The organism is Pirellulales bacterium (assembly GCA_033762255.1).
Lineage (GTDB): Bacteria > Planctomycetota > Planctomycetia > Pirellulales > JALHPA01 > JANRLT01.
Map to the genome: position 1 here is coordinate 1 of JANRLT010000059.1, position 49,206 is coordinate 49,206.

Sequence of the window (49,206 nt, forward strand, 5' to 3'; positions counted from 1 at the left end):
AATTGACGGGGGCTCACACAAGCGGTGGAGGATGTGGCTTAATTCGAGGCTACGCGAAGAACCTTATCCTAGTCTTGACATGCGGTGTTCAGGCGATGAAAGTCGCTGGCGTAGCAATACGCGAACCGCACAGGTGCTGCATGGCTGTCGTCAGCTCGTGTCGTGAGATGTCGCGTTAAGTCGCTTAACGAGCGAAACCCTTGTCCTTAGTTGCCAGCGAGTAAAGTCGGGGACTCTAAGGAGACTGCCGGTGTTAAACCGGAGGAAGGTGGGGATGACGTCAAGTCCTCATGGCCTTTATGGCTAGGGCTGCACACGTCCTACAATGGCATGTACAAAGGGACGCAAACTCGTGAGAGCAAGCAAAACCCAAAAAACATGCCCCAGTTCGGATTGAAGGCTGCAACCCGCCTTCATGAAGCCGGAATCGCTAGTAATCGCGGGTCAGCATACCGCGGTGAATGTGTTCCTGAGCCTTGTACACACCGCCCGTCAAGCCACGAAAGTGGGGGGCATCCGACAGCGCCGTCGCAACCGCAAGGAGCAAAGCGCCTAAGATGAACTCCGTGATTGGGACTAAGTCGTAACAAGGTAGCCGTAGGGGAACCTGCGGCTGGATCACCTCCTTTCTAAGGAAAATCTACCATTGGTCAATTCATGATCTCACGATCCTCTGAATCGACCTGGTACCAGCCTTGTTGGTTTTTTACCAACAAAGCATTATGGAGACAGTCCTGTCGGCAAAATAAGAGCAACGTACCGCATCCTCGGATGTGTTACATGTAACATCAACAACCAAATCCATTGATAAGCCCTTCCTCTTGCCAGAGAGGAAGGGTTTTTTTATTTGAATTTCCCCAAATTAAATTGCAAAATATTGTTCCTTGGCTACTGATGAGTTGAGACAACGTTTGATATTTCAGTCTTCAAAGAAAATTTCGCATTATGGGCACACGTGCAATACAAAGTCGAATAGTCTGCAATAAAGAAACACTAGAACATTTATGGCGAACTCATGCGGTGTTTCACGAACGCTTGCCCCTGGTAATTAAGTCGATTTTTAAGTTGCGTAAGGGCCAAATTGAGGACACGCCGGAGCGACAAATGCTTGCCCAAGTGTTCGCCCAAGGTTTGCTTATGCAAGATGCCAAGAATGCTTATGACCTCGTCTTAAAGGCCATGAATTCGAGCGCTAGGAATACAACGGCACGGAATGCGTTAAATTCATACTTGGAAAAGGATCCCCAGTTGGTGCAAGCCTACCAGTCGAGTTTTGATGAATTTGTCAAAGGCTGGAAACCATTGCAGAGGCTGCATGAACAACTTGCTGATCTCCCTAATTTTCTAATTTGTAAACTCATCACTGAGGCTGTGGCCATCATACGCGGACATTCTGAATTAGTGGCACTCTGGAAAGCGAATCACCAGGAATGGCTCAGCAGAAAGTCCGCTTGGGAAGCCGTGCCCGAACATCAGTTGTATTTGTCGCTACGCGAAAAATTCGATGCGTTTGAAAAATCAGTGGGTGGAAAAATCAGTAAACGTCGCGGTCGCTGGCATTTGTATCTGGAGTGGCTGAAAAATCATCCTGAATTAGCCGCATGGCGCGGTGGGAAACCAATAATAAGCGAGCTATCGACAGAGGCAGTTGAGAAAATCCGCCGGGCAAAGCCTTGGAAAACGCGTTCAGTTGAAGCAGCAGAGTTTTGGAAAGCCAATCCTGAACTTGCTGCACTTGACAGACTGCATGGCGAATACGAGCGTGAGTATGTGCGTCGCAGAAAAAGGAAACGCCATCCTGATGGTTTTGACCATCGTCCTACATTTACCCTGCCGCATGCCACAAAGCACCCACGTTGGCTGGTGTTTAGTGCACCACAGACCAAACCTGTTGGTTACAACAATCTGCAGTTGCCAAGCACAACCAATGACTGCGGTAGTTTAATGCTCCTATTGCTCACGGGTCCGGTTACCGCAGGTGAATATCCTGTTGAATTTTTGGAGTTGATATTCCGAGCCGATCCTAGATTATCGCGATTTAGGTCAGTTTTAGTAACAAAGACAATACGTCGTGGTAAACATAAGGGAGCTCTTCATGCCAAGCCAGGTTATGAATTTTACGACACCCATTTACGGCGTTGGCGACCAGCAGAAATTAGTGGCGTTAAACTCATCTTCAAAAATGTGAAACTGCATCCAAATGGGTCGCTAAAATCCGCCACGCCGTACCTTGTGTTTACTTGCAACATTTCAGATTTAGAGTTAACAGAGCGGGCGCGCAATATCACCTGGTCGGAAACTACTGATCTGACCAAATCAGGAAAAAAACGTAAAAAAACGAATTTACCGGATGGCTTGGTCGTTTGTTCCGTGGATATCGGCTTACGGCATGTCGGTTTTGCCACGATTTGCCGTTACGATCAGGGGCAGATCCAAGTGCTCAGATCGCGTAGTATTTGGCTGGACGACCAGCATGGTGGTCCCGTGTTGGATCATATTAGCCGTCACAAGAAAAAAATCCGCAAACTTCGACAACAACGCGGCAAGCCCATCAAGGGTGAGGAATCGCATCTTGAATTACAGTCACATATCACAAATATGGGTCAGGATCGCTTTAAGAAAGCTGCGCGTAGGATCATTAATTTTGCATGGAACACAGATAATCACAAAGATAAATCCGGAAATACATTGCCACGCGCGGACATTATCTTAATCGAGAAGCTGGAAGGACTTATACCCGATGCCGAGAAAGAAAGAGGTATTAATCGTGCCCTTGCCGCTTGGAATCGTGGGCAATTGATCAATCGCTTGCAAGAACTGGCAGATGATGCAGGTTATATAAGGACGACTTATTCCAATCCCCCCCATCGGCACATCGCAAGTCTGTTCGCGGTGTGGCGCATTGGGACGTCGGTATTCGGTAAGTCGAAATCCCGACACAAAACGCATCGAAATTAATTTTGGTAAGGTGGAAAAGCTATTTGCTTGTATGTGTGGCTATCAAGCCAATGCCGACCATAATGCGGCTCTCAACTTGCATCGGCGGTATCTCCATGAAGAAGCCGCAATCCAGTCTTTTCTGGACTGGAACAAGCTCACGCCACCATTGAAGCGGCAAGTGCTGGAATCATTGGAACGGGAACTTCTGAACCGCTTAATGAAAATTCATCGTTTTTCTCCGGTAGTTGATACTCCCTTCTAGTTGTGCTAAGTTTTTAGTTGGAGCAAGGGTGGGTTAGCGACCATCCCGCCAATTCACTATAGGTGAAATGATTGCCAATAGCCGTCATTTTTGAGTGTCAAGATTGACTGACTTCTACGGCGTTCGCGCCTAAGGAAGTTCTACCTGGGTTGGCTTGCCTTCCTAGGGCGGTCAGGACAATGACGGGGTCTATCACAAAAACGTCGAACGACGACATGCTGTTTGGCAATTGAATGTGCGAATTTGCGACGAGTTCGTGACGCATGATGCGTGCGAGCGACGAGGTGGAGCGAAAGAACACTTCACCGCTCGCAGTTCATAAACGCCCTGGTTTAACGTCTTGAGTAACTTAATCCGTTAATAAATAATTCGAGAATTGTTTATTTTTGGGGACCGCTCGCAAACTTGGTTGTAAGTCACTTGGCAATAAGGAGATGCAAAGACGCCGTTGGCGAATTCGCCGTTTGTGTGATCGACCGACACGGATCGTGGCATTTTCGGGACGTGGTATCACCATTTTCGTTGGCGAATTCGCCGTTTGTGTGATCGACCGACACGGGAGTGACGGCAACCCGATGGGGCTGGAGCATACCGGTTGGCGAATTCGCCGTTTGTGTGATCGACCGACACATCTCTTTTGTATTACGGGGTGTGCGATGGTTGTGCGTTGGCGAATTCGCCGTTTGTGTGATCGACCGACACTAGAGGACTACTGCTGTTCAGGTTGCTGCCGGTAAGGTTGGCGAATTCGCCGTTTGTGTGATCGACCGACACTAGAGAATTCTCGCGGCGGTTTGACGGCTGGTACCGAGTTGGCGAATTCGCCGTTTGTGTGATCGACCGACACCCCTCGATGAAAAGCGACTAAGATTCGGCTTGCTTGTTGGCGAATTCGCCGTTTGTGTGATCGACCGACACTACTCCCACAGCACCGTGCCGCCGCCGTGGGGAAATATGTTGGCGAATTCGCCGTTTGTGTGATCGACCGACACAACGACCCCGCTGGCACGGTGGCAAAATTCTGCTGCGTTGGCGAATTCGCCGTTTGTGTGATCGACCGACACAAGTTGGGATTTCCCCGCGTTTTACGTATCTTCCGAAGTCGACGAATTCGCCGTTTGTGTGTTCGGCCTACAGAGTTCAGGTCTTAATTCCCGCTTTTCAGTATACTGAATTTTCATACCCCTCCCATGCTCATTCACTCCACCATCCCGATCTTGCGGATTTTTGATGAGGCCCGCGCGCTCGCGTTTTATCGCGACTGGCTGGGGTTCACCGTCGATTGGGTGCATCGGTTTGAGCCGACGCTGCCAGCCTATATGCAGATATCCTGGGCCGGCTGCACGCTCCATTTGACTGAACATCATGGGGACTGCTGTCCCGGCTCGACAGTCTTTCTGCGCGTAAGCGGCCTGCGGGAATACCACGCGGAACTCCTGGCCAAAAACTATCCCCATTTACGTCCCGGCATTGAACAGACGTTTCACAACTCGCTCTGCATGGAGCTAATCGACCCCTTTGGCAACCGCCTGCGATTTGATGAAACGCTGGGCGAGACGTAATTGTAAATTAAAAATTAAGAATGGAATTTGTGTTATGGGGACGGTTGCTATAAAGATGACGCTCTTCCGGAACTGCATTCCGCCACCCAGTGGCGTCTTTGTACGCGTCGGTGCAAAGCAAAATTCCATCAACTAAAAACCAAATGCCACGAGGCCCCACGCTTTGCTGCGCGTCGTGGTTGCTTCTCTCAGAGGACTGAGAGGAGCACGTTAGGCTTTTTGTAATCGGCCGGTAAACCATAAATCCTCTCCCAGCACGCGCCATTGATGCTCGCTAAACGCCGTTTTTGCGGGAATTTGCTCGAGTCCATGCCCGGCAAAGGGGGTCGGGGCCAAAAAGCCCCCGACCAGCTTGGGCGCGATGAACGCCCAGACTTCGTCGATCCGTCCGGCGTCGTGCAATGATCCTAGTACGCGACTCCCCCCTTCTACCAGCAAATTCGTGACGTTGCGTCGACCCAATTCGGCCAAGATTTCCCCCCAATGCTCGGTGGGATTTCCCGCGGCGGTGGTAAAGATTTCGGCTCCGGCGGCCTGCAGTCGCCGCAATTCCCGCTCCTTGGCATCGGGGCCCACCACCACCAGCAGCGGCACCTCCCGCGCGGTTGTCAGCAGTTGACTTTCGCTGGCCAATTGGGCCTTTGAATCCAAAATTACCCGCAACGCCCGTCGCGGTCCTGGAGGCCGGGCGGTAAGTAGCGGATCATCCCGCCGGGCGGTGCCGCCACCGACCAAAATCGCGTCCATCCGACCCCGCAGGCGGTGCACGGCCTGGCGCGCAGGTTCACCGGTGATCCACTGGCTGTGGCCGGTGGAAGCAGCAATTTTGCCGTCAAGTGTCATCGCCCATTTGGCAATGACCCACGGGAGGCCGGTGGCTAAACGCTTGAAATACGGGGCATTCAACCGGTTGGCGTCCCGTTCCAGCAGACCCGCCTCTACGGCGATTCCCGCCGTTACTAGTGCCTGCCGCCCTCCCCCATTAACCGCTGGATGGGGATCCCCGCTGGCAAAGACGACGCGCGAGACACCCGCGGCAATGAGAGCCTCGGTGCAGGGGGGTGTTTTGCCGTAATGGCAACAAGGTTCTAGGGTTACGTAAACAGTGCTCCCCCGTGCTGATTCTCCCGCCAGGCGCAAAGCGTGAACTTCGGCATGAGGTCCACCGTACTGTTGATGCCAGCCCTCGGCCACTACTTGACCATTTTTGACAATCAAGCACCCAACCTGGGGGTTTGGCTCCACATAGCCTTCCCCACGAGCAGCCAATTCCACCGCCCGCGCCATCCACAAGGTGTCTTCTTCGGTAAAGTTCATAACTGGGAATGGGACCGGCTAAGGGGAAAAATTATTACACGGGCACATTGTCTAGGTTTTGTGAAGAGGAGCTATCCGAATTTTAGAGGTTCAACGATCACGCTGAAAGTGGCCGCAGTTGTTGGCACAAGCAACGCCATTGGATAGGGAATGATTTTTGTTCGTGACCCGGGTTGAACGGGGGTAGATTGTCGAGGGTAATTGAACGGATTTGAGAAATGTAACAATTATGCGGTTGATTCCACATTCCAACCCTGCGTCGCAAAAGGATTCCTGGGCCGGTCCGCGGGAAGGGTTGTTGGGAATCTAACAATTACAAGCATTTTCCTTGTGATTTTTGTATGTGATTTGCGTCAACTCCTCATCAGGAAACGATTTATACGTCTGCGACGCCTTTAGCTCGACTTGTTACGTGGTATACTAGAGGACTCTTCGCTGGGGGGCTGTCAGCCGCAAGGGTCAAGTCAGCAGATAGATACAAATGACAACCATTTCAATGAAATCTGCCGTTTTTAATTTGGCATTTCGCTGAAACAGGCTTGTGGGAGTCTGGCTTTGGGAGAGTGAGTTGTTTTTCCCTGCCTGGGAGCTGGCGGGTAAAGGCCACGGAGCGGCAAAAAAGAGCGGTGGCGTCTTCCCTTGTTTTGGCGATAGCTTTGTGAAGCAATTGGTGCAACATCTTCGTTCCGGTGTGTTGGAACTGCTGGAAATCCCCTGCCCCCAGGCCGGGGCGGGGCAGTTGCTAATCCAAACGCGCGCCAGTCTTATATCCGCGGGGACCGAGCGCTTTTTGGTCGAATTTGGCAAGGCTAGCCTTTGGCAAAAAGCCCGCCAAAACCCCGATCGCGTCCGCCAAGTCTGGAACAAGATCAAAACTGACGGCCTCTGGCCCACGCTGGAGGCGGTCTTTGCCAAATTGGACGAGCCGCTCCCCCTGGGTTATTGCAATGCGGGGGTCGTCCTGGAAGTAGGCGCGGGGGTCGCCAATTTTGCCGCGGGGGACCGGGTAGTCAGTAATGGCGGACACGCGCATGTGGTGGCCGTTCCCAAGAATCTCTGTGCCAAAATTCCAGATAACGTCAGCGACGAGGAAGCCAGCTACGCCGTCTTATCCGCGATTGGGTTGCAGGGGATCCGGTTATTGCAACCAGGCATCGGCGATAATGTGGCGGTTTTTGGCTTGGGTTTGATCGGGTTGGTGACGGTGCAAATGCTGGTCAACAGCGGCGTCCGGGTGCTGGGGATTGATGTGGATCCCCAGCGATTGGCCCTGGCCCAAAGCCTGGGGGCGGAAGTGGTCAACGTGGGAAGCGGTGGTGACCCGATCGCCGCGGGACTGGGATTTAGCCAGGGCGAAGGGGTCGATGGCGTGCTCATCACCGCGAGCGCCAAACAAGACCAAATTGTCCATCAAGCGGCGGAAATCAGCCGTAAACGGGGAAAAATTGTCCTGGTGGGCGTGGTCAATCTGAATCTCGACCGGGCCGATTTTTATAAGAAAGAACTGACATTTCAGGTCAGTTGCAGCTACGGCCCGGGGCGCTATGATCCGAATTATGAAGATCGGGGGCTGGATTATCCGTATCCCTACGTGCGCTGGACGGAACAGCGCAATATCGCGGCGGTGCTTGAGCAAATGTCCCGCGGCAAATTGAACGTCCGGTCGCTCATCAGCAGCCGCATTCCCTTTGACGATGCCGAGCAAGCCTATCAGTTGCTTTCCCAGGATCGCAATCAACTGGGGATCGTCCTGCATTATCCCGCGGAGCCGGTCGCCCGGCATTCGGTCGTGGCCACTCCCCGGACCGACGCTCGGGGACGCGCTAGCGCAACTTTACAATCGATTCCCCCAGTCGCGGGAACGCTTGCCGTTCCGCATCAGCCCCCATCCGCCGCTACCTCGCAGATAGATACCGTGATTTCCCTACCCGCCGCCGACCATCCCACACGGGGGGTCGGTTCGGTGCGACTAGGCATGATTGGGGCGGGGGGGTTTGCCACGCGGGTCTTATTGCCGGCGATCAAACCGACCGGCGTCCAACTGGCGGGGATAGCCAGCGCCCGCGGTCTGAGCGCCGCGCATGCGGCCCGCAAGTTTGGCTTTGCAACTAGCACCAGCGATTATCACACCATCCTGGCGGACCCCTCGGTCAATGCGGTCTGCATCATGACGCGGCATCAGCAGCACGCGGGGATGGTGGTTGAGGCATTGCAAGCGGGCAAGCACGTCTTTGTGGAAAAACCGCTGGCGATCGACCAGGCGGGACTAGCCGCTGTCGCGGCGGCACATGCGGCGCACCCCGACCAGCAACTATTGGTGGGATTTAACCGGCGTTTTTCCCCCCATGCGGTGACCATCCAAAAATTGCTAGCCACACGCAGCGAGCCGGCAACAGTGCACATGTTGATCAACGCGGGCGCGCTGCCGGGAGACCACTGGACCGTTGATAAATCCAGCGGCGGCGGGCGCATCATTGGCGAAGGGTGTCACTGGTTTGATCTGCTTAGCTTTTTACTAGGTCAGCCGATCACCGCGGTCCAGGCCAACGCCAAAGGGTCCGCCGACACCGCGGCCGATCATCAGTCCCTCACGCTGAGTCTGGCGGATGGGTCGGTCGGCGTGTTGCAGTATCTGGTTAATGGACACAAAAGTTTTGCCAAGGAGCGCATCACGATTTTTTGCCAAGGCCAAGTGTTGGAACTGGACAATTTTCGCAGCTTGACCGGTTACGGTTGGCCTAAATTTAGCAAACAAAACTTATGGGCCCAAGACAAGGGGCATCACGCTGAAATGGCCCAGTTCTTGGCGCGTGTGGCTAGCGGCGGTCCACAATTGATCCCGTTTGCCAGTTTATGGAATACCACCCAGGCCACTTTTGCGGCGGTGACTAGCGCACCCACGGGGGACTGGACCGCGGTCGCACCCCTTCCCGTCCAGGTGACCTCCCCTTCCACGACAAATCCTGAACGTGTGGGGCAGAGCAATGGCCACTTGGTCGAAGGGAAGCACGCTTCTAGCGGAAAGGGAGAGCCGCTGCCGCGCTCAGCCAGTCCCTTCGCACAAAGCGGTGCCACCGTGAGTGACTTTGGCGGTAAACCAGACTAAGTAAAGCCGCCGCGACGCCACTCGTGTGCGGCGTTGGCGATACAAGTTGGCAATGACAAGTTCATACATTTTAAGCAGTTATGGTTGTCCGGTGACACCCACGGGAACGGAGTGCGCGCCGAGCCTGTCGGGATCAAACACATAACAAATGGTTGGTTGCACGTTCCTACCGTAAATTAACTTTGTCCGACACCATTCAAATCGCCGCACTGACCGTGGGCGCGGGACATCCCTGCCTGATCATCGCCGAAGTCGCGCAAGCGCATGATGGCAGTTTGGGGACTGCGCATGCCTATATTGACGCGGCGGCGGCATGCGGGGCGGACGCGGTTAAGTTTCAAACACATATCGCCGCCGCGGAATCCACCCCGTCAGAGCCGTTTCGCGTCAAGTTTTCCCGCCAAGACGCCAACCGTTATGATTATTGGCGGCGGATGGAATTCACCCCCGAACAATGGGCCGGTCTGCGGCAACACGCGCTGGACCGGGGGCTGATTTTCTTATCATCGGCTTTTTCGGCGGCGGCCGTGGAATTGCTGGAAAAACTAGAGATGCCCGCCTGGAAAGTCGGTTCCGGAGAAATTGGCACGCTGCCGCTGCTGAGCCAAATGGCCGCGACCGGCAAACCGGTGCTGCTCTCCACCGGCTTGGCGGATTGGTCAACCCTGGACCAGGCTGTGGCCACGGTGTGGGGGGCCAATCCCCGGGGACCCGACGGCGCACTGGCGGTTTTTCAGTGCACGACCGCCTATCCCTGTCCGCCCGAGCGCGTCGGCCTGAATGTGCTGCCACAGTTGCAAGCCCGATATCGCTGTCCCGTGGGCCTGAGCGATCATTCCGGGACTATTTATGCTGGATTGGGAGGGGTCTGCTTTGGAGCTAATTTACTTGAAGCGCACATTGTCTTTAGCCGCGAGTGTTTTGGCCCGGACGTTCCCGCCTCGTTGACTACCGCCGAATTTTCCCAACTTGTCGCAGGGGTTCGTTTTTTAGAAGCCGCCACCAGCAGCGCAGTAGATAAGGACGCGGGAGCGGTGGAGCTAGCTGGTTTGCGTCAAGTCTTTGGCAAGAGTGTGGTTGCCGCGGCGGATTTGCCCGCCGGACATCGTCTGTCGCTGGCGGATTTGGCACTAAAAAAGCCAGGTTCGGGCATTCCCGCGGCTCAATTAGGATCGGTGGCGGGTCGGGTGCTGGCACATGCGGTCGTGCGGGACACGTTGCTCTCAGAGGGGGATTTTTTACCCTTTGACCAATAATCCATCGCGGCGACGCTGGTCTGATTTACAGTTTTTTAGGAATACAATTCATCGCCTATGAGTTCCGTGACTTCGCCCTTGCGTAAGGTGTGTGTTGTCCTGGTGGATCGCGCCAATTATGGCCGGTTAAAGCCTGTGATGCACGCTTTGCAAGATCATGCCGCGTTGCAGTTGCAGGTGATCGCCGCGGGAACGATGGTGCTCGAGCGGTTTCAACAACCGGTCAATATTGTCCGGGGGGATGGCTTTCCCATTGACGGCGAAGTTTATATGGAACTGGAAGGATCCGTCCCCGCCACGATGGCCAAAAGCGTGGGCTTTGGGATTGTGGAATTTACCAACGAATTTCAGCGCCTTAAACCCGATGTGGTGTTGATCATTGGTGACCGGTACGAAGCGTTAGCCGCGGCTATCGCCGCCGCCTACATGAACCTGACGATCGTCCATATCCAGGGAGGGGAGGTCACCGGTTCGATTGACGAATCCGCCCGTCACGCCATCAGCAAATTTGCCCATTTTCATTTTCCCAGCACCAAAAGAAGCAGCGAATATCTGCTGCGGATGGGAGAACGTCCCGATTCGATCCTGGGGGTGGGTTGTCCCTCTAGCGATATCGCACGTGTGTTTGACCGCTCCCTTGCGCCGGAAATTATCAATGCACGGGGGGCCGGCTCGCAAATTGACGTCACGCAACCGTTCTTGCTGGTGTTATTTCACCCCACGACGACGGAATTTGGCGGCGAGCGGGCTCAAATGGAAGCGCTCCTGGATGCGATCTTTGCCATTCGCAGGCCCACGGTTTTGCTTTGGCCAAATATCGACGCCGGTTCGGACCATATTGGCAAGGCGATCCGGGTCTATCGCGACCAGCGCAGGCCCGACTGGCTGCGGACCATGACCAACCTCTCGCCGGAAAATTATTTAAAGGTGTTGGCCAACACCGCCTGCGCGATTGGCAACTCCAGCAGCTTTGTGCGGGACGCGGGGTACTTTGGCACGCCGGTCGTTCTCGTGGGCAATCGCCAAGAAGGGCGCGAACATGACCAGCATGTCATTCCGGTCAGGCCCATCGCCACCGAAATCGAGGCCACGATTCGCCGCCAATTGGAGCACGGACGTTATCCCCCCAGCACGCTCTATGGCGACGGCCACGTGGCCGAGCGCATCGCCGCTGGGATCGCCACGTTAACGCCCTATATCCAAAAGCGCCTGCATTATGTAAACGAGGGGTAACTGGTATTTGGTTACTGGTGAAAACCTGAATATCGCAACTTCCTTCCTCCACTCCTCCAAACTCCACTACTCCCTTTCTCCCCTCCATGCGTATCCTTGGCATTGTTACCGCCCGCGGCGGATCCAAAGGGATCCCTCGCAAAAACCTAGCCCCCCTGCTGGGCCAGCCGCTCTTGGCCTATACGGCCCAGGCGGCCCTGGCTAGCCAGTTGACGCGAGTGGTGCTATCGACCGATTGCCCGGAAATTGCCGCCGTGGGGGAAAAGCTGGGCCTGGAAGTGCCATTTTTACGCCCGGCTGAATTGGCCGCCGATGACACGCCCACGTTGCCGGTATTGCAAGATGTGGTGCGTCGACTAGCCGACCAGGGAGATGAATACGATGGTGTGTTTATTTTGCAGCCAACCAATCCGTTGCGGTTAGTCAGCGATATTGACGGAGCGATCGAATTATTAATCACCAGCGGGGCGGATTCGGTGATTAGTTTTGTCCCCGTGGGGGAGCGCCATCCCGCCCGGATGAAACAACTCGATCCGCAGCGGCGCGTGGTCAATCCCCCGTTTGCCGAGCAGTTTGAAGGCCAGCGCCGCCAAGATCTGCCCCCTTATTACCTGCGTGATGGGTCGGTCTATGTCACCCGGATGACCATCCTGATGGAGCAAAACTCTATTCAGGGGACGGACTGCCGGGCGTGGCTGATGCCGGTCGAGCGGGCTTGGAACGTGGATGAACCGTTTGATTTGTTTATGGTCGAGCAATTGTTGCGGTACCAGCAGGTGAGTGGGGAGTGAGTGGATAGTGGATGGTGAGTAGTGAGTCTTAGCAAATACCAAATACCAGCAACCAAATACCAAAAACCAGTTACCAGCAGCGTGTCCCTCCAACTCCTCATCGCCGAGTCCGACCGCTTTAGCCCCCGCGCCCTAGCGACGTTGCAACGTCATTTCACCGTGACCTGTGCCGACTTGGACCGCGCCGCGTTATTATCGTCCATCGCCCCTTATGATGCTTTGTGGGTGCGTTTGCGCAACCAGATTGACCAAGCCGTCTTTCGCGCCGCCCCCCGGTTGCGGTGGGTCATGACCAACACCACGGGACTGAATCATATCGACCTGGCCGCGGCCGCCAACGCCGGTGTGCGGGTCGTCTCGCTACGGGGGGAAGTTGACTTTTTACGCCAAATTCGCGCAACCGCCGAACTCACCCTGGGGCTTATCCTGGCCCTGGTGCGGCATCTGCCGAGGGCTGTGGCACACCCACTGGCTGGCGGCTGGAATCGCGATTTATTTGAAGGGCGCGAGCTAGCCGGTCTGACGGCGGGAATTGTCGGTTATGGCCGGTTGGGAAGCCAGGTGGCCAAATACTTGCACGCGATGGACTTGCGCGTGTTGACCTGCGGGCCATCGTTGCGGCAGGCGGATGTGGCTCCGGAAATTTCAGTCGTAAGCGAGCGGGAATTACTGGCCCAGGCGGAGATTGTGAGTCTGCACGCCGACTACACCTCGGAAAATGACGGTTTTTTTGGTGCGCGGCACTTTGCGGCGATGCGCCCCGGGGCCTATTTTATAAATACAGCCCGCGGAGAGCTGATCGATGAAGCGGCGTTGCTGGATTCCCTGCAAACGGGTCATCTGGCGGGCGCGGCGGTCGATGTCCTGCGGGACGAACGCTCCACGGGCATGGCCGCCCACCCGCTGATTCAATACGCCCAAACGCATGATAATTTATTGATTACGCCACACATCGGGGGGAATACCCGGGAATCACTCCACAAGACCGAGGATTTTTTGGCGGAAAAATTGTGCCACATGCTCCTTGCCGAAGCTTCGCCCCCCAGCGGCGAACCAGCCCAATTTTTAGCCCCTGCATCAGCCCCTAGCGCCATTTAACTCGTACCAATCATCCCGCCAAGCGGATTATCGCCTATCTTTTCAACCGGAGTCTTCCCATGGCCAACCCCCTGACCTCTTTCGCCCGCATGTTTAGCGGGGACAAAACCGTTCCTAGTCCGTTGCTCAATCGGATGGGTATCCAGGTGATGCGCACCATGATCGCGCGGGGAATGTACAAATTTCGCTCGCTACCGGTGGACAGCGATCTGCAATCCGCCGCGCGCGAGTTGCTATCCGATGGCCTGGTGGTATTACCCGAATTTTTGCCGGATGCGGAGTTTGCCGCCGTCCAGTCCGAGTCCCGGCAACTATCCGCCGATGCCGAACTAAAGCACAAGACCCTGCACCACGGCCCCAATCAATTAGAATTGACGACCTTTGACACTAGCCGGGATTTTGCCAAGTATCCGGCGATTGGCCGGTTTTATCAGGATCGGCGGTTGGTCCAACTCATGCAGTGCGCGGAAAAACGCAAACTGGACTACACCATAGGCAATCACGCCTACGAACATCTGGTGCAGGGTCCCCTGGGCGAGGAAAAAGACCCTGAAACCGACATGCATAGCGATATTTTTTTTCACACCCATAAAGCTTGGTTGTATCTCGAGGACGTCGCCGAAGAACACGGCCCGCTGGTCGCGGTCAAGCGGTCGCATTTGCTCACGCCCAAGTCGCTGGCTTATCTGTACCAAGAAAGCACTAGCAATAACAAAGGCTCGCGGCGGATCACACCGGAAGAGTTGACCGCATTGGGGTTGACCGAGACCGTCCTGACCGTGCCAAAAAACACGCTGGTTATCGCCAACGTGCATGGCTATCATTGCCGCCGCCGGGGCCAGCCTGGCAAGGAACGATTTGCCCTGCACTGGAGCCTGCGGGCCAATCCGTTCCGGCTAACGAGTAGGTAGTGGGGGATGGATAGTGGGTAGTGGTTGGATAGGGGATAGTGTCGGTAAAGATTTTCGCACAGGTTTCACAGAGGCAGTTCCATTAGCACCGGTTTGACAAGTTCCCTGAGATCCATCCCGGGCGTGATTCCGCTGTGGCGCATGGTCAAGAAATTGCCCGGCGTCCAGCGTCTGGCCGATGACACGCTGTTATGGCGACTGTACGGCCGCTGGCGGCCCGATTGTGTTACTCTCCCCGGTACAGAGCGGCAAATCTTTGTCGATCCCCTGGAAAACCGCGGGCTAGCGCTCTTAAAAAACAGAGCAGCCGGCCAGCCATTTTTAAAACGCTTTTGGAAGTCCGCCTGCGCCGAACTGCGTCCCACCGCCGTTCTGGATATTGGCCTCAATTACGGCGAGATCGTCCTGGCGGAGACGTATCCCCCCGCGACCAAAATCCTGGGCATCGAGGCAAATCCCGCCCTTACCCGCTGGCTTGAACGCTCGCGTCAGATTCACCCCAATGCCACGCAGTTGCAATTTGTGTACGCACTTGCCGGGGAGCAAGCCGCCGGAGAAGAGAACTTTTATATCAACGAAAAATGGTCCGGCAGTTCCTCGGCCATTTTGGATCCCAGTCGTCCCGGTGTGACCTCCCGCACCGTTCCCTGCGTCAGCGTGGACGGCCTCTGGGCGGGACAGCTTACCCCGGCAGACCGTTTGCTGTTTAAGATCGATGTCGAAGGGTACGAGCCCCCCGTCTTGCGCGGAATGCGGCAAACACTGGCCACCTGTGGCCAATGGCTGGGAATCATCGAATTCAACGAAGAGTTTTTTCCCCGTCTGGGGATCGACGCGGGGGAATTTGTGGCGGAACTAGCCGCCCAGGCCAGCCTGATAGCCCTTTGCCATAACGGTCAATTGCGTCCCTTGCCCACCGCTAATTTAGACGATTGGCACATGATTCTGGGGGAGGGGCCAATTTGCGTGGATTTGATTTTGGTATCGCGTGGTTGGGAGTGTGATTTTTTAAGCAACTGGCTGGCGGAAAGCGCACATCACTCCTCCGACAGTCACTCCGCAGATAACCATCCTGCCGCATGAGTGCCCCGACTCAACCCACGCCCGCAGCGCCCGTCAGCGCCGCCCGCAATTCGCTGCTGACCTTGGTCACGCGGTTAATTAGCCTCCCGCTGGGATTGGTCTCTAGCCTGGTGCTGGCCCGGACCCTGGGGGATGAGTCGCTGGGGGGGTACCGGTATTTGCTATTGTTTAATGGATTATGGCTGCCGATTGCCACGCTCGGCCTGGGGGGAGCGACAATTTATTTGCTTAGCTCACGGCGTTATACCGCGGCGCAAATTTGGCCGACGGTGCTGGGGTTTGGCGCGCTGCAGGGGTTGATGGTGTTGGCCCTGGCGGCAATTTTATATCCGCTCAATTTGCTCGGGGGAATTGCCGAGGAATTGCCCAGCGCGTTTATTGCCGCGACCCTGCTCATCCTTCCCCTGCAGGGAATGTACCTGATGGGAACGCGGGTCTTGGTGGGTGATTCCCGTTTTGGAGCCAGCAACCTGCAGCATTTAGTCTCCATCTGCGCTCCCTTTGCCCTACAAGTACTCTTATTGGTGGTTTGGCCCTGGGCCGCGCACCGGGCATTCCTGGACCCTCAAGCGTGGTTCATCCATCCGCTATGGGGGGCGCTTTTGGCTTATATCCTGGCAACGCTTTTTCAGACTGTCATCCTTATCTGGCAACTGTGGAGTAACTACACCCCGGAACGTTGGTGGAACCAGGCATTTACCAGCGATAGCCTCACGTATGGCTGGAAGGTCTGGTGGGGGGATATTACCACACGGTTGAATTTGCGTGGCGATCAATGGATTCTGAGTTATTTCGTCTCCAAGGCCGATCTGGGCCAGTACGGCCTGGCGGTGACACTGAGCGAAATCCTATGGAATATCCCCGATTCGCTCAACTATGTGCTCTTTAACAAACTTTCGGCGGAACGCCAGGACACCGTGCGCGTGCAATTAACCGAACGCGTGCATCGGGTCCTCTTTTGGGTTATGTTGGCGCTCATTGGCGGGGCGGCCGCGGCATCTCCCTGGCTTATCCCGCTATTGTACGGTCCAAAATTTCAACCCGCCGTGCAGCCGTTACTCTGGCTTTTGCCGGGCACCTTGTTTCTGACCACGACCAAGGTCATCACCAAATACTTTGGGGCGGTGGGCCGTCCCGGCCTTTCCAGCGTGACCACCGTCGCCGGTACGATCATCGGCCTGGGGACCTGCTGGGCCATGCTCTGGTTTATGCCACATTGGGGGATCACTGGTGCGGCGCTGGCGTCCTCCCTGGGGTATTTTTGCAGTGCGCTATTGGCACTGGGTCTATACAAATGGCTCACCCGTCCGCACAAGACCCACTTTTTTCGGATGCGGCTGCCGGATTGGCTATGGTTTCGCGAGCAATTTCGCCGGGTGGTTTAAGTTTTTTAGCGGAATTGGGCTATTTTGGCATCTTTTTTGGTACGACTTTTATTTACCCAAATTAACTGTAAAAATTGCCGTGTAGAGTGCCTTATTTTGTCGATTTTGGGAACTTTCCCGCGCGTTTGTTGAAACTTTTCCGTCAATCTGCAATTCTAATAGAAGTTAATCGGCGGTGGGGGATTAACCGGTCGGGCCAAAAAAATGAATAAAACCTTTGATCCTTATGTGGAATGGCTGGGTATTCGCGATCCCGAGCGACCGGTCAATCATTACCGTTTGCTGGGGCTGGAACTCTTTGAACCCGACGCCAACGTTATTTCCCTGGCCGCGGATCGGCAAATGGCCCATCTACGCAACTTTCAGGCGGGAGAACAGGCGGATGCCGCCCGCAAGTTGCTGAATGAACTTTCCAGCGCGCGGCTCTGCCTGTTAAAGCCCGAACGCAAAGCGGAGTACGATACTCGCTTACAACAAAAGATGTCCAGCAACGGGGCAAATCGGCAATCCACCGCCGTTTCCCCCGGTCTAGCCGCGGGGAATGGCCAACATTCGGTCACAACCAATCCAAATGCCGCTGGCACCCCATCCAAGAACGCTCCAAGCGGCGTCAACGGTGGCACCGCGTCGCCCCGGGAAAATCCTTATTCCTCGCCGCGATCATCGGTATTGATTGACACGGGCCAAACGACCAATTTGGGGGCCAATCGCAAGGCTCCGGCATTTAATATCGCGTGGGTGGTTTTGGCGGTCTTGACGATCTTTTGCGGCGGTTTGATGTATTACATCATCAAAAGCAGTACGGGACCCGCAACCCCACCCACGGTGGCCAAAGCTAAACCCAAAAAAGCTGTCCCCTCCCCTTCCAATACTTCCACGGATTCCGCGGATACGACGCCCGTTTCCCAAAATCCGGCAACGCCACTCCCTGACAACCCCGGTGATGCTAAGAATATTCCCCAACCGGAGGTAACTGAACCATCAACGGATCAGCCACAAAAGAATCTTCCGCCAAAGACGGTGATCCCGGTTGTTCCCCCGGCTGATCAACCCTCTGGAAATGCCCCCCCCGAGTTAAAGGGAGTTGACCTCGCGCCGGGCACCACCACCAATTTGCCGACATCCCCCACGCCGCCAGAGAATCCATTGCCCCCGGAGAACTCCGCGACATCAACTCCACCCGCGGTGACGCCCCCCGTCTCCCCGGTCCAGGCCCAGCGTCTGCCGGTCCCCACAAAAGAACAAATTGCCCCCAAGATGCGGGAAATCCGCGAGCTATTTAAGGAAGAATACAAGCAAGATAAGGATCCGGATAAATTGGCGTTGGCTAAAAAGCTCTTTGCTAGCACCTCCAACACCAAGACCGACCCCGTCACGGAGTACGTCCTATTGATGGAAACGCGGGATTTGGCGGTCCAAGGAGGGGATGTGCAGCTCGCGCTGCGGGCCAATGACCTGATCATCAAAAAATATGAAGTGGATGGCGACGAAGAGCGGGCGGACCTCTTTGCCAAGCTGGCCAGTCAAACGAACAAGCCAAAGGAGTATTACCTGGCGCTGTCGGACCAGATGAAACAAACCGTCGAAGCCAGCCAACTTAATGATGAATACGATCTGGCGATACGCGTCACCACGATCGCGCAGGGATTGGCCCGCAAGTTAAATGTGGTGGCGACGGTGTCTTATCTATCAAATAAGCTCAAGGAACTAAATCTCCACCGTTCCCACTATAACAAGGTCAAGGATTCCAAGGCGCGGTTGCAGACCGCGCCCGAGGACCCCGCCGCGAATACCGCGTGGGGGGAATATCTGTGCTTTGTAAAGGGAAATTTCTCGATTGGCCTGACCCATTTGGCACTGGGGGAGGACGCGGTCTTGGCGGATTTGGCCAAACGCGAATTAGACACTCCCGCGGATCCCCTGGTCAGATTTGCCCTGGCGGAAGATTGGTGGCTCTTATCCGACAAATACAAGGACTCTTCCAAGAATCTGATCAAGCAGCACGCCGGAGAAATCTACCTCTCTCTCAAAGGCAAGCTGGAAGGGCTGGATGGCGTAAAGGTCGACAAGCGAATTCAAGAATTCATGAACGAGGCCATCGCCCAGGACGCCACCCGCGCAAAATACCTGACCCAAATTTTAACCTCCACGGTGTGGGTCTTTACCTGGGATAATGAACCGCAAAAGGCTCCCCAGGAAATGCAGTTTTTTCCGAACAATCGGGTTCGCTCGCAGATCTTTTCCCGTTGGGAGATCGAAGGGAGCGAAGTCAAATTATCAATGAACAATCCCAATGATCCGCTCCGACGCTTGGGCTCGCTCAAGGTCAGTCCCGATCAGTTGGAACTGCATTACTACGAACGGGGTAAATTGTCCAACCACGCGATCCTCCGACCCCGCTAGCTTTTTTTCGCGGCGTGGCACTCGCGCCCGCGGCCCGCCAATATTTCACTTTGCCACCCTAGGACCAGTCCGACTCGCATGAAAATGAAACGCGCTTTGATCACGGGAATCACCGGCCAGGATGGCTCTTACTTGGCGGAGTTGCTCCTTGACAAGGGGTACGAGGTGCATGGCATCATTCGCCGCTCCAGCAGCTTTAACACTAAACGAATCGATCCCATTTATCAGGATCCGCACACGGTCGGCACCAAGCTGTTTTTGCACTATGGGGACCTGGCCGACGGGACCTGCCTGCGCCGCATTATCGAGGCCGTGCAACCAGACGAAATTTACAATCTGGCCGCGCAATCGCACGTCAAGGTATCCTTTGAAAAAGCCGAATACACCGCGGACATCGTCGCCACCGGCGTGCTGCGACTGCTCGAATCCATCCGCGATCACAACCGCGCGACCGGCCGCGATGTCCGGTTTTACCAGGCAGGTTCCAGCGAGATGTTCGGCGCTTCCCCACCCCCCCAGGACGAGAACACCCCCTTTTACCCCCGCAGCCCCTACGCCGTGGCCAAGGTCGCCGCGTTTTACTTTTGCAAAAATTACCGCGAAGCCTACAACTTGTTCATTTGTAATGGCATTCTCTTTAACCATGAAAGCGAACGCCGCGGCGAAACCTTTGTTACCCGCAAAATCACCCGCGCCGTCGCCCGCATCAAACTCGGCCTACAGGACAAGCTCTTTCTGGGCAATCTGGACGCCAAACGGGACTGGGGCCACGCCCAGGATTACGTCCGCGCGATGTGGTTGATGTTGCAGCAAGAGGAGCCAAACGATTATGTGGTGGCCATGGGGCAGGCCCATTCCGTCCGGGATTTTGTGGAGCAGGCCTTTGCCCTGGCCGATCTGGACTGGCAAAAACACGTCGAGATCGATCCCCGGTATTTTCGCCCGACCGAGGTTGATTATCTGCTGGGGGATCCCTCCAAGTGCAAGCGATTACTGGGCTGGGAACCGGAGATAAGCTTTGAGGAGCTTGTACGCCGGATGTACGAAAACGACCTGGAAGAAGCCCTGCAGGAAGAAACTCTTCGCCGCGCGGGATACCGGCTGACGGCGCATATCGCCGAATAACGCATTTCGCCGAAAAACATCAGCCCCTTGACTCTTAGCCCAACGAATATGCAGCCATCGGCAAAGGTTTTTGTGGCGGGCCACCGTGGACTGGTTGGTTCCGCCATCACCCGCGCGCTGCGCGCCCAGGGGCATACCGCCATCCTGACCCGCCCGCGGTCGGAGCTGGACTTGCTAGATGGCGCGGCGGTGGCGCGATTTTTTGCGGCGGAGCGTCCCGAGTACGTCATTTTGGCCGCGGCCAAGGTGGGTGGCATCCATGCCAACAACACCTACCCGGCGGAATTTATCCATGAAAACTTGCTCATTCAGACACACGTCATAGACGCGGCCTACCGTCATGGTTGCGAAAAACTGCTATTTTTAGGCTCTTCCTGCATCTATCCCAAACTGGCGCCCCAGCCCATTAGCGAGGATTCGCTTTTGACTGGTCCGCTGGAGCCGACCAATTCCGCTTATGCCCTGGCCAAGATCGCCGGAGTCGAAATGTGCCGCGCGTACCAGCGGCAATACGGCTTTTCCTGCGTCTGCCTGATGCCCACCAATTTGTATGGTCCGGGGGATAATTTTGATCCACACAACTCGCATGTGCTGCCAGCCTTGATCAGGAAGTTTCACGAGGCCAAGCAAAACGGCAGTCCCGCGGTCACGATTTGGGGGACGGGGACGCCGCGGCGCGAATTTTTATATGTGGATGACCTGGCCGCCGCGGCGATTTTTCTGCTCCAGCAACATCTGTCCGATCCGCTGATCAATGTCGGCTGCGGCAGCGACCTGACGATTCGTGAATTGGCGGAACTCATCCAGGAAATCGTGGGCTATCGGGGGGAATTGCAGTTTGACGCCAGCAAGCCTGACGGCACCCCCCGCAAGCTGCTCGACGTGGGACGCATCACCCGCCTTGGCTGGCAGCCGCGCGTGGGCCTGCGCGAGGGGATCGCCCGCACATATGCCTGGTACTTGGAACACACGGCTTAGATAACGATCGTGACCCACCCCCACATGAGCGAGACCCTGACCGCCCCCGCGGAGTTACCAGCCCACACCTTCCCCGGTGAACGGCTGCGTCTGCGTCGCAAGTTGCTGTTTTTGGTGCCAACGGTTCCGCCGGTACCAATCGCCGGGGCGTTTGTGATCAAGAATTTACTAAGCCAGCTTGACCCGCGGGATGTGGTCGTCGGGGCAGAGTTTTGGCCCGATAATCCACCGGACCAGACCTCGATGGAGGGGGGCTTTCCCGTGCATTTTGTTTGCCGCAAATGGACTTGGCCTCCGCGCGGCCAGCAATATGTGCATTGGCTCAAGTGGCTCTTTATCCGGCAAACCGCGCGGCGCATCGCGCGGGTCATTCTCCAGAATGGCTGCCAGGCGATTTTTTGCAATTTTCCGGATGAGCTGCTGCTATTTTCCGCGTATCTGGCGGCGGAATGGACCCAACTGCCACTCTATACTTTTTTTCACAACACCTACCGGGAAAATCGAACCGGTTGGCGGCGGTGGATTGCCGATTACCTGCAGCCGCGGGTCTTTGCCCGTTCCGAACAGGTCTTTGTGATGAGCGCGGGGATGCAGCGTGGTCTGGAAAAACTGTACCCCGGGCAGGCGTTTACGCCGCTGGTGCATACCTTTGCCGAGCCAATCCCTCCCTTTGAGTCGCTCCCCCCCTGGCAAACCGGGCGCATTCGCGTGGGCTTTTTAGGCTCGGTCAATGAATCCAATCTCGACGCGCTGCATCGGTTTCGCGCGCTGGTTGCCGCCGACAGCCGCTATGAATGGAACATTTATTCCAATTCCAGTTCCTGGTTTTTACAAAAGGTCGGTTTTGTCGGCGAACGGATCGACCACACATCCCCCAGCGACGAGGATTTACCCGGCAAGCTGCGGGATAATGACCTGCTGCTGTTGCCGCATGGTTTTAGCGGCGGCTTGACGCCCATCGAGTACGAAACAATTTTTCCCACGCGAACAATTCCGTATTTGCTGTCCGGCCGGCCCATTGTGGCGTTTAGCCCGCCGCACAGCTATTTGAACGCGTGGCTGGCCGAACATGACTGCGCCGAGATCGTCGACCAGCCAGACCACGCTCTCTTGCGCGCGCGTATCGACGCCCTGGCGGCCAATCCCGCCCGTCAGGCCCAGTTAGTCCACAACGCCCTCTCCGCCGCGCGCCAATTTCAGGCCCGCACCGTGGTGACGCAGCTCGTGGAAAAGTTAAATGCCCAACCCCGCTTTGTCGCCAGCAAAGCATAAAAAGGCCCGCCGTTGCCATGAACTGGCGTAAAGCTATCTATCAATTGATTGACCGCGCGCGGGGAATTCACACCCAGCGGTATCTGGCGGAGTATGCCCGCGCGGACGCCACGACCCTGGATGATGCGCCGCTGGTGGCCAGCTTGCGAAAAATGCTAACCCATGGCGCGACGCGAGTTCCGTATTATCAAAAGCTGTTGCCATCCGGCGGGGAACTTGCGTCAAGGGATCCGTATGACATTTTGTCCCGTTTGCCAATCTTGACGAAGGACCTCATTCGTCAAAATTTTGCGGATTTAAAATCCCGCGACCTGGCCACCCGCCGCTGGCATGAAAACACCTCCGGCGGTTCCACGGGCGAGCCGATTCGCTTGATTCAGGACCGCGAATACGCCGAGCGCGTCGCCGCGGTGGCGCTGTTGTACTCCGCCCTGATCGGCCGCGAGATTGGCCAGCCGGAAGTGGTCCTGTGGGGTTCCGAAAAAGAGCTATTTACCGGCAGCCGGGGCTGGAAAACACGGCTGAATAACTGGCTGTCCAATACCACCTACCTGAACGCCTTTGCCATGACGCCCGAGCGCATGCGGGCGTATATCAGCGAATTAAATCAGCGGCGGCCGCGGCTGATCTTGGCTTATGCGCAGGCGATTTATGAGTTAGCGCTTTTTGCCGAACGCGAACAACTCCCCGTCGCGCCTCAGCACGCGATCTTGACTTCCGCCGGGACGCTGTATCCCTTTATGCGGGAAAAACTAGAACAGGTCTTTGGCTGCGCGGGGCGCGTGTTTAACCGTTATGGCTCGCGCGAGGTGGGCCTGATCGCCTGCGAACGCCCCGGCTACCGCGGTTTGGTGGCGTCCCCCTGGACAAACTATATCGAGGTGGTCGACGACGCGGGTCAACCCCTTTCCCCCGGTGAAGAAGGGGAAATTGTCGTGACCAGCCTTGTCAACTACGCCATGCCGCTGCTGCGGTACGCCATTGGGGACCGCGGGATCCTGGGCCAACCGCAAAATGGCCGACAAATCCTCACCCGCGTCCTGGGACGCAATGTTGATGCCTTTGTCACGGCGGACGGGGGATTGATCGATGGCGAGTATTTTACGCACCTGCTGTACTATCGCGATTGGCTGTGGAAGTTTCAGGTCGTGCAAAAAACGCCCCGGCACTTGGTTTATAAGCTGATTCCCACCGAGCGTCCCTGCCCCCCCGCCGAACTAACGGAAATCCGCGAAAAATCGCAATTAGTCCTGGGGATCCAAACCACCGTCGATTTTGAGTTTGTCAAAGAAATCCCCCCCAGCCCCTCGGGAAAATACCGCTATACCATCTCGGAAGTGCCACGCGCGGCGAACACCCCCGCCACTGTCGCCGCGACTTCCGCGGCCCTGGAAACCTCTTCCCACTAAAAATGCCGGAATTTTTAACTGACGCCCGCGTGGCCGTGGTAAAAGAAGAGCCACACTATGCGCGCACGCCCCCCTTTGACCCCGACCAGGTGTATCCAGAATGGCCAAACGCTAAAATCGGCACGGAGGCCAATCCCGCCTACCGCGCCGTGCGGCAAGTCTTCCGCACCCTGGGTCTGGACCGGGAGCACGACGGCACGGCCGCCTGGAACCCCCTGGCGCAGTTGATCAAACCTGGCAACTCCGTCGTACTCAAACCGAACATGGTGGCTCACCGCAACCAGGGGGCGCGGCTATACGGGATTACCGACACGGACTCGCTGGTTACACATGGATCGGTGATTCGAGCGGTGTTGGACTATGCGGCGCTGGCGCTGCGCGGCGGCGGGCGGATTATTATTGGTGATTGCCCCATCCAGGGGACCAGTTGGGAACAGGTGGTTGCCCTCATTGGCCTGGATGCCATCGCGGACGATTTTCGTCAACGCTTTCCCGGAATCGAGTTGATCGTCCGGGACTATCGCCTGGGAAAGGCGGTTCTGGCGGGGGACACGGTCGTGGCCCGCGTGGTCGATGAATCCACCCGCGGCGAATATATGGAGCTGGATATTGGCCGACACAGCCTGCTCTTGCCGTTGATGCAACAACCGTATCACTTTGGCGTATCCCAATATCCCCGGCAGCGGATGCGTGCGGCGCATACCCCGGAGGTCAATAAATATCTGCTGCACCGGGACATTGTCCAGGCCGATGTCATGATCAACCTGCCCAAAATGAAATCCCACATGAAAGCGGGCGTCACCTGCGCGCTGAAAAACTTTGTGGGGGTGAATGGGCACAAGGATTACTTGCCCCATTTTCGCTTTGGCAGTCCCAAACAAGGAGGGGACGAATATCCCGATGGCAATGTGCTATGGGACGGCATGTGGTATTTTGCCCATCTGGACTGGGAATTGGACAGCGGGTGGCGCAAGCGGTTTTATAACCGCATCTCGCGCGTTTTTTCCAAACTGCTCCAGTTGGGAGGTTCCCCCCGCAATCATGGTTCTTATGCTGGCGGCGGATGGCATGGGAACGACACCCTGTGGCGAACCGTCCTGGATATCAAACGGGCGTATCTTTACCACAACCGGCGATCCGGCCGCGTCGAAAAAACGCCCAGCCCGGACGTCAAGTATTTGGCTATTTTGGACGGCTTGGTCGGGGGCGAAAAAGAAAGTCCCCTGGCCCCCAGCCCCGTCCCGTGTGGGTGGGTCATGGCGGCTCACAATCCCCTGGCGTTGGACCTGGTGGCGACGGCGCTGATGGGCCTGGATTGGCAAAAAATCCCCCAAATTTCCCGGGGATTTGAGCCGATGGACCTACCCTTGGCAAATTTTGGCCCGGCGGACGTTACTATCCTAGGGACCGCGGTCCCCTCCACCGTGGAAGAAATTTACCGTCAGCGGGCATTTATTCCATTTGAACCGTCGCTGGGTTACCGGGGAATGGTGGAATATGAGGCAAAAAATGGGGCAAAGACCTCAGTTTTGACATAAATTTATTAAATGAGAAATCCCTCCTTTCGGCAAGGTCATTGTGGCCGAAAGCCGCCCGCATGACCCTAGCCCCCCCCATCTCCGAAGCGCACATTCCTCCCGCAGCCGCGTCAGCCGCGCCGCGACGAGTGTTGTATTTGATTAACACGCTGGGAACGGGAGGGACAGAGCGAAACGTGCGGATGTTTTGCCAACATATCGATCAAAGCCGCTATCTCCCCGAGGTTTGGGTGCTCAAAGGGGGGGGCGAATTTGAGCACGAAATTCGCGATGCCGGAATCGCCGTTCGCGATCTCAACCGCAATTGGGCCCGTAGCCCCTGGTTCGCGCTCAAAACCGCCTGGCAGATTTCCCGGCAGAATGTGGACTTGGTTCATGCGTTTCTCCCCACGATCGCCACTTATGCAGCCTTGGGGAGGTTGATGTTCGGTTTGCGGGTTCCCTTGATCATGTCCCTGGGGACGACCAAAATGGCCAACAGCAAAGAAGAGGTGATCATTCGGCGTTTTTTTCCCTTGACGATTGATCATATCTTTGCGAATTCCACTTCCGTCGCTGCCTATGCAAAAAACCTAGGCTTTCAAGAATCCCAGACAACAATCATTCCCAACGGGCACAATCCCCATGCGTTCTTACGGCCGATTAACAAGGAGGCCGTCCGCGACGCCCTGGGCATTAGCTCGGATGAATGGATGCTGATCCACGTGGGGCGATTGATTGATACCAAGCGGCTGGAGGATTTAATCGACGCGGTCGCCCTGCTGGAACCGCGTCAGTATAAATTTCGCGTCGTGCTGGCGGGTAGCGGGCCTTTGTTGCAATCGCTGCAGGGACGAATCGCCGAATTGAATTTACAACACCGCTTTATGTTTTTGGGGAATCGCGCGGATGTGCCCGACCTCTTGCGGGCGGCCGACATGTTTGTCTTTCCCTCCGAGGTCGAGGGTTTGCCAAATTCCATCATCGAAGCGGGCATGGCCCGGCTGCCCATCGTCGCCTGCCAAATCATGGGGGTAACGGATGTCCTGCGGGATGGCCAAGAAGGCTTGCTGGTCCCTCCGCGCTCGCCCGCGGCCTTTGCCGGAGCCATACAAAAAATGATCGAAGACCCCGAGCTGGCGGGCAGGTTAGCCGCGGCGGCGCAGCAACATTGCCTGCAAACTTATAGTATTCAAGGGACATTGGATAAACTATATGCCGCGTATGACAAATGCCTGGAAAAGAACGAATAAGTGCTAAAATCCCGGCAAATACGCCCTCTTTCGTTAAGAATGTGCAAGCCAATTGACAAATTCACCCGCGAAATTCAAGATCACTACAGGAGTGGGATGACTGGGAAGATAGAACGGTAATCTATCAGTGACCGTCGGACGTTGACAATTGGGGCAGATTGTCTGTTATTCCCCACGGGTTGAGGGGCCGCGCCAGCGTGGCTGCTAAACCGCCTTGCCAACAGATCCATGACACACATCTTGGGTATTTCCGCGTTTTATCATGATAGCGCCGCCGCGCTGGTGCGGGACGGGCAAATCCTGGCCGCCGCGCAGGAAGAGCGGTTCACGCGGATCAAACATGACCCGGCGTTTCCCAAAAAGGCCGTGGAATTCTGCCTGGAAACCGCTGGCATCACGCCCAGTCAATTGGACGCCGTGGTTTTTTATGAAAAGCCGCTGGTCAAATTTGAGCGGCTGTTGCAATCGTATTTGGCATATGCCCCGCGGGGATTTCGCTCGTTTTTAAACGCCATTCCCGTGTGGCTTAAACAAAAATTATTTCACCCGCGCTTGATTGACGCGGGTTTAGATAATCAATATTCAGGCCCGCTCTACTTTATTACCCACCACGAGGCGCACGCCGCCAGCGCGTTTTTTCCCTCCCCCTTTGAGGAGGCGGCCGTCATCACCCTGGACGGCGTGGGCGAATGGACCACCACCAGTTGGGGCGTCGGACGGGGCAACCGCCTGGAACTGAAACAAGAACTTAAATTTCCCCACTCGCTGGGACTGCTCTACAGCGCGTTCACCTATTACACAGGTTTTAAGGTGAATTCCGGCGAATACAAAGTCATGGGCCTGGCCCCTTATGGCGAGCCAAAGTACGCCCAACTGATTTTTGATCATATTTTGGATTTAAAGGAGGACGGTTCATTCTGGCTGGATCAAAGCTACTTTAATTATTGCGCCGGGTTGACCATGACCGGGCCAAAGTTTCATGATTTGTTTGGCGGGCCGCCGCGAGAATCGGAATCGCGGATCAGCCAGCGCGAGATGGACTTGGCCGCCAGCGTGCAAAAAGTGACCGAAGAGGTGATGCTACGGATTGCCCGGCATGTCCGCAAGGAAACCGGCTTGCCCCGCGCTTGCCTGGCGGGGGGGGTCGCGCTGAACTGCGTGGCCAATGGACTAATCGAACGCGAAAAAATCTTTGACGAATTGTGGATTCAACCCGCGGCGGGGGATGCGGGGGGGGCCCTGGGGGCCGCGCTGTTTGGCTGGTACCAGATCGAAAACCAGCCCCGCGCGCCCGAGCCGCATGATAGCCAGCGGGGATCCTACCTGGGGCCGCATTATCCCAATGCCGCAATCCGCCAATATCTGGATTCCATCTCCGCCCCGTACGAATTTCACGCCGACGAGGACGCCATTTGCCGGCGCATCGCCGAATTGCTGGACCAGGGAAAAATCGTGGGGCATGTCTGGGGACGAATGGAATTTGGCCCCCGCGCCCTGGGGCATCGCAGCATCCTGGGGGACGCGCGCAATACCGCTATGCAAGCGCAGATGAATTTAAAGATCAAGTTTCGCGAATCCTTCCGGCCATTTGCCCCCAGTTGCCTGCGCGAACGCTGCGGCGAATACTTTGAACTGGACGCCGAAAGCCCCTACATGCTGCTGGTGGCTCCCGTCAAGGCCGAACGCCGCAAGCCCATGACCCCCGCGCAGGAGAAACTATTCGGCATCGAAAAGCTCAACATCCAGCGCAGCGACCTGCCGGCCATCACGCATGTTGATTATTCGGCGCGGGTGCAGACGGTCCGGCCCGAGGCTTCTCCCCGTTATCACAAATTGCTTTCGGCCTTTGCCGAACGTACCGGCTATGGCGTGTTGGTCAATACCTCGTTTAACATTCGCGGCGAACCAATCGTTTGCCATCCCGAGGAAGCCTACCGCTGCTTTATGTTCACCGATATGGATGTGCTGGTCCTCGAAAATTGCATCTGCCTAAAGGAAAACCAACCAGCCATGAGCGGCGCCGAGGAATACAAAGCGGCGTTTAAGCTGGATTAAAGCCACTGATTGTCTGCCCCACACTATCACTCCCCACACCCTTTTTGATTTTAGTTGGAATTACGCCCATGTCCCGCCGCACCAATATCGTGCACGAATTTTGGCTTTTTTTGCAGGCTAATAAACTGTACTGGATGACCCCCATTCTGGTGGTCTTTTTGCTATTGGGGGGCTTGCTGATCCTCGGCGGGACGTCCCTGGCGCCATTTATCTACACCCTGTTCTAATGCCGGCCCGCGCTGCGGCGGATTCGCTCGCGGCTGTTTAACCGGATGCTTCCAGATCGACGCCAGACAGCCCAACTGTCTGGCGGATTGCCCATGTCCATGATCGAAATAGACTGGTCCCCCTCCCCTCGCGAGCTGCGCAAGTTTGGCGTCACCACGCTGATCGGCTTTTTGCTGATTGGCGCTGTCGCCTATTACTTTGACAAAACCACGGTTGCTTATGTCTGCTGGGGGTTGGGCGCTGTCCTGGGGGGGGCCGCCCTGACCGGGACCGTCGCCGGACTCTGGGCATATCGTGCGTGGATGGGTGTGGCCTTTGTCATGGGAAATATCATCAGCCGATTTTTAATGGCACTGATATTTTATGGCCTCTTTTGGCCGATGGGGGCGATTCGCCGCGCGCTCGGGGCTGATCCCCTTCAACTCAATAAACGGGCCACATCCAGCTACTGGACCCCGGTGGGACCACCCACGGATAAGCAGCGCGCGGAACGGCAGTTTTAAGTTGGTGCATTTTTTGGCTTGTGCAATGTGATTCATGATGGACAGCCGCATTCTTTCCATGACCGATCCTTCCCGGACAACCACCGGCGCGCCACCGCAAATGACCCGGCCGGCCCCCCATGCTTGGTGGCGGCGGGCCTGTCAAAAATTATTGCTGATGGGGGCAAGCTGCCTGGTGGCGGTGCTACTGGCCGAAATCATGCTCCGGCTGGTCGGGTACTCCTCGCCGGTATTTTTGCAGCCGCATGAAATCTACGGGACTTCGCTGCGGCCAAATCTGCAAGGGTGGTTTCGACTTGAAGGGAAAGCCTGGAATGAATTTAACAGCCAGGGCTATCACGATGTGGAACGGATACGCGAAAAACCTCCGGGCACCATCCGGATTGCCGTGTTGGGGGATTCTTACACCGCCGCCCAACAAGTCACGCGGGATAAATCGTTTGTCTCCTTGCTCGAGAAGCACTTAAACGCCGCGGGGGCGTTGGCCGGTAAAAAAGTCGAAGTGCTTAATTTTGGCTGCAATGGCTACGGCACCGCCCAGGAACTGTTGGTATTTCGCCATGAAGCGCGGCATTACTCCCCCGATTATGTGATTTTGGCTTTTTTAACTGGCAATGACATCTCGGACAATTCCCGGGCGTTGTATGATATTCCCCGTCCTTTTTTTATCCTTAACCCCGACCAATCGTTGCGGTTGGACAACAGCTTTTTGCAGTCCGCCGACTATCAGGCCCGCACCAGCGTCAAGGGGAGATGGAAATACTGGTTAATTGATCATTCGCGATTAGCGCAACTGCTCAATACGTTTCGCCTGGTTTACGAGGCCGCGCAACAGGCGACCGCCCTCTCCGCGACCAACGGCCAAGCGGGCGAAATCGCGCCCGGCATGCTTGATGATGTCTATCTGGATACTCCCCCCAACGATACCTGGCGGAACGCGTGGGACGTGACGGCCGCGCTCATTCGGCAACTGCATCAAGAGGTTCGAGAAGCCAACGCCCAACTGCTGGTCGTCAGCCTGAGCAATCCCATTCAAGTCAGCCCCGAGCTGACCAAGGACCCCCATGAATTATCCCGCAGCGAACTTATCGCCAAGCTAGGCGTGGCGGATTTGTTCGCGCCGGACCGCAAACTACAGCAGATTTGCCAGCAAGATCAAATTCCCTGCTTGCTCTTGGCCCCTTCACTTTGGGAAATTGCCAAAGCGGAAAAGACTCCGCTGCACGGCTTTGCGCCCCGTTTAGATAATGGGCACTGGAACGAACGCGGACACTCCGCGGCGGCCGACTTGATCGCCAAGTGGCTGGTTGAATTACCCACGGACGCGGATCAGGGGGCCTCGCCACCCGCCACGCCCTAGCAGGCTTTTTTGTATAGCGGTAAATTCATATTCACTCCGTGCGTATACAATATAGCCAAAGACGTACTTAAAAAATGAATGTTATCTGATAACTTGTGTGGCGGCGGATTATCCCCTTGGCTGGTATTAGCCCGATCGGCTGTCTGCTCATTATCTTTTTCACACCCACGGATTGATCACTTTTAACGGATAAACTAGCGTGTGCGGGATTTTTGGGGCTTGGAATTTTGACGGAACGCCGCTGGACACCGAGGTTGTCTTGCGGGCCAGGGATCAACTGCGCCGGCGGGGCCCGGACGACGCGGGCGTGATGCTTAACGGCCCCGTAGCCCTGGCCCATCGCCGCTTGTCAATTATTGACCTGTCACCCCTGGGCCGGCAGCCCATGTCCAACGAGGACGGGACAATTTGGGTGGTATTTAATGGGGAGATATATAATTTCCCGCAGTTGCGGGAGGAATTATTAAAACGGGGACATCGGTTTGCCAGCCAAACCGACACGGAAGTGATTGTGCACGGGTATGAGGAATGGGGGAGCGAGGTCTTTGGCAAGCTGGATGGGATGCTGGCGATTGGCCTGTGGGATGAGCGGCGGCGCAAAATGTTTTTATCCCGGGGTCCGCACGGCAAAAAGCCGTTGTTTTATCATTATGCGGCGGGACGACGGCTGGTGTTTGGTTCCACGCTGGCCTGCCTGATGCATTGGCCAGGGCTGCCGCGGGAGTTGAATATTCCCGCCATTCATGATTACATCCGCTATGGTTATTTTTATGCTCCGCAGTCGATCTTGCGGAATGTCCAAAAAGTCCGTCCCGGCCATTATGTCGAGATCGACCAAGAGCGCGGGCTGTCCGAGCATCGGCATTGGGACATGGTGGCCATTACCCACCGGCCACGGTTAAATTTTAACTCCGAAGGGGAGCTGCTGGATCAACTGGACCAGCGCATCCGCGCCGCGGTGCGCAAGCGACTCATTGCGGATGTTCCCATCGGCACGTTTTTATCCGGAGGGATCGATTCCAGCTTGATCGTGGCGATCACCAAGGAGGTTTCCAGCCAGCCGATCAAGACTTTTTCCATCGGTTTTACCAGCGCCGAATTTGACGAAAGCAGCCATGGCGCGGCGGTCGCGGCGCAACTAGGCGTGCCGAATACGGTGTTTCGCATGTCCGGTCAGACCTTGCTGGAATTTATCCCCAAGCTGACACAAGTGTATGACGAGCCAAACCTGGATTATTCAATCCTACCGACAATGGCGGTTGCCCGGCTGGCCCGTAGCGAAGTGACCGTGGTCCTGACCGGCGACGGCGGGGATGAGTATTTTGGCGGTTATGACCGCTATTTGGCGATGCGGTATTTTTCGCGTTATATGCGATTTCTTCCCCGCGCGCTCCGGGAAGTTCTCGCGGAACGGGTCGCCCCCTATATCCCCATGCAGCGGTTGCAGCGATTGATGCAACTTATCGGCGCGCCCGATAACGCTAGCTTTAGCGCTTCCTACGCCAATGTCTCCCGTTACTTTGACCTGGAACAATTACTCCCTCCCGGCGCGGCCGCGCTGCGACAAGGGGACTTTGTGGCGGACTTTATCCGTGCGCAATCCCATTTATCCCCCGCCGAAGCGGCCATGCTATTTGACCTGACCCATCCCATGATCGAAGGCATCCTGGTCAAAGTCGACCGCGCCACCATGAATTATGGCGTCGAGGCGCGCAGCCCGCTCTTGGACCGGGATGTGGCCGAGTTTGCCTTGCAACTGCCCCTGCACTGGAAAATTCGCGGTTCCGAGCTAAAGTACATCCTCAAAAAACTCCTCTGCCGCTACCTTCCCCCGGCGCTCGTTTATCGCAAAAAACAGGGCTTTTCGCCGCCGCTGCGCGATTGGCTCCGCAAGGAACTACGCGACTTTCTCGAGGATCACCTAGGCGAGGATGCCGTCCGCCGCCGCGGTTTATTTCAACCGGCGGGAGTGCGCAAACTGATCAATCAACACCAAAGCGGCGAATTTGACCATAGTTACCTGCTCTGGGCGATCCTGTTTTTAGAAATGTGGTGCCGCGAGTACCTGGATACCAGTGCCCCCGCGCCCATGGCTGAAAGCGACGGCCTCATCCTCAGCGGGATGGCCAACTAGCGCGTCAACTGGCTATTTTTGATGACGGACCATGCTCCCTGATACTTCATCCACAAATCATCTTGCGGATTCACAACCACCAGAATCTCCCTGGCGGGTCTGGCGAACGCTGTTGGGTTTGGTCTTGCCGGTGACCGTGGGGACGGGGTTGGCCATGTGGCTGCATGCCGCTTATTTATTGCCCCGGCTTGGTGTCGGCAACGTCCAGCGGATCGTGGATTTAGGCCGCTTGACCGGCACTCCCTTTTCCCAAAATAGCGTCGTGATCCTGGGCAACTCGATCATGATGGAGGGAATTTCCGCGCCTGTCATTGAACGCCAGTTGTCGCGGGCCAAATCTGAAAGCGCCACAGCAAGCTCCGTCATTCAACATTTACCGGCGGTAAATGTATATAACTGCTCGATTGGCGGTTGCGGCATTAACGAGCAGCGAATCCTGTTGCCACGGTTATTGAAGGCGGGACCTCGGACAATTGTGATTGCCCTGCAACCCGATCAAATGGGGTACGTGTCGGATTTAAACATTGATAAAGCGTTTGCCTATGGCCTGGGAGACTTTGCCACTCAATGGCCGAAAAGCTGGAATCGCGACACATTTAGCGATCTGGCAAATGACCAGTACGACGCGTTAGTTGCGGACAAGGTTCGTCAACTTGCGCATTTTCGCAACGCGCCGCTCAATCAGCTTAATGAGACCGTTCGCCGCCGGACGCAATCGATCCTGCGGACGCGCCCGGATGATGACTGGCGGGATCCCCATGAAATGGTTGGCTCATTACCCGCAAAAGATCCGCGACTGGCGCAGCATTTGGATACCGTGCGCAAGGTTAAAAAGATTCAATTGGATAGTCCGCGCGGCCAGTCCCGCGAGGGAAAAAAACTCGTGGAGCAGGTCTTGCGATTGGTGGCGGATTCCCCGACCCAATTGGTGTTATTGCGGCTACCCATTCATCCGGATTTACGGGACGACTATGCCCGTGAATGGCCCGAGTATCTGGCCTGGACCGAGGAATTGTCCCGGAAATTCCAGGCGCCCCTGTTAGACGCCAGCGATCTGCTGGACGCAACGGACTTTGCCGACGCCGTTCACCCCAATGCGGCCGGCCGCGAGCGGCTCAGCGCGGCCCTGGGGGATTTTTTAGCCGCGCATCCTCCCGCTACCACGACAGCCCCGCCCGTTCCCGCTGGGGAACACCCTTAAAGCCCGATGCTGTTTCAGACTCCGGAATTTTTGGTGTTGATGGTAGTGGTGCTGGCCGGGTTGACCCTGCTGCGCACCACCACCACCCAACAGGTGCTATTGGTGATTGCCAGTTATGTGTTCTATGCTTGGCTGGATGTGCGATTTTTGATTTTGCTGTTGATTAGCTCCAGCATTGATTATTCGGGGGCGCTGGGAATCTACGGGACGAAGCTTTCCTGGCGCGAGCGTTGGGGCCTGGCGGCGTTTACGATCGCCAGCGCCTGGTTTTGCCTGGGACTCAATTGGCCGCTGCTGCAATCCGGAGGGCATGCGGGAGCCGAGTCAGCCGTCAACTTATCCGGCGGTTCTTGGACGTGGACAGCTTTTTTACGCCCCGGCATCGAGCAATTTCCCCTGGCCTTTGGTCTCTGCGCGGCCTTTGCCCTGATTTGGCCGCTCCTCTATGAGTGGTTCTTTTCATTTCCCGAACAACGCCGCCGCAACGCCTTTCTCATTACCAGCATGTCCGCCAACCTGGGCATGCTGGCCATCTTTAAGTACGGCAACTTTGCCCTGGACAATTGGGTCGCCCTGGGCCAGTGGCTAGGCTACGAATGGAACCGTCCCGCATTGGATGTCGCGCTTCCGCCGGGAATCAGCTTTTATACGTTTGTCACCATGAGTTACGGCATCGACGCCTATCGCCGCGAAATTATCCCCGAACGGTCTTTTCTGCGCATGGCGCTGTTTGTCTCTTATTTTCCGCATTTGGTCGCGGGGCCGGTGATTCGCCCCGATCAATTGCTCCCCACGCTCAAGCGACCCTGGGAACTCCGCAGCGAACGCATCGTCAGCGGATTTCACCTATGTCTGGTCGGTCTGTTCAAAAAAATCATGATCGCCGACTGGCTGGCCAAGCTGGTCCAGGTGATCCTCAACCAACCCGAGGAACTGGCGCAGCGGCCTACCCTGGCCTTGTGGATCGGCGCGGCGTGCTTTGCCGTGCAAATCTATTGCGACTTTTCCGGGTACACCGATATCGCCCGCGGCGTCAGCCGGATCATGGGCGTGGAACTGCCGCTGAATTTTGACTTTCCTTATTTTAGCCGCAATATTAGCGAGTTTTGGCGGCGATGGCATATCAGCCTGAGCACTTGGCTGCGCGATTACCTGTATATCCCTTTGGGTGGAGGGCGGGTTTCGCCGCCGCGAATCTACTTTAATCTGATGACGACCATGGTCCTGGGGGGACTTTGGCACGGAGCAAGCTGGAACTTTGTGCTGTGGGGAGCCTACCACGGATTGCTCTTGTGCCTGCACCGATTGTGGACCGGTTGGACCAAGGGGACCGCGGTGGCCGCCGCCTTGGCCACCAGACCCGGCCAAATTCTGTGTTGGGCCCTGACCATGTATGTCACCCTTTTGGGTTGGTTGATCTTTTTCTTTAGTAATCCAGCTGTTCCGTTTTATAATAGCAGCGGCGACCAGGCGGGAACGCTGTTGGGTGTGATTGCTCGGTTTGTGATTTGGGACGGGCAGTGGAATCTGGCCAGCACCGGCCTAGGGAGGGGGGCCCCCATCACCGCCGCCCTGGCAATGCTGTTGTTTATCGTATTTCACGCCAGTTCGTATTTTTATGGCCGGTGGGCCGAACTGTTTGACCGTTGGCCCCGGGGCTGGCGAATGGTTCTGTATGTCGGGTTGGGATTTTTAGGATACTACTTTTGGCCGACGGAAAACACCGCATTTATTTATTTTCAGTTTTAACGGGTGAATCAGACGGTATCATCCAAATGGGATGAAAATATTTTACACTTCTCAAAACTTATTCGACTACTTGGATAAATTTCGCTGAAGCGCTTTTGCCACTGCCGAGCAGCTAGAGCATATTGCAAATCCTCTTGGCGATAATTTTTTTCACTTTAATTCCCGCCAGGTAAACACTTGTGTGATCTCGTGGGTGGCTGAACCCAGAGTGATGCTAAATGGGATCTCCAAGCGCAGATTGGGCACGGAGAGACCAAATTCGGGATGCCAGGTGCAGTTTTGCACGCGGGGCTGTTCGGCGGTTCCATGTATTGCTAATGTCACCCGCACCCGGTCAGAGGCAAACTGTAACAACTGCCCTGTGTCTACGGCCTCGGTCGTTGTATCCCCGGCCACCAGCCGAAACGCGGGATGTAAATGCCATATAATTACTGCGGATTCCCAGTTCCCGGTTAGCTCATCGGTCACGCACAGCTTCTCCGGGGTGCAATCCCACCTTCGCGTATGTGTGACCCTACCCGACAGCCGCTGGTAACCATCATGGGCGGCCTTACAGTAAAATTCACTTATCGTGGGGCATTTCCATTCCGATTGAGTCACCCGTGCCCGCCGCGCCACACGAAACCCGCCCCAGACCTCGCTTGAGTCTTGACTATCCACCATGACCGTGTTGTGCGACGCGGTGCCCCGTTGACGCAAACGTTCCGCGCTGGTGCCATACACGGAAATCCCCGAATTCACCAGACAACGCTGCCCATATAGGGACAACTCGCAACTGAGCGTATCCGCGTGGGCGTGTCCGGGAAGATAATCCGGGCCAATAGCCGCCACATCCATGAGCATCACCAAGGGACCTGTTTGCCAGCGCAGATAACCACTAGCGGGAAGGGGGGTACACCCTTCTGGCAAGTCAGGCACGGCGGGTAATTTCAGCCGCAGGGCATATTCTGAAAGCCGCCCGGGCCGCGTGGCTTGACCGCCGGTGGCATCGTTAAAGAAAGCAATCTCTCCGTCTGGGTGGGTCATCATCGCCAGCCAGAGTTGCATCCGATTAATGGACACGGGTAATTTCCAGTCATTAACCGCTGCCCAGAGATTCGGACATGTCGCCTGATAGGTGTGTGCCAGATTCCAGATATCCAGCAAATCTTCTAGGATAATCGCTTGGTACATGGGGCTGAGTTCAAAGTGCCCACCGTCCGGCAGAATTTGTTCGGGCAATTGTTGGGCATAGATTTGCATGCCGGTTAATAGCCATTGGTCAGCCTCAGGCCCACTAAAGTAAGCCCCCGCAAAGACCAGAGCCTTGGCATTGGCTAGCAAGTGATTACCTAACAAGTGGTATTCCAGCGATTGCGCCAGCCAGCGCGCCTGGGCGGCCAAACTGTCAGTAAGTGCGGGTGATAAACTGCCGCCCCCGTACGCCCACTTGATCCAATTGACAATCCGCAGCGACGTTGGATAAGGGTCCCAAGCGTCGGGTGTGCCGGGGGGGCAGGCGGATATCCAATCCGCCAGCCATTGCAGATGCCAGTCATTTCGGTCCGCCCCCCCCACGGCGTTCAGGTCATCAAAATAATGCAGGTGGTACCGCCACAGATGGTCGGGGGTGGCGGGCTGAACAAAAAGGTTAGTGGATGGGAGGGCTCTTTCGGCGGGGCTGACTGGACTAGCCCGCAAGGGGTGAAAATGATGGACTTGAAAGGTCTGGTTTTGAAACCGAAACAGGCCCGGGGCCAGCAAGGTTGGGCAAGGGGGAGATGGTAAAGTCCAATTTTTTGGGAAAAATTCCCGGAGGGGGGGAGCGGGCCGAGCGACATGTCGGGGAGAAAAACATTTTCTCCACAGCCGATTTGTAATTTGGCCGGTCTTGAGATATTTCAGCGTGTGCCACCAGCGTCGGATCGAAGTTAACATTTTTGCATTTTTTCTTAAATTTAACGATCCTCCTGGCTGGCGGATACGTACAAAACGTGCAGATTCTAGGAATGAACGGCAATATGGGACCAACCCGTTCGGTTACCGTCAGTTTAAGAAACGCTACTGCGGTGATCGCACGATTGGCTGGACGGCAATCCATAGGTTGACCTCGAACTAGGTCTGTGTCAAAACCAAAGATTCGAGCCGGTTCAATCCTAGGGAGCTAGCCCACGATTGGAGCTGGAAAAACCCTGGGCTTGTGCCTTACGGCTCATTGAATACTAAAATGTTGACACAACACTAGTTATATCGGCAAAATAGGGGATTTAGTAGGGAGTCGCGCTGCTAGCGAATATCAATTTGCTAGAGGCTCGATTTACAGGGGAGTTGGAGGGACCGCTTGGTGCGGAGGGATCAACCTGCGGTTGATAGCACGTGTGGCGATCATGCCGAAAGTCCTGTCAAGCGGATTTCCCAGGTAAAACCTGCGGATTCGTTATGACAACTACCGCTAATCGTCATCGGCATAACTTATCGCAATCGGCACAGCTTATCATTACCGGCTTTATAAGAACGCCAATAATCGGTTTGTGGGACAGTGCCTCTCCCATTCGTTGACTTGGCCGGAGCCGCTTGTTTTAATAAAGGACAGAGGGAAAACGCGAGTAAAACTCATCACACAAAACTCGCGCACAGTAAAAGGAATTCTCACATTCACTTGCTACAATCAAAGTCGAATCGCAGAAAGGTTACACCTGATCCCAATTCCAGTCTTTACATGACGGGTTGGATTAGCTGATTGGGCTGGGCATAGTGGGTACTGATGCTTAGGGGAATGTGGGGCTTATGGGAATGAGGGAGGATTGGAGCGTTGGGGACAACCTAGCTTGACTGAACAGCAAGCTTTATTGACCAGAGTCAAGATTATTGTTGGCTCGTCAGTATCATGTCCAGGAAGTTGAGAGGAGCGGGAACGTAGGAATCCGGGGCGCTCGACAATTGCAACGTGGTCGTGGCAATTTGCGGGGTTTGGAAAAGATGGAACGACTTGTGATGACACCATATGAGGATGACGTTGGTGGCGAAATGAATTGGCTTGGTCAAGTGGGAATGAGAACGAACCAGATTGCCTGACCAATCCGCAGTACTAACCGCCAACATATTCCAAGCCACTCATTGATCTGCTTGTTATGCCCGCTCTGATAATCACCACGTTGTTTGCTTTTTGTGTCTCGTTGGGCTGCACTTTTTTGGTGCGTTACTGTGCCCGCCAATGGAACTTTGTCGACAAGCCCGATGGCCGTCGCAAAATCCAAAAAGCGCCGGTCGCCCTGGGTGGCGGTGTGGCGATTTACACGGCCTTTGTGGCGACTCTCTGCATTTTTTGGTTGACCTGGGATATTTGGAATTTACCCCATTACCAGGAATTTTTTCGGCTGGAACGTTTCACGCCCAAGGATATCAACCGCTATCAAATCGCGCTGGTGATCTTGGCCAGCGGCATTCTTTGCCTGGTCGGATTATACGACGACAAGTTTCAGATGCGGGGGCGTAATAAGCTGCTATTTCAAATTTTGGCCTGCGGGATCATCGTCTTTGCCAACGATGGCATCCTGGTGCGCGACCTGAATTTGCTGGGGACGGTCAAGCTGGGGATGTTGGGGCCGGTCTTGACGATGGGTTGGTTGTTATTATCGATCAATTCGTTCAACTTGATCGACGGCGTGGATGGGCTGGCGGGCACGGTGGGGATGTTATTTAGCGTCACCGTGGGATTGATGTCGCTATTAATGGGCAATATTTTTGACGGGGTGGTGGCGTTTACGCTGGCCGGGGCGATTTTTGGCTTTTTGCAGTTTAATCGCAGTCCCGCCACCATTTATATGGGGGACGCGGGGAGCATGGTGATTGGGCTGATCCTGGGGGCCTTGGCCCTGCGGTGTTCGCTTAAGGGTGCCGCCGTCACCGCGTTTGCCGCTCCGTTGGCCATGTGGACGATCCCTTTCCTAGATTCGGGGATGGCCATCCTTCGCCGCAAACTGACCGGCCGCAGTATTTACGCTACCGACCGGGGCCATATTCACCACCGGTTATTAACCCGCGGCATGACGGCCAATCAAGCGGTTTTGCTCATAGGCGGATTGTGTCTGATTACCTCCGTCGGGGCTGTCGCTAGCATTTATTTTCAAGCGGAATGGATCGGATTTTTGTCGGTGGCGATTGTCTTTGGCCTGCTCGTCACCACCCGCATCTTTGGACATGTGGAATTGATGCTGCTCAATACCAAACTGGTGGGGTTGGGCCGTTCGATTGTCAACTGGGACGGTGACAGCGGGACCCGGCATTACAGCCACCAACTGCAGGGGAAACTACAATGGGAAGAAAAAATTTGGACCGCTCTTGTGGAATCGGCCGAACGTTTTAACCTGACCCGGTTGCGTTTAAACCTGTATTTGCCCCATTTGCATGAGGATTTTCACGCGACCTGGAAACGTCGCCAAAATACGCTAGAGGGGAACACCTGGCGGCTGGATATTCCGTTATCGGCTGATAACATGTGCATTGGCACGCTGCATGTCGTCGGCGTGCAGGACCCCCGCGCCGCCAGCGTCCAACTCGCCCAGTTTCTCGACTTTCTGGAGCCACTGGAATCCCAGATCCACTTGCTGCTGCAACTGCCGGGGGCAAAAAAACCGCTACCCAACCTCCTTCCTTCCCTTGAAGAAGCCGCCACCCTGCTCCCCGCCGGCAGTTCCGGGGCGATGAACCTGTCCGCGGTAAATAAGGCCTAGGGCATTGTTAACGCGTCGTTTTCGGATGAGCCGTAGGGTGATATTTTCGCGGCAACTTGTCTCAAGCTGATCCCAGGCCCCTTGTTTTCCGCCTCCCTGGCCCCTCCCTTGCGCTGCCGGTGTTTCCGGTTACAATAGGCGGTTTGCCGGCTATGACCAGCCTCCGCCCCGCTTGCCACGCCGTATCCCTCCATGCGTATCTTGTTTTTTGCCGACAATTTCAAGCCCGAGACCAACGCTCCCGCCACGCACATTTATGAACGTTGCCGCTATTGGGCCAGTTGGGGGCACGATGTCACCGTCATTACTTGCCAGCCAAATTTTCCCGAAGGCAAAGTCTTTCCCGGTTATAAAAACCGTTGGCGCAGCGTGGAAATGATCGACGGCATCCGCGTGGTGCGGGTTTGGAGCTATATCACGGCCAATGAAGGCTTCTTAAGGCGCACCCTGGACTATCTGTCCTATGGGCCTCCAGCCCTATGGCAAAGCTGGTTTGAGGAGCGTCCGGATGTCATTATTTCCAGCTCTCCCCAGTTATTCACGGTCCTGCCCGCGGTGGCTAGCGGCTGGCTGCGCGGCGTGCCGCATGTCTTTGAGGTACGGGATTTATGGCCCGCATCCATCTTGGCGACCTCGGCCATGAAACCGGGCCGGCTGTACAACCTCTTGGAGCAACTAGAGCTTTTTTTATACGCCCAAAGCCGGAGAATCATTTCCTTTACGCACTCCTTTGTGCCGGAACTAACCCGGCGTGGCGTCCCTCCGGAAAAAATTGATGTGGTCATTAACGGCGCCAGCTTGGATTTATTTCATCCCCAACCCAGCCGCGATACCGAACTGGAGGCCCGACATCGGTTGGCGGGTCGGTTTGTCGTGGGCTACCTGGGAACTTGGGGGCTGGCCCATGATTTGGAAAACGTGGTCGCGGCGGCGGAACAACTGCGCGACCAGCCTGTCACGTTTTTATTGGTGGGCGGGGGCGCCGCACGGGAAAAGCTGGAACAGTTGGTTGCGGATAAGGGGCTGACCAACGTGCTGTTGATTCCGCGTGTCAGCAAGGCCGAACTGACCCGTTACTGGAGTCTATGCGACGCCTCCTTGGTTCATTTAAAGGACGATCCGGTCTTTTCCACGGTGATTCCCTCTAAGATTTTTGAATCGATGGCCGTGGGCCTGCCGATCCTGTATGTCGGTCCTCCGGGGGAAGGGGATAAAATCGTCCTGGAGCACCAGGCGGGCCTGGCTCTACCCCCCGCGCGGCCGGCGGAGTTGGCCGCGGCGGTCCAACGGCTAAAAAACGCCCCGGAGTGGCGGCGGGAATTAGCCAAAAATAGCGAGCGCGCCGCGCCGAATTTTTCCCGCGAGCGGCAAGCCCGTAAAACGCTGAATGTTTTACGGCGGGCATTGGGGGAACGGATTTCCCTGGAAGAAAACTGCTAAGCCGGGTTTATTCCGTCCGGCGCTGCCACTGGTCGTGCAATTCGGGCAAAAGATTATAAGAAAGCGCGAGCCATTTAAGCGGATGCCAGGTCGCCTTGTCGGCGCCTTGTTCCATTTGCAGTTTGCAGGCGCTGCACTCGGTCGCTCCCGCCTGAATGGTCCGCTCGCGCAGGGCCGAGATCAGCCCCCATCCCGCGCGCAAGCTGGTGCGAAAGTTTTGCTTGCCCATGCCGTACATCCCCGCCATGCCGGAGCAGCCCTTGTCCGCGGCCTGGACCTGCAATCCAGCGATTAACCGGAGCAAGTTTTCCGCGGCGGCCCCCCCCTGCAACGCCCGCGCGTGGCAAGGATGATGATACGCCACGGTGGCGTGGATGGGGTTAAGATCCAACAATAATTCCCCTTGCTGATGCAGCCCCCATAGATAGGAGCAGGCCTCTTGTGTCTGCCGCGCGACCAGGCGGGCGTCATCATCATCCACCAGCACCGGATAATCGCGCGTCAGACAAAGCGCCGCCGCCGGTTCGGTCGTTACGACGCTATACCCCTGGCGTATCGCCTCCGCCAGGACGCGAATGTTCTTGCGCACCAGCTTGCGTGCGGCGTCCAGCGCTCCCACCGTCACCAGCGGCATCCCGGAGTGTAGCGGATCCGGGGGGACATAGACGGTGATTCCATGATGTTCCAGTATGGCCACCAGGGCCTGGCCCAACTGGGTGTCATAGTAATTTACAAAAGTGTCGGCAAAGTACAGGACTTTGCGTTTGCCCCGCCGTTGCAGGCGTGTCAGCTTGCGCCGCGCTGCCCAGCGCTGAAACGTCTGTCGCCCCAACCGGGGCAACTTGCGATTGTGCGCCACCCCCCAGATACGCTCCAGTAGCCAGCGGGCTTGGCGATTTTCCAGGATCCAATTCGCCAGACCCGGCCACAAGCTGGCCCACGCGCTCACGCGGTCAATATGGGCCAAGAACCAATCCCCCAGATCCAGTCCGTTGGTGGCGACATAGGCGGCTTTGGCCTCGATCATCAGTCGCGGAATATCGACATTGGTCGGACATTCCAGGCGGCATTGGTGGCAATTGACGCATAGGTCGGCCACTTGTTTGTATTCATCGGTTTTGAGGTTTTGCCAGGGTAATTGACCGGTCAACACGCCGCGCAGGAGGTTTGCCTTGGCCCGGGGGCTGGCTTCTTCCCCGGGTCCCACCCGAAAAATCGGGCACATGCGGCTATCGGGCAACTGCGTGCGGCAGACACCGCAACCGTTGCAGCCGCGAACCTCGGCCATGACATCGGCCTGGGTCCAGCGTAATTGCAAATCCAGCACCGGCGGCGTCGCGCGGCTGGCGGATTCGGCCTCGGGAAGGGTCGCCAACGGCGAACCGGACGCACTCGTCGCGCTGGTTAGGTCGCCTCCCGTCAGCGTGGTTGGCGATTCGTGCTCTAACGAGGCAGGAGCGGCGTCGGAGTTTCCCGTGAGGCCGCTTGGGGGCGCGGCTAAAGCGAATGGAGCGGCAAAGCCCGCCCGCAAGCGTTCCGTCAACGCGGCCGCATCCACACTGACAATTTTGCCAGGATTGAGTAGATTCTTGGGGTCAAACAGTTGTTTCACGCGTGAAAATACCGGATACAAATCGCCGTATTGTTGTCGCAAAAACGGCGTGCGGGTTAGCCCGTCGGCGTGTTCGCCGCTGATGGTTCCCCCCACCGCCAGCGTCTCGGTATAAATGTCCGCGGCCAAGGCGTCCAGCTTGCCCAAATCCGACGGTTCCAATAAATCCAAAAATGGCCGTATATGCAATTGGCCATGCCCCACATGCCCATACACGGACGCCGTAACCTGATGCCGTTTGAGGACATTTTGGATCCGGAACAGATAATCCGCCAAGGTGTCGGGGGGGACGGCGACATCCTCCACAAATGGCAGCGGCCGGGCCGACCCCCGCACCCGCTGCAGCGTGGGCGTGACGCGGCGGGCCAACCGCCAATAGTGCCGCAGTTCCTGGTGATCCGCCGCAATCCGCACATCAAACGCCAGATGTTTTTGCTTGCGAACTTTGTCGGTGGCTTGTCGTAACAAATCCTGCTGCGCCTGTAAATCATCCCCCGCAAATTCGATCAGCAACAGCCCTTCGGTCTCGCCGGGAACGATGGGCGTATAGCGGGGATCGGCCTCCCGCGCCAGGCTCAGATGCCGCCGATCCAAAAAATCAAGCGCACAGGGCTGATACGCCAGCAATTCGGGAACAGCCAAAAGCGCTTGTTCAATTGTGGCAAAGCAAACAAGCGCGGCCACTTTATAACGGGGCAGGGCCTGCACATCCAGGGTCGCCGCCGTGATCAAGGCCAAAGTCCCCTCCGATCCGCAGATCAGCTTAGGCAGATCGATATGCCCCTCGCGCAGGATGCCTTCCAAATGATAGCCCGCCCGATTAACCAAGGTGCGCGGCTGATTGGCGGCAATGGTTTGCTCTTCGCGTTCCAGCAACTCCGCCAGTCCCGCCAGCAAGTCGCGCCGCCGCGCGTCGCGGGGTAATGTGTCCCCCGTGGCGGAATCGCTCCAGCCGGGAACTGTTTCGCGGGCAACCTCTAGTACGGTCCCATCCGCCAGGACGATTTCCAGGCTGCGAATATGCCGCCGCGCCGAACCATAGGCCAGCCAGTGGCTGCCGCTGGCGTCGATCGCCAGCACGCTTCCCATGGTGGTGACCTGGCTCAAGGCCGGATCAGGGCCAAAATGCTTGCCCAGCGGTCGCAATTGCTCGTTCAACCGGGCATGCACGACGCCCGGTTGCAGCCGCACCGTTTGGTCATCAATTGAGATCACTCGCCGCATGTAGCGCGAAAAATCCAAAACCAATCCCGATCCCAGCGATTCCCCCGCCAGGCCAGTCCCCGCGCCGCGTGCATGAATGGAAATATTTTTTTCGCTGGCATAATGCAAAGCAATCGCCACATCCTCGGTCGTACGGGGACGAATCACCCCGAGCGGAGTGATTTGGTACAAACTGGCGTCACAGGCGTAGAGTTCGCAAAAGAGGTCATCACAGCGGACGTCGCCGCTGATTAATCCGCGCAGGTCTTCTTGGATGCGTTGCCGTTGCGGATCCATGGATGTTACTTCCGGCCAAACAACTGTAATTAAAACGACCGGTCCTCTCCGCGGGAGAAAAAACCGCCATCTGCCCGTCAGCCTGGTATGATTCTATCTCCATCCCCATCTTCTGTCCGCGCGCCTTCGCGCAAAAATCCGACTTTGCGCGGCGGCGTGCCGGATGGCAGCGATTAGGCTTTTGGCCCTTCGACCAACTGTTCCCCGGACGCGGCCCCGGGGGCTAATGTTCCTTCTGGCGAATGACCCGCGCGGCGGGCTTGATCCGCCCGCGCTTCCGCCAGGCGAATTTTGCTTTGACGGTGCCGCTCGTGCGTGGTCAGGTCAAAGGCTTCGTAAGTTTCCAAATCTGGCACGCTTCGGTACTGCGCGCCGCAACGGTAGCACATCAGGCTATTAGGCATAATCGCATACAACAGCACATCCAAACCCGCCGTGGCAAATAAAATCACATACGTCCAAAACGGGTACCCATACGCCCAGGGTATGGAACTGGCCACAAAGCCCACCACGACAATTCCGACCCCTAGCGCCTGGGGAAAGTCCTTACGCACGAACAAATCGTCGCTGGGACAAATCAGGCAGCGTTGCAATTTGCCATCCTTCCAGGCATTTGCCGGAACCTGAATCGCCTGCTGACAATGAGGGCAGGCATATTCTCCCTGGCCGAGGGCAATCTCTTCCCGGGCCGGCTGTTCACAATTCGGACACAAAAATGTGAGATTCATGGCGCTCAATATCAATGCTAATTCAGTGGCTGGCTAAGGGCGGCTAAGCAGCGCACGTTATGACACACTTTACAATGGTAGTACCGCGGATTTGCAGATTAGCAAACTGGCCACTTCTCCCAAAAATGTCAAAATCACGCCCACATATAAAATACCCGTGGCGCTTTGGGTGTTGGGGATTTTCAGCGTTTCCCAACTCATCCAGAGGACGGGGCCCACGGCCAATAGTCCTGGTCCGGCGTGCAACACCCAAAACTCCCATCCCTCGGGCAGGTTTCCTCCGTTTGCCGATAGCAGCAGGCCAAAACTGACCATCCATTGTAGCAGCCGCGCCGCCAAGCCACCCGCCCCCCACAGGGTCAACCGCTGGAGCGGTGCCAGTGCCATGCCAGGCACGTTCAAATACCAATGCCCCAAAAGCATGGCGGTAAACACCCCGCCCAACAGCCAACTGGAAGTGAGGGGGTCCAGCCACCACAGGACTTTTTCCGCCAGGGATGATGTTGCCGCCGGGGCACGGGCGGTCACTATCGCCCCCCAACCGCATAAAATTGCAATCAGCAGCAAAATCCAGCGCCCCGGGGTTGCGGCCTCGTACAACCAACAAACCGCTCCCGCATAACTCAGGACCGCCGCCACGCCAGCCAGCCAAAACAACCCCGGCAATGCCCCCCCCGCGGCAAGCAGCGTGGAAAACACCGTCAATCCTAATAATACGTACAAATGATTGCGAAAAAAACCGCTCGTCACCGGATGCGGATCGGTGATGGCCATGGCCGCCGCCAGTCCGCAGGACAACCTCATCAAAAACTGGGCAAGAATATCCACCGCTTACCGCCGTCCCCCGTAAATCAGGGTCATTACCTCGGACCGGCTGCTCAGATTATGCCGAAAGATCCCTTTCATGGCCGACGTCACGCACAGACTGCCGGGTTTTTTGACCCCGCGAATCGTCATGCAAGAATGGCTCGCCTCGATCACCACCGCGACCCCCTTAACTTGCAATTCCTCAATCAGCAGGTTCGCGATTGTCTCTGTCATGCGCTCTTGCACCTGCGGCCTTTTAGAGACGACCTCCACCACCCGGGCCAGCTTGCTAAGGCCCACGACCCGCCCATTGGGAACATAGCCGATATGCGCCACGCCATAAAATGGCAGCAAGTGGTGTTCGCACATGCTGTTAAAGCTGATATCCCGCACCAGGACCAGCTCGTCATATTGTTCCGTAAAAAACTTTTGCAAATGCTGCCGGGGGTCATCATGCAAGCCGGAAAAAAGCTCGGCATACATGCGCGCCACGCGCGCGGGGGTCTCCAACAATCCCTCGCGGTCGGGGTCTTCGCCCACGGCTGATAGCAACTCCCGCACCGCCTGTTGCAGTCGCGGCAAATCAACCTGGGGGGGAATGGGGGGATGATGGGGAAGCGGGGCCGGCATTTCGCCAGCGCAACCGGCCGCTTCGCTAGCCGCGTGTGTGGAATTTGCCGAAGTCATTGAGGGGATTCACGTTACAAAAACAAAAGTTCGCTCTCACTCTTTTTAATTGTAAACGGAATCGCCGGAATCACTAGGCGGGGGGAGGGACGAATTTGCCGATTTCCATCCAATTTGCCTTACTTGGACAGTTTTTTTAGCCGCACGTCCTTAAACTCCACCCACATCGGGTCACCGGCATGGATCTGCAGGGCAATGAGTCCCTTGGCGGCGCTCCCTTTGGGGTCGTTGTCCGTGACATCCACGGTCTGCACGCCATTTAAAAAATGCTGAATGTGATTTCCCTTGGCGATGATGACATAGTCGTTCCAGTCGGATTTTTTATAGGTCTCGCCGATCTCTTTTTTGTCACCCAGCTTTCCCACGACCTGGGGTTTGCCCCCCTCGCCAATCTCTACTTTCTCCCCCACATTGGCCAAGTAACCGCGCCCCCGTTCGTGATAGAGAAAGCCAACTTTGCCCGGGGTATTTTCCACTTCCGCCTGATAGCCGCTGACCACCCATTTGTTTTGGGCTCCTTCCTTTGGTGGGAGCAACTGGCAACGATACTGCACGCCGGAGTTGCCATGATCAATCCGAAACGACAGTCGCAGTTCAAAATCCTCCACCTCTCCCCCTTGCCACACCAAAAACGTATTCCCCTGGGCGACGTTTTCCTTGGTGGTTTCGCCCCGGATGACGCCATCGACAAATTTCCACAGACGGGGGTCCCCATCCCAGCCGGTTAGGTCCTGGCCATTGGTTAGGGGCTGCATCCCCTCTGGTTCGGGTGGGACGGTAGGCGAGACCGATTCCGCGGCGGATAAACAAGTAAGGCCAATCGCGGCAAGCAAAAATGTGCAAACGAATGTGCGAAGCATGGGGGTACCTGTGCTAATAAGTGAAGAAGTTGGGCAGATGAAGGTGGGTACTGACATGTCGTTATTCTTATAGTCCCGCGAAGATGTTGCAAGCGCGGGGAGGATGATTTATAGAAAATGGCACACTTGCGGACAAGGTTTTGAGTTTTAGCTAAAATAATTGAAACAGAGTCATTCATTTGGTTAATATCCCATGCTCAATCTGACATCCCCCACCGCGATCCGCTGGTGGGACCAGGTCCGCGGGCACATTCCCACGCTGCTGGTCGATCACGCCCATTGCGAGAAAAAAGCGGCGGGGGTGGCCATGAATCTGCTTTTTGCCTATGTGGACCGGGTGCCGGTCTGCCGGGAGCTGGCCGATATTGTGCGCGAAGAGCTAGAACATTTTGAAATGGTCTTGGAACTGCTGGCCCGGCGGGGGATTCCCTTTCGCAAGCTCCCCCCCAGTGGGTATGGGGCCAAACTGCACACCCTGATCCGCAAAATCGAACCCCACAGAGCGATCGATCGCCTGCTGGTCGCGGGGTTGATCGAAGCGCGGTCTTGCGAACGGTTTGACCTGCTGCGGCACTGGGTGGAGGATGTGGAGCTGGCGACGTTTTATGGCGGGCTCTTTGAAAGCGAAGCCCGTCACCATACAACCTATGTGCGGCTGGCCAAACACTTTGCCCCGGAAGAGACTGTCCAGGCCCGTCTGCGGGAACTTTCCGCCGCAGAGGCTGAAAT

The 49,206-nt window shown here is 56.2% G+C and carries 35 protein-coding genes, 1 rRNA gene and 1 CRISPR repeat array; of the genes, 29 read left to right on the top strand and 7 right to left on the bottom strand.

Annotation, left to right across the window (positions count from 1 at the left end; translation table 11 throughout):
• The 4 genes from SFX18_15925 to SFX18_15940 form a co-directional block, all read left to right on the top strand.
• Positions 1–629: ribosomal RNA gene (locus SFX18_15925) — 16S ribosomal RNA — on the top strand; the annotation flags it as partial.
• 316 nt (positions 630–945) lie between these two features.
• Entirely contained in the window at positions 946–2,958 is a 2,013-nt protein-coding gene (locus SFX18_15930; protein ID MDX1964639.1) for a hypothetical protein, read from the top strand.
• 31 nt (positions 2,959–2,989) lie between these two features.
• Complete coding sequence (locus SFX18_15935) at positions 2,990–3,202, top strand: hypothetical protein (GenBank protein ID MDX1964640.1); 213 nt, start codon at positions 2,990–2,992, stop codon at positions 3,200–3,202.
• A gap of 447 nt (positions 3,203–3,649) precedes the next feature.
• A CRISPR array of direct repeats spans positions 3,650–4,339; the repeat unit is 36 nt; unit sequence GTTGGCGAATTCGCCGTTTGTGTGATCGACCGACAC.
• Positions 4,340–4,392: 53 nt separating this feature from the next.
• Positions 4,393–4,764: a glyoxalase superfamily protein gene (locus SFX18_15940; protein MDX1964641.1), complete on the top strand. Its 372-nt coding sequence runs from the start codon at positions 4,393–4,395 to the stop codon at positions 4,762–4,764.
• 210 nt (positions 4,765–4,974) lie between these two features.
• Here the strand turns inward: SFX18_15940 and ribD are convergent, their stop codons facing one another.
• Positions 4,975–6,081 carry a bifunctional diaminohydroxyphosphoribosylaminopyrimidine deaminase/5-amino-6-(5-phosphoribosylamino)uracil reductase RibD gene (ribD, locus tag SFX18_15945; protein MDX1964642.1) on the bottom strand — a complete coding sequence of 369 codons (1,107 nt, stop codon included), beginning with the start codon at positions 6,079–6,081 and terminating at the stop codon, positions 4,975–4,977.
• A gap of 568 nt (positions 6,082–6,649) precedes the next feature.
• Between ribD and SFX18_15950 the strand changes: the two genes are divergently transcribed.
• From SFX18_15950 to SFX18_16055, 22 genes are all read left to right on the top strand, one after another.
• Entirely contained in the window at positions 6,650–9,187 is a 2,538-nt protein-coding gene (locus SFX18_15950) for a bi-domain-containing oxidoreductase (GenBank protein MDX1964643.1), read from the top strand.
• Positions 9,188–9,369: 182 nt separating this feature from the next.
• A complete protein-coding gene (locus SFX18_15955; GenBank protein ID MDX1964644.1) occupies positions 9,370–10,443 on the top strand; it encodes an N-acetylneuraminate synthase family protein in 1,074 nt (357 codons plus the stop codon).
• Positions 10,444–10,500: 57 nt separating this feature from the next.
• Positions 10,501–11,676 (top strand): UDP-N-acetylglucosamine 2-epimerase, encoded by a 1,176-nt coding sequence (gene neuC / locus SFX18_15960; GenBank protein MDX1964645.1) that lies wholly within the window; start codon positions 10,501–10,503, stop codon positions 11,674–11,676.
• A gap of 86 nt (positions 11,677–11,762) precedes the next feature.
• Positions 11,763–12,467, top strand: a complete 705-nt coding sequence (locus tag SFX18_15965; protein ID MDX1964646.1) for an acylneuraminate cytidylyltransferase family protein — start codon at positions 11,763–11,765, stop codon at positions 12,465–12,467.
• Positions 12,468–12,548: 81 nt separating this feature from the next.
• Positions 12,549–13,565: an NAD(P)-dependent oxidoreductase gene (locus SFX18_15970; protein ID MDX1964647.1), complete on the top strand. Its 1,017-nt coding sequence runs from the start codon at positions 12,549–12,551 to the stop codon at positions 13,563–13,565.
• 59 nt (positions 13,566–13,624) lie between these two features.
• Entirely contained in the window at positions 13,625–14,476 is an 852-nt protein-coding gene (locus SFX18_15975) for a phytanoyl-CoA dioxygenase family protein (GenBank protein MDX1964648.1), read from the top strand.
• 141 nt (positions 14,477–14,617) lie between these two features.
• The gene (locus tag SFX18_15980) at positions 14,618–15,559 is read left to right on the top strand and encodes an FkbM family methyltransferase (protein MDX1964649.1); all 942 of its coding nucleotides are present in this window, start codon (positions 14,618–14,620) and stop codon (positions 15,557–15,559) included.
• Positions 15,556–16,944, top strand: a complete 1,389-nt coding sequence (locus SFX18_15985; protein MDX1964650.1) for a flippase — start codon at positions 15,556–15,558, stop codon at positions 16,942–16,944. Before SFX18_15980 ends, SFX18_15985 begins: the two co-directional genes overlap by 4 nt.
• Before the next feature lie 204 nt (positions 16,945–17,148).
• Positions 17,149–19,347 carry a hypothetical protein gene (locus tag SFX18_15990; GenBank protein ID MDX1964651.1) on the top strand — a complete coding sequence of 733 codons (2,199 nt, stop codon included), beginning with the start codon at positions 17,149–17,151 and terminating at the stop codon, positions 19,345–19,347.
• Positions 19,348–19,431: 84 nt separating this feature from the next.
• Positions 19,432–20,472: a GDP-mannose 4,6-dehydratase gene (gmd, locus tag SFX18_15995; protein MDX1964652.1), complete on the top strand. Its 1,041-nt coding sequence runs from the start codon at positions 19,432–19,434 to the stop codon at positions 20,470–20,472.
• Between the two features lie 48 nt (positions 20,473–20,520).
• Positions 20,521–21,450, top strand: a complete 930-nt coding sequence (locus tag SFX18_16000) for a GDP-L-fucose synthase (protein ID MDX1964653.1) — start codon at positions 20,521–20,523, stop codon at positions 21,448–21,450.
• 9 nt (positions 21,451–21,459) lie between these two features.
• Positions 21,460–22,722: a hypothetical protein gene (locus tag SFX18_16005; protein MDX1964654.1), complete on the top strand. Its 1,263-nt coding sequence runs from the start codon at positions 21,460–21,462 to the stop codon at positions 22,720–22,722.
• Positions 22,723–22,739: 17 nt separating this feature from the next.
• A complete protein-coding gene (locus tag SFX18_16010) occupies positions 22,740–24,131 on the top strand; it encodes an AMP-binding protein (GenBank protein MDX1964655.1) in 1,392 nt (463 codons plus the stop codon).
• 2 nt (positions 24,132–24,133) lie between these two features.
• Positions 24,134–25,669: a DUF362 domain-containing protein gene (locus tag SFX18_16015; GenBank protein MDX1964656.1), complete on the top strand. Its 1,536-nt coding sequence runs from the start codon at positions 24,134–24,136 to the stop codon at positions 25,667–25,669.
• A gap of 59 nt (positions 25,670–25,728) precedes the next feature.
• The gene (locus tag SFX18_16020; GenBank protein MDX1964657.1) at positions 25,729–26,901 is read left to right on the top strand and encodes a glycosyltransferase; all 1,173 of its coding nucleotides are present in this window, start codon (positions 25,729–25,731) and stop codon (positions 26,899–26,901) included.
• A 228-nt stretch (positions 26,902–27,129) separates the two neighbouring features.
• A complete protein-coding gene (locus SFX18_16025; protein MDX1964658.1) occupies positions 27,130–28,956 on the top strand; it encodes a carbamoyltransferase in 1,827 nt (608 codons plus the stop codon).
• A 68-nt stretch (positions 28,957–29,024) separates the two neighbouring features.
• Positions 29,025–29,183, top strand: coding sequence for a DUF5989 family protein (locus tag SFX18_16030; protein ID MDX1964659.1), 159 nt, complete (start codon positions 29,025–29,027; stop codon positions 29,181–29,183).
• A 93-nt stretch (positions 29,184–29,276) separates the two neighbouring features.
• Positions 29,277–29,687 carry a hypothetical protein gene (locus SFX18_16035; GenBank protein ID MDX1964660.1) on the top strand — a complete coding sequence of 137 codons (411 nt, stop codon included), beginning with the start codon at positions 29,277–29,279 and terminating at the stop codon, positions 29,685–29,687.
• A 58-nt stretch (positions 29,688–29,745) separates the two neighbouring features.
• On the top strand, positions 29,746–31,047 hold the full coding sequence (locus SFX18_16040; protein MDX1964661.1) for an SGNH/GDSL hydrolase family protein: 1,302 nt from the start codon (positions 29,746–29,748) through the stop codon (positions 31,045–31,047).
• Positions 31,048–31,246: 199 nt separating this feature from the next.
• Positions 31,247–33,181, top strand: coding sequence for an asparagine synthase (glutamine-hydrolyzing) (gene asnB / locus SFX18_16045; protein MDX1964662.1), 1,935 nt, complete (start codon positions 31,247–31,249; stop codon positions 33,179–33,181).
• Between the two features lie 31 nt (positions 33,182–33,212).
• The gene (locus tag SFX18_16050; GenBank protein MDX1964663.1) at positions 33,213–34,382 is read left to right on the top strand and encodes a hypothetical protein; all 1,170 of its coding nucleotides are present in this window, start codon (positions 33,213–33,215) and stop codon (positions 34,380–34,382) included.
• A 6-nt stretch (positions 34,383–34,388) separates the two neighbouring features.
• On the top strand, positions 34,389–36,131 hold the full coding sequence (locus tag SFX18_16055) for an MBOAT family O-acyltransferase (GenBank protein MDX1964664.1): 1,743 nt from the start codon (positions 34,389–34,391) through the stop codon (positions 36,129–36,131).
• Between the two features lie 150 nt (positions 36,132–36,281).
• Here the strand turns inward: SFX18_16055 and SFX18_16060 are convergent, their stop codons facing one another.
• Positions 36,282–37,874 carry an alginate lyase family protein gene (locus tag SFX18_16060; protein ID MDX1964665.1) on the bottom strand — a complete coding sequence of 531 codons (1,593 nt, stop codon included), beginning with the start codon at positions 37,872–37,874 and terminating at the stop codon, positions 36,282–36,284.
• A 1,367-nt stretch (positions 37,875–39,241) separates the two neighbouring features.
• On the opposite strand from SFX18_16060, the gene SFX18_16065 reads away from it, so the two are divergent.
• On the top strand, positions 39,242–40,843 hold the full coding sequence (locus SFX18_16065; protein MDX1964666.1) for an MraY family glycosyltransferase: 1,602 nt from the start codon (positions 39,242–39,244) through the stop codon (positions 40,841–40,843).
• Positions 40,844–41,035: 192 nt separating this feature from the next.
• Positions 41,036–42,283 (top strand): glycosyltransferase family 4 protein, encoded by a 1,248-nt coding sequence (locus tag SFX18_16070; protein MDX1964667.1) that lies wholly within the window; start codon positions 41,036–41,038, stop codon positions 42,281–42,283.
• A gap of 7 nt (positions 42,284–42,290) precedes the next feature.
• Here SFX18_16070 and SFX18_16075 read toward each other — a convergent pair whose 3' ends face one another.
• The 5 genes from SFX18_16075 to SFX18_16095 all read right to left on the bottom strand — a co-directional run bounded on the left by SFX18_16075 (position 42,291) and on the right by SFX18_16095 (position 48,477).
• Positions 42,291–45,395: an anaerobic glycerol-3-phosphate dehydrogenase subunit C gene (locus SFX18_16075; protein MDX1964668.1), complete on the bottom strand. Its 3,105-nt coding sequence runs from the start codon at positions 45,393–45,395 to the stop codon at positions 42,291–42,293.
• 173 nt (positions 45,396–45,568) lie between these two features.
• A complete protein-coding gene (locus tag SFX18_16080) occupies positions 45,569–46,123 on the bottom strand; it encodes a hypothetical protein (GenBank protein MDX1964669.1) in 555 nt (184 codons plus the stop codon).
• A 69-nt stretch (positions 46,124–46,192) separates the two neighbouring features.
• The gene (locus SFX18_16085) at positions 46,193–46,927 is read right to left on the bottom strand and encodes a hypothetical protein (protein MDX1964670.1); all 735 of its coding nucleotides are present in this window, start codon (positions 46,925–46,927) and stop codon (positions 46,193–46,195) included.
• Between the two features lie 27 nt (positions 46,928–46,954).
• On the bottom strand, positions 46,955–47,560 hold the full coding sequence (folE, locus tag SFX18_16090; protein ID MDX1964671.1) for a GTP cyclohydrolase I FolE: 606 nt from the start codon (positions 47,558–47,560) through the stop codon (positions 46,955–46,957).
• A gap of 176 nt (positions 47,561–47,736) precedes the next feature.
• The gene (locus SFX18_16095; GenBank protein MDX1964672.1) at positions 47,737–48,477 is read right to left on the bottom strand and encodes a DUF1080 domain-containing protein; all 741 of its coding nucleotides are present in this window, start codon (positions 48,475–48,477) and stop codon (positions 47,737–47,739) included.
• A gap of 193 nt (positions 48,478–48,670) precedes the next feature.
• Here SFX18_16095 and SFX18_16100 point away from each other — a divergent pair.
• Positions 48,671–49,206, top strand: a 536-nt coding sequence (locus tag SFX18_16100) for a tRNA-(ms[2]io[6]A)-hydroxylase (protein ID MDX1964673.1), incomplete at its 3' end; no start/stop codon positions are given.

What these genes read in the sequence shown, in the direction of transcription:
- SFX18_16065 (MDX1964666.1), top strand. Translation starts at nt 39,242, where the DNA reads ATGCCCGCTCTGATAATCACCACGTTGTTTGCTTTTTGTGTCTCGTTG.
- SFX18_15965 (MDX1964646.1), top strand. Translation starts at nt 11,763, where the DNA reads ATGCGTATCCTTGGCATTGTTACCGCCCGCGGCGGATCCAAAGGGATC.
- SFX18_16010 (MDX1964655.1), top strand. Translation starts at nt 22,740, where the DNA reads ATGAACTGGCGTAAAGCTATCTATCAATTGATTGACCGCGCGCGGGGA.
- SFX18_15940 (MDX1964641.1), top strand. Translation starts at nt 4,393, where the DNA reads ATGCTCATTCACTCCACCATCCCGATCTTGCGGATTTTTGATGAGGCC.
- SFX18_15975 (MDX1964648.1), top strand. Translation starts at nt 13,625, where the DNA reads ATGGCCAACCCCCTGACCTCTTTCGCCCGCATGTTTAGCGGGGACAAA.
- gmd (MDX1964652.1), top strand. Translation starts at nt 19,432, where the DNA reads ATGAAACGCGCTTTGATCACGGGAATCACCGGCCAGGATGGCTCTTAC.
- SFX18_15935 (MDX1964640.1), top strand. Translation starts at nt 2,990, where the DNA reads ATGTGTGGCTATCAAGCCAATGCCGACCATAATGCGGCTCTCAACTTG.
- neuC (MDX1964645.1), top strand. Translation starts at nt 10,501, where the DNA reads ATGAGTTCCGTGACTTCGCCCTTGCGTAAGGTGTGTGTTGTCCTGGTG.
- SFX18_16055 (MDX1964664.1), top strand. Translation starts at nt 34,389, where the DNA reads ATGCTGTTTCAGACTCCGGAATTTTTGGTGTTGATGGTAGTGGTGCTG.
- SFX18_15990 (MDX1964651.1), top strand. Translation starts at nt 17,149, where the DNA reads ATGAATAAAACCTTTGATCCTTATGTGGAATGGCTGGGTATTCGCGAT.
- SFX18_16095 (MDX1964672.1), bottom strand. Translation starts at nt 48,477, where the DNA reads ATGCTTCGCACATTCGTTTGCACATTTTTGCTTGCCGCGATTGGCCTT.
- folE (MDX1964671.1), bottom strand. Translation starts at nt 47,560, where the DNA reads ATGCCGGCCCCGCTTCCCCATCATCCCCCCATTCCCCCCCAGGTTGAT.
- SFX18_16040 (MDX1964661.1), top strand. Translation starts at nt 29,746, where the DNA reads ATGACCGATCCTTCCCGGACAACCACCGGCGCGCCACCGCAAATGACC.
- SFX18_16085 (MDX1964670.1), bottom strand. Translation starts at nt 46,927, where the DNA reads ATGAGGTTGTCCTGCGGACTGGCGGCGGCCATGGCCATCACCGATCCG.
- SFX18_16070 (MDX1964667.1), top strand. Translation starts at nt 41,036, where the DNA reads ATGCGTATCTTGTTTTTTGCCGACAATTTCAAGCCCGAGACCAACGCT.
- SFX18_16000 (MDX1964653.1), top strand. Translation starts at nt 20,521, where the DNA reads ATGCAGCCATCGGCAAAGGTTTTTGTGGCGGGCCACCGTGGACTGGTT.
- SFX18_16075 (MDX1964668.1), bottom strand. Translation starts at nt 45,395, where the DNA reads ATGGATCCGCAACGGCAACGCATCCAAGAAGACCTGCGCGGATTAATC.
- SFX18_16020 (MDX1964657.1), top strand. Translation starts at nt 25,729, where the DNA reads ATGACCCTAGCCCCCCCCATCTCCGAAGCGCACATTCCTCCCGCAGCC.
- SFX18_15980 (MDX1964649.1), top strand. Translation starts at nt 14,618, where the DNA reads ATGGTCAAGAAATTGCCCGGCGTCCAGCGTCTGGCCGATGACACGCTG.
- SFX18_15985 (MDX1964650.1), top strand. Translation starts at nt 15,556, where the DNA reads ATGAGTGCCCCGACTCAACCCACGCCCGCAGCGCCCGTCAGCGCCGCC.
- SFX18_16080 (MDX1964669.1), bottom strand. Translation starts at nt 46,123, where the DNA reads ATGAATCTCACATTTTTGTGTCCGAATTGTGAACAGCCGGCCCGGGAA.
- SFX18_16030 (MDX1964659.1), top strand. Translation starts at nt 29,025, where the DNA reads ATGTCCCGCCGCACCAATATCGTGCACGAATTTTGGCTTTTTTTGCAG.
- SFX18_16035 (MDX1964660.1), top strand. Translation starts at nt 29,277, where the DNA reads ATGTCCATGATCGAAATAGACTGGTCCCCCTCCCCTCGCGAGCTGCGC.
- ribD (MDX1964642.1), bottom strand. Translation starts at nt 6,081, where the DNA reads ATGAACTTTACCGAAGAAGACACCTTGTGGATGGCGCGGGCGGTGGAA.
- SFX18_16050 (MDX1964663.1), top strand. Translation starts at nt 33,213, where the DNA reads ATGCTCCCTGATACTTCATCCACAAATCATCTTGCGGATTCACAACCA.
- SFX18_16015 (MDX1964656.1), top strand. Translation starts at nt 24,134, where the DNA reads ATGCCGGAATTTTTAACTGACGCCCGCGTGGCCGTGGTAAAAGAAGAG.
- SFX18_15930 (MDX1964639.1), top strand. Translation starts at nt 946, where the DNA reads ATGGGCACACGTGCAATACAAAGTCGAATAGTCTGCAATAAAGAAACA.
- SFX18_16025 (MDX1964658.1), top strand. Translation starts at nt 27,130, where the DNA reads ATGACACACATCTTGGGTATTTCCGCGTTTTATCATGATAGCGCCGCC.